Origin of the sequence: Streptomyces bauhiniae (genome assembly GCF_004784475.1) — a bacterium.
GTDB classification, from domain to species: Bacteria; Actinomycetota; Actinomycetes; order Streptomycetales; family Streptomycetaceae; genus Streptomyces; species Streptomyces seoulensis.
In genome coordinates this window covers 456,679-514,349 of the sequence record NZ_SRRT01000004.1, presented here as the reverse complement: position 1 = coordinate 514,349, position 57,671 = coordinate 456,679, and the positions used below count along the sequence as shown (strand labels likewise).

45 protein-coding genes (2 of these 45 only partly in view) are annotated in these 57,671 nt (G+C 72.7%); 31 read left to right on the top strand and 14 right to left on the bottom strand.

From position 1 onward, the window contains the following. From E5083_RS16165 to E5083_RS16115, 11 genes are all read left to right on the top strand, one after another. Nucleotides 1–2,781, top strand: partial view of a non-ribosomal peptide synthetase gene (locus E5083_RS16165; RefSeq protein WP_135786391.1) — the 3' portion only. Its footprint begins 315 nt before the window's first position; the window shows 2,781 of its 3,096 coding nt (coding positions 316–3,096); its start codon lies beyond the left edge, outside the window; its stop codon occupies nt 2,779–2,781. After that, the gene (locus E5083_RS16160; RefSeq protein ID WP_167513550.1) at nt 2,778–5,813 is read left to right on the top strand and encodes a type I polyketide synthase; all 3,036 of its coding nucleotides are present in this window, start codon (nt 2,778–2,780) and stop codon (nt 5,811–5,813) included. The genes E5083_RS16165 and E5083_RS16160 overlap by 4 nt, the downstream gene beginning before the upstream one ends. Beyond that, on the top strand, nt 5,806–6,927 hold the full coding sequence (locus E5083_RS16155) for a MupA/Atu3671 family FMN-dependent luciferase-like monooxygenase (RefSeq protein ID WP_135786389.1): 1,122 nt from the start codon (nt 5,806–5,808) through the stop codon (nt 6,925–6,927). Before E5083_RS16160 ends, E5083_RS16155 begins: the two co-directional genes overlap by 8 nt. Beyond that, the gene (locus E5083_RS16150; RefSeq protein WP_135786388.1) at nt 6,924–10,037 is read left to right on the top strand and encodes a condensation domain-containing protein; all 3,114 of its coding nucleotides are present in this window, start codon (nt 6,924–6,926) and stop codon (nt 10,035–10,037) included. The genes E5083_RS16155 and E5083_RS16150 overlap by 4 nt, the downstream gene beginning before the upstream one ends. Then, nucleotides 10,034–11,359 (top strand): MFS transporter, encoded by a 1,326-nt coding sequence (locus E5083_RS16145; RefSeq protein WP_135786387.1) that lies wholly within the window; start codon nt 10,034–10,036, stop codon nt 11,357–11,359. Before E5083_RS16150 ends, E5083_RS16145 begins: the two co-directional genes overlap by 4 nt. Next, nucleotides 11,356–12,204, top strand: coding sequence for an SDR family oxidoreductase (locus E5083_RS16140; protein WP_135786386.1), 849 nt, complete (start codon nt 11,356–11,358; stop codon nt 12,202–12,204). The genes E5083_RS16145 and E5083_RS16140 overlap by 4 nt, the downstream gene beginning before the upstream one ends. A gap of 5 nt (nt 12,205–12,209) precedes the next feature. Further along, nucleotides 12,210–13,484, top strand: a complete 1,275-nt coding sequence (locus E5083_RS16135; protein WP_135786385.1) for a condensation domain-containing protein — start codon at nt 12,210–12,212, stop codon at nt 13,482–13,484. Then, entirely contained in the window at nt 13,481–14,173 is a 693-nt protein-coding gene (locus E5083_RS16130) for a thioesterase II family protein (protein ID WP_135786384.1), read from the top strand. The genes E5083_RS16135 and E5083_RS16130 overlap by 4 nt, the downstream gene beginning before the upstream one ends. After that, complete coding sequence (locus tag E5083_RS16125; RefSeq protein ID WP_135786383.1) at nt 14,170–15,585, top strand: serine hydroxymethyltransferase; 1,416 nt, start codon at nt 14,170–14,172, stop codon at nt 15,583–15,585. The genes E5083_RS16130 and E5083_RS16125 overlap by 4 nt, the downstream gene beginning before the upstream one ends. Then, nucleotides 15,582–17,996: a non-ribosomal peptide synthetase gene (locus tag E5083_RS16120; RefSeq protein WP_135786382.1), complete on the top strand. Its 2,415-nt coding sequence runs from the start codon at nt 15,582–15,584 to the stop codon at nt 17,994–17,996. The genes E5083_RS16125 and E5083_RS16120 overlap by 4 nt, the downstream gene beginning before the upstream one ends. 79 nt (nt 17,997–18,075) lie before the next feature. Further along, a complete protein-coding gene (locus E5083_RS16115) occupies nt 18,076–18,582 on the top strand; it encodes a flavin reductase family protein (RefSeq protein ID WP_135786381.1) in 507 nt (168 codons plus the stop codon). 11 nt (nt 18,583–18,593) lie between these two features. Here E5083_RS16115 and E5083_RS16110 read toward each other — a convergent pair whose 3' ends face one another. Then, nucleotides 18,594–19,295, bottom strand: a complete 702-nt coding sequence (locus tag E5083_RS16110; protein ID WP_135786380.1) for an SDR family NAD(P)-dependent oxidoreductase — start codon at nt 19,293–19,295, stop codon at nt 18,594–18,596. A gap of 102 nt (nt 19,296–19,397) precedes the next feature. On the opposite strand from E5083_RS16110, the gene E5083_RS16105 reads away from it, so the two are divergent. After that, on the top strand, nt 19,398–20,237 hold the full coding sequence (locus tag E5083_RS16105) for a helix-turn-helix transcriptional regulator (RefSeq protein ID WP_135786379.1): 840 nt from the start codon (nt 19,398–19,400) through the stop codon (nt 20,235–20,237). A 50-nt stretch (nt 20,238–20,287) separates the two neighbouring features. Beyond that, nucleotides 20,288–20,635: an SCO4225 family membrane protein gene (locus E5083_RS16100; protein WP_135786378.1), complete on the top strand. Its 348-nt coding sequence runs from the start codon at nt 20,288–20,290 to the stop codon at nt 20,633–20,635. Here the strand turns inward: E5083_RS16100 and E5083_RS16095 are convergent. The 5 genes from E5083_RS16095 to E5083_RS16075 all read right to left on the bottom strand — a co-directional run bounded on the left by E5083_RS16095 (nt 20,632) and on the right by E5083_RS16075 (nt 27,131). Beyond that, complete coding sequence (locus tag E5083_RS16095) at nt 20,632–21,099, bottom strand: nucleotide triphosphate diphosphatase NUDT15 (RefSeq protein WP_135786377.1); 468 nt, start codon at nt 21,097–21,099, stop codon at nt 20,632–20,634. The two genes, E5083_RS16100 and E5083_RS16095, sit on opposite strands and share 4 nt — an antisense overlap. Before the next feature lie 28 nt (nt 21,100–21,127). After that, entirely contained in the window at nt 21,128–22,054 is a 927-nt protein-coding gene (locus E5083_RS16090; RefSeq protein ID WP_244317519.1) for a DUF4232 domain-containing protein, read from the bottom strand. Nucleotides 22,055–22,148: 94 nt separating this feature from the next. Continuing rightward, nucleotides 22,149–23,144 (bottom strand): methylmalonyl Co-A mutase-associated GTPase MeaB, encoded by a 996-nt coding sequence (gene meaB, locus E5083_RS16085; RefSeq protein WP_135786375.1) that lies wholly within the window; start codon nt 23,142–23,144, stop codon nt 22,149–22,151. 7 nt (nt 23,145–23,151) lie between these two features. Further along, nucleotides 23,152–25,326, bottom strand: a complete 2,175-nt coding sequence (gene scpA / locus E5083_RS16080; RefSeq protein WP_135786374.1) for a methylmalonyl-CoA mutase — start codon at nt 25,324–25,326, stop codon at nt 23,152–23,154. Then, nucleotides 25,326–27,131, bottom strand: a complete 1,806-nt coding sequence (locus E5083_RS16075; RefSeq protein WP_135786373.1) for a methylmalonyl-CoA mutase family protein — start codon at nt 27,129–27,131, stop codon at nt 25,326–25,328. The genes scpA and E5083_RS16075 overlap by 1 nt, the downstream gene beginning before the upstream one ends. Before the next feature lie 239 nt (nt 27,132–27,370). On the opposite strand from E5083_RS16075, the gene E5083_RS16070 reads away from it, so the two are divergent. From E5083_RS16070 to E5083_RS16040, 7 genes are all read left to right on the top strand, one after another. Continuing rightward, a complete protein-coding gene (locus tag E5083_RS16070) occupies nt 27,371–27,754 on the top strand; it encodes a cell division protein SepF (RefSeq protein ID WP_130337162.1) in 384 nt (127 codons plus the stop codon). A gap of 137 nt (nt 27,755–27,891) precedes the next feature. Then, nucleotides 27,892–29,058, top strand: a complete 1,167-nt coding sequence (locus tag E5083_RS16065) for an AAA family ATPase (RefSeq protein WP_135786372.1) — start codon at nt 27,892–27,894, stop codon at nt 29,056–29,058. Continuing rightward, nucleotides 29,055–29,399, top strand: a complete 345-nt coding sequence (locus tag E5083_RS16060; RefSeq protein ID WP_135786371.1) for a nucleotide pyrophosphohydrolase — start codon at nt 29,055–29,057, stop codon at nt 29,397–29,399. Before E5083_RS16065 ends, E5083_RS16060 begins: the two co-directional genes overlap by 4 nt. A 175-nt stretch (nt 29,400–29,574) precedes the next feature. After that, nucleotides 29,575–30,045, top strand: coding sequence for a DUF6099 family protein (locus E5083_RS16055; protein ID WP_135786370.1), 471 nt, complete (start codon nt 29,575–29,577; stop codon nt 30,043–30,045). 117 nt (nt 30,046–30,162) lie between these two features. Beyond that, nucleotides 30,163–31,086 (top strand): LLM class F420-dependent oxidoreductase, encoded by a 924-nt coding sequence (locus E5083_RS16050; protein ID WP_135786369.1) that lies wholly within the window; start codon nt 30,163–30,165, stop codon nt 31,084–31,086. 95 nt (nt 31,087–31,181) lie between these two features. Next, nucleotides 31,182–32,663, top strand: a complete 1,482-nt coding sequence (locus tag E5083_RS16045; protein WP_135786368.1) for a 3' terminal RNA ribose 2'-O-methyltransferase Hen1 — start codon at nt 31,182–31,184, stop codon at nt 32,661–32,663. After that, nucleotides 32,660–35,203, top strand: a complete 2,544-nt coding sequence (locus E5083_RS16040) for a polynucleotide kinase-phosphatase (protein WP_135786367.1) — start codon at nt 32,660–32,662, stop codon at nt 35,201–35,203. Before E5083_RS16045 ends, E5083_RS16040 begins: the two co-directional genes overlap by 4 nt. A 19-nt stretch (nt 35,204–35,222) precedes the next feature. Here E5083_RS16040 and E5083_RS16035 read toward each other — a convergent pair whose 3' ends face one another. Together E5083_RS16035 and E5083_RS16030 are read right to left on the bottom strand one after the other, a co-directional pair. Beyond that, nucleotides 35,223–36,113: an NAD(+)/NADH kinase gene (locus tag E5083_RS16035; protein ID WP_135786366.1), complete on the bottom strand. Its 891-nt coding sequence runs from the start codon at nt 36,111–36,113 to the stop codon at nt 35,223–35,225. Further along, the gene (locus E5083_RS16030) at nt 36,110–37,198 is read right to left on the bottom strand and encodes an SPFH domain-containing protein (protein ID WP_135786365.1); all 1,089 of its coding nucleotides are present in this window, start codon (nt 37,196–37,198) and stop codon (nt 36,110–36,112) included. Before E5083_RS16030 ends, E5083_RS16035 begins: the two co-directional genes overlap by 4 nt. 121 nt (nt 37,199–37,319) lie before the next feature. Between E5083_RS16030 and E5083_RS16025 the strand changes: the two genes are divergently transcribed. The 3 genes from E5083_RS16025 to E5083_RS16015 all read left to right on the top strand — a co-directional run bounded on the left by E5083_RS16025 (nt 37,320) and on the right by E5083_RS16015 (nt 41,252). After that, nucleotides 37,320–38,543, top strand: a complete 1,224-nt coding sequence (locus E5083_RS16025) for an arginine deiminase (RefSeq protein ID WP_135786364.1) — start codon at nt 37,320–37,322, stop codon at nt 38,541–38,543. 110 nt (nt 38,544–38,653) lie between these two features. Further along, a complete protein-coding gene (gene argF, locus E5083_RS16020) occupies nt 38,654–39,694 on the top strand; it encodes an ornithine carbamoyltransferase (protein ID WP_135786363.1) in 1,041 nt (346 codons plus the stop codon). 112 nt (nt 39,695–39,806) lie between these two features. Then, the gene (locus tag E5083_RS16015) at nt 39,807–41,252 is read left to right on the top strand and encodes an amino acid permease (RefSeq protein ID WP_135786362.1); all 1,446 of its coding nucleotides are present in this window, start codon (nt 39,807–39,809) and stop codon (nt 41,250–41,252) included. Here the strand turns inward: E5083_RS16015 and E5083_RS16010 are convergent. Next, complete coding sequence (locus tag E5083_RS16010) at nt 41,215–41,664, bottom strand: ATP-binding protein (protein ID WP_135786361.1); 450 nt, start codon at nt 41,662–41,664, stop codon at nt 41,215–41,217. The two genes, E5083_RS16015 and E5083_RS16010, sit on opposite strands and share 38 nt — an antisense overlap. Before the next feature lie 298 nt (nt 41,665–41,962). After that, nucleotides 41,963–42,775, bottom strand: coding sequence for a PaaX family transcriptional regulator (locus E5083_RS16005; protein ID WP_135786360.1), 813 nt, complete (start codon nt 42,773–42,775; stop codon nt 41,963–41,965). 174 nt (nt 42,776–42,949) lie between these two features. On the opposite strand from E5083_RS16005, the gene E5083_RS16000 reads away from it, so the two are divergent. Continuing rightward, nucleotides 42,950–43,405 carry a DUF6299 family protein gene (locus E5083_RS16000; RefSeq protein WP_135786359.1) on the top strand — a complete coding sequence of 152 codons (456 nt, stop codon included), beginning with the start codon at nt 42,950–42,952 and terminating at the stop codon, nt 43,403–43,405. Nucleotides 43,406–43,428: 23 nt separating this feature from the next. On the opposite strand, the gene E5083_RS15995 is transcribed toward E5083_RS16000, so the two are convergent. The 4 genes from E5083_RS15995 to E5083_RS15980 form a co-directional block, all read right to left on the bottom strand. Then, a complete protein-coding gene (locus E5083_RS15995) occupies nt 43,429–44,211 on the bottom strand; it encodes a hypothetical protein (protein WP_135786358.1) in 783 nt (260 codons plus the stop codon). 114 nt (nt 44,212–44,325) lie between these two features. Further along, nucleotides 44,326–45,297 (bottom strand): LLM class F420-dependent oxidoreductase, encoded by a 972-nt coding sequence (locus tag E5083_RS15990; protein ID WP_135786357.1) that lies wholly within the window; start codon nt 45,295–45,297, stop codon nt 44,326–44,328. Between the two features lie 58 nt (nt 45,298–45,355). Next, nucleotides 45,356–47,617, bottom strand: coding sequence for a catalase (locus E5083_RS15985; RefSeq protein WP_135786356.1), 2,262 nt, complete (start codon nt 47,615–47,617; stop codon nt 45,356–45,358). A gap of 174 nt (nt 47,618–47,791) precedes the next feature. Continuing rightward, nucleotides 47,792–49,846, bottom strand: coding sequence for a phosphocholine-specific phospholipase C (locus tag E5083_RS15980; protein ID WP_135786355.1), 2,055 nt, complete (start codon nt 49,844–49,846; stop codon nt 47,792–47,794). Nucleotides 49,847–50,134: 288 nt separating this feature from the next. Between E5083_RS15980 and E5083_RS15975 the strand changes: the two genes are divergently transcribed. From E5083_RS15975 to E5083_RS15945, 7 genes are all read left to right on the top strand, one after another. Beyond that, nucleotides 50,135–50,791, top strand: coding sequence for a Crp/Fnr family transcriptional regulator (locus E5083_RS15975; RefSeq protein ID WP_135786354.1), 657 nt, complete (start codon nt 50,135–50,137; stop codon nt 50,789–50,791). 148 nt (nt 50,792–50,939) lie between these two features. Continuing rightward, nucleotides 50,940–51,863: a hypothetical protein gene (locus E5083_RS15970; protein ID WP_135786353.1), complete on the top strand. Its 924-nt coding sequence runs from the start codon at nt 50,940–50,942 to the stop codon at nt 51,861–51,863. Continuing rightward, nucleotides 51,860–54,034: a hypothetical protein gene (locus E5083_RS15965; protein ID WP_135786352.1), complete on the top strand. Its 2,175-nt coding sequence runs from the start codon at nt 51,860–51,862 to the stop codon at nt 54,032–54,034. Before E5083_RS15970 ends, E5083_RS15965 begins: the two co-directional genes overlap by 4 nt. Then, the gene (locus tag E5083_RS15960; RefSeq protein WP_135786351.1) at nt 54,031–54,915 is read left to right on the top strand and encodes a hypothetical protein; all 885 of its coding nucleotides are present in this window, start codon (nt 54,031–54,033) and stop codon (nt 54,913–54,915) included. Before E5083_RS15965 ends, E5083_RS15960 begins: the two co-directional genes overlap by 4 nt. A 224-nt stretch (nt 54,916–55,139) precedes the next feature. Next, on the top strand, nt 55,140–55,319 hold the full coding sequence (locus E5083_RS15955) for an S-type pyocin domain-containing protein (protein ID WP_135786350.1): 180 nt from the start codon (nt 55,140–55,142) through the stop codon (nt 55,317–55,319). After that, nucleotides 55,309–57,330, top strand: coding sequence for a hypothetical protein (locus E5083_RS15950; protein WP_244317518.1), 2,022 nt, complete (start codon nt 55,309–55,311; stop codon nt 57,328–57,330). The genes E5083_RS15955 and E5083_RS15950 overlap by 11 nt, the downstream gene beginning before the upstream one ends. A gap of 168 nt (nt 57,331–57,498) precedes the next feature. Next, on the top strand, nt 57,499–57,671 hold the 5' end (the start) of the coding sequence (locus E5083_RS15945; protein WP_244317517.1) for a hypothetical protein. The gene runs 397 nt beyond the window's last position; the window shows 173 of its 570 coding nt (coding positions 1–173); it begins with the start codon at nt 57,499–57,501; the stop codon falls past the right edge of the window.

Genomic DNA, 57,671 nt, shown 5'->3' with positions numbered 1-57,671 from the left:
GAGGCGCTGCGCCCGTTCGACCTCGACGACGGCCCCCTGCTGCGCGTCGTCCTCGTCCGCCACGACTCCCGTACGGCGCATCTCTGCCTGACGGCCCACCACTTGATCGTGGACGAGACCTCCATGGCGGTGCTCGCCCAGTGGTTTCTCGGCGACGTACCCGAGCCGCCGGCCGAATCCTTCGCGCAGTGGTCCCTCGGCAGGCACGAACTGCCGCCCGAGCGGCGGGAGCGGGCCGCCGAGCTGGCCCGCCGGCTCGCGCCCGGTGTGTCCGCGGCCCTGGAATGGGGCCGCAGCTCCTCCGAAGCCGGCCCCTCCGGCGCGGTGCCCCTGCTGATCCGGGACGCGGTGTGGGACGGCGCGGGCAAACTTGCCGCCGAACTGGGCATCACCCAACACTCCTTGATCCTTGCCGTCGCCGGCCTGGTCCTCGGCCGCAACGGCGCCACCGCGCGCCCCGTGCTTGGCACCACCGTCTCCCGCCGCACACCGCGCCACGCGAGTGCCGTCGGCTACTTCAGCGCCACGGTGCCGGTCGCGCTGGAGACCGGCGGCGACCAGACCGTGGCCGACTATCTGCGCGGCGCCCACCGTCGGGCCATGACCGCCTACCGGGACGCCGACCTGCCGCTGTCGACGGTGCTGCCGGCCGCGGACCGCGCCGGACTCTCCCTGGTCGTCGTCCCCTGCCGCACGGTGCCCGGCATCGTCACCCCCGAGCTGACGGCGGCCTCGCTGCCGGACCCCGGCTTCGGCCCCGCCCAGTTCCCCCTCGCCCTCTACATCCGGCAGGACCTCGGCGGTGAGCGGCGCGGCCTGCTGCGGCACCGGGCGGCCGAGGTGGACGACGCCGCGGCCACCCGCTTCTGCCGCCAACTGGAGACCACTCTCGCAGCCATGGTCGAGAACCCGAGCACCTCCCTCGCGCGCCTCTCCACCGTCCCCGCGGCCGAACCGGCCGCCCACGCCGAGCCGTTGACGGCCGGTGCCGACCTCGCCGCGCTCTTCGCCGAGCAGGCCGCCCGTCTGCCCGCTCACGTCGCCGTCAGCGGCGAGCACCGGAGCCTGACCTACGCCGAGCTGGACCAGCGCGCCACCGCGCTCGCCCGGTCGCTGGCCGAGGCCGGGGTGCGCGCGGGAGACCGGGTCGGCGTCTGCCTGCACCGCGGCACCGACCTGGTCGTCGCCCTGCTCGCGGTGCTCAAGGCCGGCGCCGCCTACGTGCCCCTCAACCCGGACTACCCGCGTGAGCGGCTCGCCTTCGTCGCCGAGGACACCGGCCTCACCACGGCCGTGACCGACTGCGACCCGGAACTGCTGCCGTCGCACCTGACGCTGATCCCCGCCGACGCCACACCCGGACGGGCCGACACCCCGCTGCCGGACCCCGACCCGGAGCGGGTGGCCTACGTCATCCACACCTCCGGTTCGACCGGCACCCCCAAGGGCGTCCTGGTCCGGCACCGCAATGTCGCCGCCCTGCTGGCCGCGACGGCCGGTCCGGAAGGGTTCGGGTTCGGCGCGGACGACGTCTGGTCCCTCTTCCACTCCTTCGCCTTCGACTTCTCCGTCTGGGAGATCTGGGGCTGCCTGCTGACCGGCGGCCGCCTGGTCGTCGTACCGCACGGGGTCGCCCGCGACCCGGAGGGCTTCCACGCCCTGCTCGCCGCCGAGCGCGTCACCGTGCTCAACCAGACCCCGTCCGCCTTCGCCCAGCTCCTGGCCGCCGACGCGGCCTCGCCGGACCCCCTATCCGTCCGGCTGCTGATCTTCGGCGGTGAGCCGCTCGACCCCCGGATGCTGCTGCCCTGGATGGACCGCTACCCGGAGCGGGAGTGCCGGGTGGTCAACATGTACGGCATCACCGAGACCACCGTGCACTGCACCTGGCGCGACCTGACCCGGGCGGACGCCCTCGCCGGGACGCGCTCGGTGGGCCCCGCCCTGCCGGGGTGGCGGCTGTACGTGCTGGACGAGGAGGGCCGCCCGGTGGCTCCCGGCGTGCCCGGCGAGATCTACGTCGCCGGCAGCGGCGTCAGCGCCGGGTACCTCAACCGGCCCGAGCTGACCGCCGGACGCTTCGTCCCCGGCAGCTCCGCCGGACTCCCCGAGGAGGTCCTCTACCGGTCCGGCGACCGGGGCCGCCTCCTCCCCGACGGCCAACTGGAGCACCTGGGGCGGCTCGACGACCAGGTCAAGATCCGCGGCCACCGCATCGAGCTGGGCGAGATCAGCGGCGCCCTTCTCGCGCACCCCGCCGTCACCGGAGCCGCTGCGGTCGTCCGGGACGCCCATGACGCGGCCACCGCGCGCATCGACGCCTACCTCGTCGGCGCCGACACCGCGCCGGACCTCGCCGAGCTGCGCCAGTGGCTCGCCGCCCGGCTGCCCTCGCACATGCTGCCCGCCACCCTCACCCCGGTGCCGTCGCTGCCGCTGACCGTCAACGGCAAGCTCGACGCGGCCCGGCTGCCCGAACCGGCGCGCGGCCACGACCCCGCTCCGCCGGAGGCCGGCGCCGCCCCGCGCGAGCCCGCGGCCGCCGCCGACCGGCTCGCACGGGTGTGGCAGGAACTCCTCGGCGTCCCGGTGGGCGTCGACGACAACTTCTTCGAGCTGGGCGGCAATTCACTGCTCGCCGTCCGGCTCAACACCCTCCAGCGCACGACCGGATTCCCGGGCTCCCAGCTCAAGCACATATTCCGCAACCCGACCCCGCGCCGCCTCGCGGCGATCATCGGTCCGCCCGCCGGCGGGCGGACCACCCAGGAGGAAGCGTGAGCGAGTACAGCCAGGACCACGACCCCAGTACGGGCGCCGAGGAGACGGACGCCGTCGCGGTCGTCGGCCTGTCTCTGCGCGTGCCCGGCAGCGCCGACCCCGGAAGCTTCTGGCAGTCCGTCACCGACGGCGTCGTCTCCCTGCGGGCCGACGCGCCCGACGGGGGCCTGCACGCGGGCCAGATCGACCGGTTCGACCGGTTCGACGCCGACCTGTTCGGCATGCTGCCCGCCCAGGCGGCCGCGACCGACCCCCAGCACCGCGTCCTCACCGAGGTGGCCTGGCAGGCCCTGGAAGACGCCGGCATCGACCCCGAGCGGGCCACGGGCCGCATCGGCGTGTTCGTGGGCTGTGGCAGCGAGACGTACTACCGCGAGCACGTGCTCAAGGACGAGAAGACGGTACGCGTCCTCGGCACCGAACAGCTCGCCCTCGGCAACTCCCGCGACTTCCTCGCCACCGGCCTCGCCTACCGGCTCGGGCTGACCGGCCCCGCCATCACGGTCCAGACCGCCTGCTCCACCTCCCTCGTCGCCGTCCACCAGGCCATCCGCAGCCTGCTCACCTACGAGTGCGACATCGCGATCGCGGGCGGAGCCACCGTCCACCTCGACGAGGAGCAGGGCTACGTCTTCACCGAGGGCGGCATCACCTCGCCCGACGGCCGGTGCCGCGCCTTCACCGAGGGCTCGGCCGGCACGGTGCCCTCCAGCGGCGCCGGGATCGTGGTGCTGCGCCGGGTCTCCGACCTGCCCGGAACCGGCGAGAACGCCCGCGCCCACCTGCTGGGCAGTGCCGTCAACAACGACGGTGCCGCCCGTATGAGCCCCACCGCGCCCAGCCCGCAGGGCCAGGCCGACGTCCTGCGCGAGGCCCTGGCCGTCGCGGGGCTGGAGCCCGCCGACGTCGGCTACGTCGAGACGCACGGCACCGGCACGACCCTGGGGGACCAAGTCGAACTCGCCGCGCTGGCCGAGGTGTACGGACGCCGGCCCGCCGATGCCGGGCTCGCCCTGGGCGCGGTGAAGCCGAACATCGGGCACTGCGACTCGGCGGCCGGTGTCATCGGCCTGATCAAGGCGGTCCTCGCCGTCGAGGCGGGCGTGGTGCCGCCGGTCCCGTCCCAGCCCGGCGACGGCCCCGACGTGGCGCTGGGCTCCGCCTCCTTCGAGCTGCCCCGCGTCGCCCGGCCCTGGCCCGACGGCCGGCCCCGTACCGCGGGCGTCAGCTCGTTCGGGCTCGGCGGCACCAACTGCCATGTCCTGCTGACCGCGGCGCCCCGCCCCACCGAGCCGGCCGAGTCCGCGCCGTCGGCGCGGCGGGAGCCGCACATCGCCGCGCTGTCCGCGGCCACCCCGGAGGCGCTGCGGCGCAAGGCCCGCGACCTGGCGGCCTGGCTGGAGGGCGACGGCGCCGAGGTGCCGGTGGGCGAACTCACCGGCACGCTCTGGCACCACCGCCGGGCGCTGTCCGAGCGCTGGGCGACCGCGCTGCCCGCCGACCCCGCCCAGGCCCGCGAGCGTCTCGTGGCCGCGCTGACCGTCCTGACCGGCAACGGCGGCCGTCGCGCCCTGACCGCGCCCCGGCTCGCCGCCGTGCTGCCCGGCCAGGGGGTCCCCCTCGCCGGTGCGGGAGCGGGACTGGCCGCCGTGGACGAGCGGTTCGCGGCCGACCTGGCCGAACTCGCCGCCGAGGTGAGCCGGGCCGGCGGCCCCGACCTCGCCGACGCCCGGAACTGGCCGGCCGACGACCCGCGCCTGCTCGACACCGCCGTGGTCCAGCCCCTGCTGCTGATCCTCGGCCTGGCGGGCCTGCGCCACACCGAACGGCACGGCCTCGCACCGGCGTTGCTGCTCGGACACAGTGTCGGCGAGCTGACCGCGGCCACCCACGCGGGCGTCTTCTCCGTGGCCGACGCGGTGGCCGCCGTCGTACGGCGCGGCAGGCTGATGGCCTCGGCCGAGCCCGGCACGATGACCGCCGTGCGCGCCGGTGAGGAGACCGCCGTACGGCTCGCGGCCGGCCTGGAGGTCGACGTCTGCGTGCTCAACGGGCCGGACAACACCGTCTGCGGCGGTCCCGAAGCGGCGCTGGCCGCCTTCGAGGAGCGCTGCGCCGAGGCCGGTCTCCGGACCACGCGCCTGCCGGTCACCCGCGCCGGCCACTCGCGCGCCATGGCCGGGGCAGCCAAGGAGTTCGAGACGTTCGTCGCCACCCTGACCCTCTCGGCACCCACCGTGCCCATCATCTCCGGGCTCACCGGAAAGCTGCTCACCGACGCGCAGGCGGTCGATCCGGCTTACTGGGGAAGCCAGTTGAGCAACCCGGTCCGGTTCACGGACGCGGTCGCCACCCTGCTCGACGCCGCCCCGGACACCGTCCTCGGCCTGCACCGCTCGCACGCGGCCACCGCCGAGGTGCGCCGGGCGGCGAGCGCCGCGCGGCGCGATCTCCTCGTCGTCGACGCGGCGGACCGCGCCGGCGCCGACGAGGCCGCCGACTGGTACGGCGCCCTGGCGGCGCTGTGGACGGCGGGCCACACGCCCACCGGCCCGGCCCGCCCCGCCCACGTCGTCGCGCTGCCCGCCTACCCCTTCGCCGACCAGCGGCACTGGGTGGCGGCCCCGGAGCCCCAGCCCCTGGAAGCCCCGGCCGGCGTGCCCGTATCGGACCTGACCGCCGCGGCCGACGAGGTCGTTCCCGTCGCGGTCACCGCCGAGGAGCAGTCCGGGGACGTGTCGACGGCCGACGCCGTCCGGGCCTTGTGGCAGGACACCTTCGGCATCGCCGAACTGCGCCCCGAGGACAACTTCTTCGACCTCGGCGGCACCTCCCTGCACGCCGCCCACCTGGTCAGCGTCGTCAACGACGCCCTTCTGGTGGAGATCCGGCTGCAGGACCTGTACGAGAACTCCTCCCTTGCCGGGTTCATCGCCCGCACCGAGGAACTCGCGGCCGAACGCGACGACGTCGCCCTGCTGCGGCTGCTGGAGGAGATCGAGAGCGAGGAGGGCCAGAACAGCCATGAGTGATCTCTCCGCGCGCCTCGACGCGCTGACCCCGGAACAACGGCGCCAGCTCAGCGCGGGCCTGCGCGCCCGGCGCGCCGAACAGCAGCGCGGCCCGGCGGAACTCTCCGAGAAGCTGCGCCGCAGCCTGTACTTCTTCGCCAGCGCCGACCACGCCGACGCCGCGAGCTACTACGCGTTCGTGCTGGAGGCGGCGGCCGCCGCCGACGCCGCGGGCCAGCACGCCGTGTGGTTCCCGGAGCGCCACTTCGTCGAGTTCGGCGGCTTCTCGCCCAACCCGTCGGTGCTGGCCGCCGCGGTCGCCGCCCGCACCAGCACCATCCGCATCCGCGCCGGCAGTGTGGCCGCCCCGCTGCACCACGCGGCCCGCGTCGCCGAGGAATGGGCGGTCGTCGACGGCCTCTCCGGCGGCCGGGTCGGCCTCTCCTTCGGCAGCGGCTGGCACCCGGACGACTTCGCCCTGGCCCGCGCCGACTACCAGGACCGGCGCGAGGTCACCGGCCGCACCATCGAGGACATCCGCGCGCTCTGGCGCGGCGAGACCCTGCCGTACCCCTCCACCGCGGGCACCACGACCCAGGTCCTGACCCGGCCCCGGCCCGTCCAGCCGGAGCTGCCGGTCTGGCTCACCGCCACCGGCACACCCCAGACCTTCGTCACCGCCGCCAAGGCCGGGTACGGGGTGGCGACCGCGCTCCTCGGGCAGACGATGCCCGCCCTGCGCGAGAACATCGCCCGCTACCGGCAGGCATGGCAGGACGCCGGACACCCCGGCGAGGGCGACGTCGTCGTCATGGCGCACGCGTACGTCAGCGACCGGCCGGACCTGGAGGACTTCCTCCGCCCGGCCATGCACTCCTACCTGCGGTCCTTCCGCAACCAGACGGGGAGCAGCGATGAACTCGTGCTGCTGGAGAACGCCTACCTGGACTTCCTGACCGGCCCCTCGCTCCTCGGCAGCCCGGCCAAGGCCCGGTCCGTCCTGGCCGACCTGGCCGAGGCGGGCGCCGACGAGGTGGGGTGCCTGATCGACTTCGGGCTGCCCGCCGCCGACGTCCTGAAGGCGCTCCCCGCCCTCTTCCACCTTGGTGTCCCCGCCGTCGAGAGGACCGCATGAGCACGCCCGCAGACCAGCGGCTGACGGCCCGGCTCGCCCGGCTCAGCCCCGCCCAGCGCGCCGCGCTCACCAGCCGGCTCGCCGCCCGCAACGGCCCGGTACTGCGCCCGAGGCCCGGACCGCGCGACCGGTTCCCGCTCGGCATGGACCAGGAACGCCTGTGGATTCTCGACCAGCTCGATCCGGGAACCACCACCTACACCCTCGGCTACGGGCTCCGCGTGCGCGGCGCCTTCGACCGGGAACTCTTCCGGCGCGCGGCGGACAGCCTGGTCAGCCGCCACGAACTCCTGCGCTCCGGCGCCGAGTCCGAGGACGGCCGGCCCTTCCTGCGGGTGCACCCCGACCGGCGGGCCGACCTCACCTACACCGACCTGACGCGTGACGACACCACCGAGGTACCGGCCGACGAGGTGGAGGCGCGCCGGACGGAGTTCATCGCCGAGCAGGTGCGCCGCCCCTTCGACCTGGCCGCCGACCCGGTGCTGCGTCTCGCGGTCGCCAAGGTGGCCGAGGACGACCACCAGATCGTCGAGACCATGCCGCACTCGTTCGTCGACCAGTGGTCCTACGTGCGCCTCAACGAGGAACTCCTGGAGCACTACCGGGCGCTGGCCGAGGGACGCGCGCCGCGCGTGGCCGAGATGCCGGTCCAGTTCGGCGACTGGGCGCACTGGCAGCGGGAACGCTTCGCCGGTCCGCACGGCGCCGGACACCGGGCGTTCTGGCGGACCTTCCTGGACGGCGTACCCCAGCGCCTCGCGCTGCCCTACGACCACAGCCCCGACACCACCGACCACCACGGCGAGCACTACAACTTCACGCTCGACGGCACGGTCGCCGAGGCGTTCTTCCGGCACGCGCGGGAGGCCCGCACCACTCCCGCCACCGCGATGACCGCCGTGTACGCCGCGCTGCTGTACGAGGTCACCGGCCAGCGCGACCTGATCATCGGCATCCCCACCTCCACCCGGAACGAGCCGGAGGCGGAACCGCTGATCGGGTTCCTGCTGACCAGCGTCCCGCTGCGGATCAAGCTGCCGGAGAACCCGGCGCCCAAGGACGTGCTCGCGGCCGTCGCCGCCTCCGCCGCCGCCGTGGCCGACCACCGGGAAGTGCCCTTCGGCGAGATCGTCGAGGCCGCCGCCCCGGACCGCGCCACCAATCAGTACCCGCTGCTCCAGACCATGCTGGTGCAGCTCGACCTCGACGACTCGCAGACCCTGGAGCTGCCGGGCGCCGAGGTGTACGCCAACGCCGTGCCCGAGGGCATCTCCACCATGGACCTGACGACGGCCTGGTGGCGGGTCGGGACGACCGTCTACGGACGGATCGAGTACCGCACGGCGCTGTTCGAGCACGCGACCGTCGCCGCCATGGCCGACCGTCTGCTCCAGCTCATCGAGCAGTTCACCCGGCACCCCGACCAGCCGCTGCGGCGCCCCGTCCCGGCCCTGCCCGCGCCACCCGCCCCGCTGCTCGACGGCGGCACCGCGCCCGGCGCCGCCCCGGCCGGACCGGTCGCCGCCGAGATCCTCGCCCGGGTCACCGCGGCCTGGACCGAGGTCCTCGGCACCGAACCGCCCGGCCCCGACGCGGTGTTCTTCACCAGCGGCGGCACCTCGCTGCTCGCCGTCCGGCTCGCCCACACCCTGCGCGCCGACGGCTTCACCGTCACCCTGAAGGACGTCTTCACCCACCCCACCCCGGCCGGACTCGCCCAGGCCCTGGCCGCCCGCCGCGACACCCCGGCAGACCACGCGCCGGTCCCGCCCGTCGGGCCGGCCGGCCCCGAGCAGGAGATGCTCCTCGGCCGCGGCCTGTCCCGCGTCGAGGACCTCTCGCACACCCATGTCCTCACCGCCGACGGCCCGTTGGACGCCGAGCGCCTGCGCCGGGCGGCCGCGGACGTGGTACGCGCCCATCCCACGCTGACCACCGCCGTGCGCCCCGACGACACCCTCGGCGCCCGGCTGGTGCCCGGCGCGGACTGGTACTGGTCGGCGGAGGCCGCCGGAACCGACCCGCGCCAGGTGGTGGACGCCCAGCGGGCCCGCTTTGACCGTGCCGCCGGTCCGCTGTTCGCCGTCAGCCACCTGCCCGGTGGCCCCGGAGAGGCCGACCGCGTCGTCATCGGCGCGAGCCACCTCGTCATCGACGGCATGTCCTGGGGCATCGTCCTCGCCGACCTGGCCGCCGCCTACCGGGGCGAGCCCCTGGCCGCCGAACGGGCCGGCTACGCCGAGCACGCCGCCGTCGTACGGGCCCTCGACCCGGCACCGCACGCCGGGTACTGGCGGGCGCAGTCGGCCGGTGCAGGACAGTACCGCTGGCGGCTGGACGGCCCCAACACCTATGCGGGTGAGCGGCAGTTCGAGGTGTCGGTGCCGCTGCCCCCGGACGGGCACGGCACGCTCCAGGCCGCGGCCCTCACCGCCGTCGCCCGTGCGCTCGGCCCCTGGGCGCCGCACGAGCAGCCGTCGGTGTGGCTGATCGGCCTGGGCCGCGACCCGCTGGCCGCGCTGCCCGACTGGGACCCGGACCGGGCCGTCGGGTTCTACTCGGCCGCCCACCCCTTCCGGGTGCCGCTCACCGGCGGCCCGGCGGAGGACGACCTGCGCGCCACGGTCACCGCGCTGCGCGGCATCCCCGACTCCGGCAAGACGTTCGGGCTGCTGGGCTGCGCCGCCGACCCCGGTCTGCGCGCGGAGTTCGCGGCCCTGGAACGGCCCCGGGTCATCGTCAACCACCTCGGTGAGCTGACGGACCCGGTCGACGGCTCGGCCGGCCCCTTCACCGCCTCGGCGCAGACCGCCGCCACCGGCAACGGCGAGGTCGAGCGCGAGGTGGACGTGGACATCGCGGTCCAGGTGCGCGACGGCCACGCCGTACTGCGCTGGCTGTACAACCCCGGAGCGGTGGACGCCGCCGCCGTCAAGGAGGCCGCCGAGGCCGCGGTCCGCGAACTGCGCGGTCTGCTCGCGGGGGACTCGCAGGACCCGGACCAGGACGGCCTTCCCGGCGTGACCGGAGTGACCGAGGAAAGCATGGAACGCCTCTTCGCCCGGCTCAACCGGGAGCGACGCGAGCGGCAGGGGGAGCAGGTATGACCGAGCCCGCCGCGACGGCGGCCCCGCGCCGCAGCCCCCTCGTCGCCCTGCTGACGGCCCAGTACCTGTCGGCCTTCGGCAACGCCATCACGGTCGTGACCGTCCCGCTGTACGTCCTGCACACCACCGGCTCGACCGCGACCACCGGACTCGCCGGGTTCATCGGCGCCCTGCCGCTGATCTTCGCGGGCGCCGTCGGCGGTGTCCTGGTCGACCGGTTCGGCGGACGCAGACTGAGCGTGCTGTCCGACTTCGCCGCCGGAATCCTGGTCCTGCTGGTGCCGCTGCTGGACGCCACCGTCGGGCTGCCCATCCCGCTGCTGCTCGCCCTGCTGTTCGCCCGTACGGTCGTGGCGACCCCCGCCACGGCCGCCCGGATGGCGCTGCTCAAGCCCGTCATCGAGGGCGCCGGGGCGCGGCTGGAGAGCGTCAACTCCTGGTATCAGGCGGCCCCCAGGCTCGGTCTGGTGGCCGGCGCGCCGCTGGCCGGCGTGCTGATCGCGGCGACCGGCTCGGCCGTCGGCATGTACGTCGACGCCGCGACCTTCCTCGTCGCCGCCGCGCTCGTCGCGTTCGCGGTGCCGGTCGCCGAGTCCGCCGGGCCCCGCGGCGACGGGACCGCCGGACCCGGCTTCTTCGGCCAGCTCCGCGAAGGCGCTGCCCTGGTGCGGACGATGCCGGTGATCGGCGCGATGACCGCCTTCGTCGTCGTCACCAACTTCCTCGACGACGCCTTCACCCCGCTGTTCCTGCCGGTGTACGCCCAGGACGTGCTGCACAGCAGTGCGGCCATGGGATGGTTCCTCGGCGCGGTCGGCATCGGCGCGATCGTCGGCACCTTCCTGTACGGGCCCGCCAGCCGGAACATCCTCTCCAACCGCCGCTACACGCTGTTCGGCTGCTTCGCGGTGGTCGCCGTGCTGCGCATGTCGCTCTACCTGGAGCCCGGCGCCGTCGGCGTGACCGTGATCTGCTTCCTGGTCGGCGTGGCCGGCGGTCCGCTCAACCCGATGCTCTCGACCGTCATGCTCGAACGGGTCCCCGAGGAGCTGCGCGGCCGGGTCTTCGGCCTCACCGGCGCGATGGCCCTCACCTCCGCCCCGCTCGGCGTGCTGACCGCCGGGTGGCTGGTGGACCTGGCCGGCCTGCGCGTCCCGATGCTCTGCTTCTCCCTCGTCTATCTCGTCCTGATCGCCGTGAGCTGGCGGTGGCCCGCGCTGCGCGCCATGGACGAGCGGCCCGGCAGCGCAGACCCGGTGGACGCGCCCGCGCCCGACGCGGACCCCGGCACCAGACTGGACGAGGGGGCGAGCGCCCGATGACCGCCGTACACCCGGCCGACGGCACCCTCGAAGGACGTACGGCCGTGATCACGGGCGCCGCGCGTGGCGCCGGGCGCGCCTGCGCGCTCGCCTTCGCGGCCCAGGGCGCCGACCTGGTCCTGCTGGACGTGGCCGCCGGGATTCCCGGCGTCCCCTATCCGCTGGGCTCCGAGAGCCAGCTCGCGCACACCGCCGACGCCTGCCGCCGCCAGGGCGCCGACGTGCTCACCGCCGCCGTCGACGTCCGGGACCTCGCGGCCCTGACCGAGCTGCGCGAGCGGACGCACGACCGCTTCGGGGCGCCGCACGTGCTCGTCAACAACGCGGGCATCGTGGCGCCTTCCGGGCGGCCGGTGCACGAGACGCCGGAGGAGGACTGGCAGCTCATGGTGGACATCGACCTCGGGGGCGCGTGGCGCGCCACCAAGGTGTTCGCCCCGGCCATGGTCGAGCGCCGCTCCGGCTCGATCGTCAACATCGCGTCCACCGCGGGCCTGGTCGGCTACCGCAACTTCGCCGGGTACGTCGCGGCCAAGCACGGGCTGGTCGGCCTCACCAAGGCCAGTGCCCTCGACTACGCCTCGTACGGCGTGCGGGTCAACGCGGTGTGCCCCGGCAACATCCGGGACGAACCCGCGATGGACGGCCGGATGCTCTCCGAGGTGGCCCGGGCGCTCGACGTACCGGCGGCCGAGCACGAGGAACTGTTCATGGCCGACCAGCCGATGAACACCCTGGTCGACCCGGCCGACGTGGCGGCCGCCGCGCTCTGGCTCGCCGGTGACGGCTCCCGCCGCGTCACCGGCACCACCCTGACCGTCGACGCCGGCTACTCGGCCCGGTGACGCCCATGGACGCCTCCGCGCTTCACGCCGAGCGGCGTGCCGCCACCGCGACCGAGCGCCAGTTCTGGTTCGCCGAGCGGATCGCGCCCGGCTCACCCGCCTGGCGCGTGCTGAGCACCGTGCGCATCGACGGCACACCGGACCGGAAGGCCCTGGCCGCCGCGGCGGGGAGGGTGGTCGCGCGGCACCCCGCGCTGCGCTCGGTCTTCGCCCCCGAGGACGGGGAGCTCGGGTGCACGACGGTGGAGCCCGCCGACCCGCCGCTGCTCGAACTCCCGCCGGGCACCGGCTTCGAGGCGGCCGCCCGCGAGCTGGCCCGCACCGCGCTCCTCGACCCGGGCACCGGTCACCATGTGGTGCTAGCGCTCAGCGAGGACGTGGGTGACGCCCCCGGCGCCACGCTGTACGTCCTCACCCACCACCTCGTGTACGACGGGCTGTCCCACGAGGTGTTCACCGCCGACCTCGCGCGGGCCCACGCCCGCGTCCTCGCCGGTGAGCCCGAACCCGCCCCGCTCGCCCACCCCGTACCGCCGCCCCCGGACGCGGCCCGGCGTGCCGAACTCACCGCCTATTGGCGGTCGGCGCTCGACGGCATGCCCGATCTGCCGGGCGACGGCGACGGGCCGACCCAGCGGGACCTCGCCCGGACCGAACCGCACAGTCGCCTCGTCCGGTTCCCCGGCGAGGCGGGCGCCACGGTGCGGGAGGCGGCCCGGCGCCTGGCCTGCCCGCCATTCGCCGTGCTGTTCACGGCGTACGCCCAGGCCCTGTACGACCTGTGCGGGGCCGAGGACTTCTGCGTCGGCACCCCGGTGTCCACCCGGACCCCGGACCTCGAGGACGCGATCGGCTGCCTGCTGACCACCCTGCCGGTGCGGATACGGCGCCCCGCCGAGGCCGGCGCCTGCGAGCGCACCTGGACGACCTTCACCGACGGCCTGTTCCACATGGACCTCCCGCAGGACGACCTGGTCCGTGCCGTGCGCACCCGCCCAGGCCGCCGTATGCCGCTCTACCAGGCCCTGTTCGCGTACGAGAGCTGGCCGCGCCCCGTCCACGACGCGGGCACGGTCCGGATGCGCACCATGCCCGTCACCCCGCTCGGCACCCAGGCCGAGGTCCTGTTCCAGTTGAACGAGCTGCCCGGCCACCGCCTGGAGGGGATGCTCCAGGCCCCCGCCGGCGGGCTCTGGGCGGGACGTCTGGCCGCGCTGTCGGACGCCGTCCGGCACCGGCTCGCCCTGCTCACGACCACCACCGAGGAGATCGCCCGATGACACTAGTGATGTGTCTGCCGTACGCGGGGGCCGGTGCCGGCGTCTACCGCTCCTGGAAGGCCCTGGCCACCGACCGCGCCCGCGCCGTACCCATCCAACTACCAGGCAGAGAGGAGGAGTTCTCCCGGCCCCGCTACACCTCGTTCCCGGAGTGCGTCGCCGACGTCACCCGCCGCATCACCGAGGCCGCGGCCGGCGAGCCCTTCGCCGTCTTCGGCCACAGCTTCGGCGGACTGATCGCCTACGAGGTCACGCGCCATCTCTGCGAGACCGGCGGCCCGGTGCCCGAGCGGCTGATCGTCAGCGGCACCCGCAGCCCCCGCTACCGCGGCTACACCGGTCTCAGCGACGATGACGACGAGGCCGTCAACCGGCTGATGAACGACAGCGCGCGCGGTTTCGAGGCCCTGAACAACCCCGAGCTGCGCGCCATCCTGCTGCCGACGCTCCGCTCCGACGCCCGGCTGCTGGAGCAGTACGGCGACTACCGGCCCGAGGAGTGCGAGCCCCTGCCGGTCCCGCTCACCGCGCTGCGCGGGGTGTCGGACACGCTGGCCACCTCCGAGGGCGTCGCCGACTGGAAGACCTTCACCACGAAGGACTACGCCGAGTACGAGATGCCCGGCGGCCATCTCTACCTGCTGGACTCCATGCCGGAACTGTGGCGCGTCATCGAGGAGCAGCTATGACCGTGGCCCCCCTGCCTCCGCTGCCGGCCGAGGCGGAGTACGGCCAGCTCGGCCTCGCCCGTGCGGGACTGGCCGAGCTGCGCCGGGAAGACCCGGAACTGGCCGAGCTGCTCGACGCGGAGGTCCGCGACCAGGACACCACCCTGGCGATGATCGCCTCCGCCAGCATCGCCGCCCCGTCCGTTCTCGCCGCCGGCGGCTCCGCGCTGTCCAACGTCACCGCCGAGGGCTACCCCGGCGCCCGCTACCACCCCGGAGCGGCCAACTTCGACGAGGTCGAACGGCTCGCCGTGAGCCGGGCCATGGACCTGTTCGGGGCGCGGTACGCCAACGTCCAGCCGCACTCGTGCTCCTCGGCCAACCTCGCCGTGCTCGCCGCCCTCGTGCCGCCCGGCGGCACCCTGCTGGGGCTCGACCTGGACGCGGGCGGCCACCTCACCCACGGTTCCCCGGCCTCGGTCACCGGACGGCACTACCGGGCCGTGCACTACGGCCTCGACGCGCACGGCCTGATCGACTACGAGCAGGTCGCCGCACTCGCCGCCGAACACCGCCCCGCCGTGCTGATCGCGGGCGCCAGCGCCTACCCCCGGACCCTGGACTTCGCCCGCTTCCGGGAGATCGCCGACTCGGTCGGCGCCTACCTCCTGGCCGACATCTCGCACATCGCCGGTCTGGTCGCCGCCGGAGAGCACCCCAGCCCCGTCGACCACGCGCACATCACCACGACCAGCACCTACAAGCAGCTCGGCGGCCCGCGCGGCGGGCTCATCCTCAGCGGCCGCGACCACCGCACCCCCGGCCCCGACGGGCGCACCCCGCTGGACCGGCTGATGCAGCGGGCCGTCTTTCCGCAGAACCAGGGCACCCCCGCCCCCGCCGCGATCGCCGCCAAGGCCCGCGCGTTCGCACTCGCCGCCGAGCCCCGGTTCACCCGCACCGCCCGGCTGACCGTCTCCGGCGCCCACGCGCTCGCCGCCGAACTGGGACGGCTGGGACACCGGGTGCTCACCGGCGGCACCGACAACCACATGGTCCTGATCGACCTCCGCGACAGCCGGCTCACCGGTGTCGTCGCGGAACGGGCCCTGGAGGAGTGCGGCATCCTCGTCAACCGCAACCGCATACCGGGCGACACCCGGTCCCCGCTCGTCACGAGCGGCGTCCGGCTGGGCTGCAACATCCTCGCCCAGCGCGGTATGGGTCCGCAGCACATGCGGGAGTGCGCGGAACTCATGCACGCCGTCCTGGCCGCCACCACACCGCTGAGCGACACCGAGTACCGCGTCGACCCCCATGAGCGCGTCCAACTGCGCGAGCACGTACGGGCGTTGTGCGCCCGCCACCCGCTGCCGCACGCGACCGTCCGGGCCGACGACCCCGGTGCCCTTGGAACAGGAGCCGCCCTGTGAGCCCCGACACCGTGACCGCCGCCGCTCCGGCCGCCTGGCCCGCCGTGCTCGTCCCCGCCGACCGTCCGCGCCGCGCCGGTGCCGAACCGCGCGCGACCGGTGTGGTCCGGGGCGCCCTGGCCGGGGACGGCGCGGCGGGCCACCTGCTCCTCGCCTCCTTCGCCGCCCTGCTGCACCGTCTCACCGGCCAGGACCGGGTCGCGATCGCCACCCCCGAGGGCCTCACCGGATACGCCGTCGCCGAGGACTCCACCACGGCGGACCTCGTCACCGGCCGCACTCCCGTGACGCCCACCGCCGACGCGGGCACGCCCCCGGTGGCGGCCGTCCTGGGCGCCGCGCCGCAGGACGCCCCGCCGTACGAACTGCACCTCGCCCTGGTCCGGCAGGGTGCCGAGTGGACGGCCGAACTGCGCTACGACGAGGGGCTGTTCACCCCCGGCACGGCCGGCCGGGTGCTCTCCCATCTGCGCACCCTGACCGCGCACGCCGTCCAGGACCCGCGCACCCCGGTGTCCCGGCTCGCCCTGCTCACCGCCGAGGAGACGCACCGGGTCCTGACCGAGTGGAACGACACGTCGGCCGACCTGCCGCACGGCACCTGCCTGCACACGGCGTTCGAGGAGCGGGCCGCGGCCACTCCCGATGCGCCCGCCGTCGTCCACGAAGGCCGCACCTGGACCTACGGTGAGGTCAACGCCGCCGCCAACCGGCTGGCCCACCGCCTCCGGGAGGCGGGCGTGGGGCCCGACGCGCGGGTCGGACTGTGCCTGGAGCGCTCCGCCACCCTGCTCACCGCCGTACTGGGCATTCTCAAGGCCGGCGGCGCCTACGTCCCCCTCGACCCGGACTATCCGAGCCGGCGGCTCACCACCATGCTGGAGGGCACCTCCTGCGCCGTCGTCGTCACCGACCGGCTCCGGTCTTCCGTACTGCCCGCTCCGTCGCCCGGCACCGAACGGCTGGTCGTCCTCGCCGACGGCCTCCTCGACGGCACCGCCCCGGAACTCGCCGGCCACCCGGAGACCGACCTTGGCCCCACCGCCGGTCCGGACGACCTCTGCTACGTCATCCACACCTCCGGCTCGACGGGCCTGCCCAAGCCCATCGCGCTGCGCCACCGAGGCGTCGTGAACAACCTCGCGGACCTCAACTCCCGCTACGGCGTCGGGCCGTCGGACCGCGTTCTCGCCCTGTCCTCGCCGAGCTTCGACATGTCGGTGTACGAATTCCTCGGCATCACCGCCGCCGGCGGAACCGTCGTGGTGCCCGAGGCGGACCGCGCCAAGGACGTCGCGTACTGGGCCCAGCTCTTCGACCGGCACGACGTCACCGTCTGGAACTCCGCACCCGCCCTGCTGGAACTGGTCACCGAGCACCTGGAGCACACCGGGAGCGCGGCCCTGGCCCGGCTGCGCCTGGTCATGCTCGGCGGCGACTGGGTCCCGGTGTCGCTGCCCGACCGGGTCCGGGCGCTCGCCCCCGGCGTCCGCTTCATCGTCCTCGGCGGCGCCACCGAGGCGTCGATCCACTCCACCCTCTACGAGGTCGCGGAGACCGACCCTGCCTGGACGAGCATCCCCTACGGCCGGCCCATGGCCAACCAGCGCGCCTACGTCCTGGATGACGCGGGGCAGCCGGTTCCGCCCGGTGTCGCCGGCGAACTCCACCTCGCCGGCACCGGCCTGGCCCGCGGCTACCTGGACCGTCCCGAGCTGACGGCCGAACGGTTCCTGGAGTGGTCGTACGGCGACGTGAGCGACCGCCTCTACCGGACCGGGGACCTCGCCCGCTGGCGCCCCGACGGTGTCCTGGAGCTGCTCGGCCGCAAGGACTTCCAGGTCAAGCTGCACGGACTGCGCGTCGAACTGGGCGAGATCGAAGCCGTGCTGCGCGCCCACCCCGCCGTGCGGGAGGCCGTCGTCACGGCGAGGGAGGACGCGGCCGGCGGCCGGCACCTGGTCGGCCACGCCGTCGCCCACCCCGGTCCGGCGCCGCGCCCCGACGAACTGCGCGCCCACCTGGCCAAGGCGCTGCCGTCGTACATGGTGCCGTCGGCGGTCCTCGTGCTGGACGAGCTGCCCCTCAACGTCAACGGCAAGCTCGACCGCAAGGCCCTCGGCGCCCTCGCCGTGACGCCGGACGAACCGGGTTCCGGCCCCGCATCCACCGAGGTTCCGGTCGGCGCCTGGGAGGAGTACCTCGCCGCGGTCTGGCAGGACATCCTCGGCACCGGGCCGGTCGGCCGCGACGACGACTTCTTCGCGCTCGGCGGCGACTCCATGTCCGCCCTGCGGTGTCTGACCCGCATCGGCAACGGCCTGCGCTGGCCCGACCTGTTCCGCCACCCGACGGTCCGGGGGCTCGCCGCCCACCTCACCGCGGCCGGATGCACGCCGCCGTCCGCCTGACGCGTACCGGCCCGGTTCCCGCCCGGTGAACCGGGCCGGTCACGCCCGCGTCCCCGTACCCGCCCATGGAGGAGAAACCGTGACGGTCCATACCGACACCGACGCGCCGCCGCTCACCGCCGAGGCGTTCCGGTCCGTCTTCCGGCACCACGCGGCCGGGGTCGCCGTGGTGACCGCGCACGCCGGCCGCCCGGCCGGGTTCACCGCCACCTCGCTCTCCTCCGTGGCGGCGGCGCCGCCCACCCTCTCGTTCTCCATGAGCACCGCCTCGTCGAGTTGGCCCGTCTTCCGGGAGGCGTCCCACGTCGGGGTGCACATCCTCGCGGAGAGCCAGCGGGACCTCGCGGCGACCTTCGCCGCCGGCGGCCCGGACCGCTTCGCCGCACCGACCCGCTGGCGGCGCGGCCCGCACGGCGTCCCGGTGCTGGACGGCGTACTGGCCTGGCTGGTGTGCCGGGTCGAGGCGGCCGTCCCCGCGGGGGAACACCGGCTGATCGTCGCCCGCGCCCTCACGGTCGAGCCCCCTTCCGGCGGCCGCCCACTGCTGTACCACGACCGCGCCTACGCCCGGCTCAGCGAGGGATGACCTTCCGGCGACTACCAGGGCAGCACCCCCGCCCCCTCCTGAAACGTCCCGCTCACCTCCCCCTCGCAAGCCAGCCGCACAATCACCCCCGCCCCCTCCTGAACACTCCGCGTCCCCGTGTGGTGGTTCAGGTCCGTTGCCGTGAAGCCCGGGTCCGCCGCGTTGATGCGCAGGTTGGGGAACGCCTTCGCGTACTGCACGGTCAGCATGTTCAGGGCCGCCTTGGAGGCGGGGTAGGAGAGGTCGGGGTAGAAGTGCTCCGGGGCGGACGGGTCGGCGAGGGCGCGGGTGAGGGCCAGGCCGCTGCTGACGTTGACCACGACCGGGGCGGGGGAGCGGAGGAGGAGGGGGAGGAAGGCTTGGAGGACGCGTACCGGGCCGAAGACGTTCGTCTCGAAGACCTTCCGTACGTCGTCCGCCGTCACCGCCGCCGGGTCGACGAAGCCGCCGTCCGGGCGGCGCGGCTCGATGCCGGCGTTGTTGACCAGGACGTCCAAGCCGCCCGCCGCCTCCAGCGTGCGGACCGCCGCGAGTACGGACGCGTCGTCGGTCACGTCGAGCTGTACGAAGGTCGCGCCCAGTTCCTCGGCCGCCCGCCTGCCCCGCGCCTCGTCGCGGGCGCCCACGTACACGGTGTGGCCCTCGGCCAGCAGGCGGCGGGCGGTCTCGTAACCGAGGCCCTTGTTCGCTCCGATGATCAATGTGTTCGTCATGGTTCCAGCCTCCGCCGGGCGCGCGCGGGCAGCCAGAGGACCGGTTTTCCTGGGACCGGCGGTACCAGGCGGGCGCACGCCCCGCGCGGCACACTGGACCGTATGGCGAGCGCGGAACTCGGGACGGCGATCCACCGCTGGCGGGACCGGCTCCCGCCCGGCGAGGCGGGGCTGCCCCTGGGCGGGCGCAGGCGGGCCTCGGGGCTGCGGCGGGAGGAGCTGGCCCAGCTCGCCGGGATCTCCGTCGACTATGTGACCCGGCTGGAGCAGGGCCGGGCCACCAACCCCTCCTCCCAGGTCGTGGAGGCGCTCACCCGGGCGCTGCGCCTGTCGGCGGCCGAGCGCGACCATCTGTACCGGCTCGCCGGACTCGCCCCGCCCGCCCCGACGAGCGTGCCCACCTTCATCCCGCCCAGCGTGCACCGGCTGCTGGACCGGCTCGGCCGCACCCCGGTCGCCGTCTACGACGCCACCTGGACCCTGCTCACCGCCAACCCGCCCTACGCGGCCCTCATGGGCGACTCCACCCGCTGGAAGGGGCGCCAACTCAACGGTGTCTGGCGGCACTTCGCCGGACCCGGTTCCGGCGTACGGCACACTCCCGAGTCCCTGGCCGCCTTCGAGTCCGCCCTCGTCGCCGACCTCCGCGCGGCCGCCGGACGCTACCCCGACGACCGCGCCCTCGCCGTGCTGATCGCCGAACTGCGTACGCAGAGCGCCCGGTTCGCGGAACTGTGGGACAGCGGCACCGTCGGCGTCCATGACGCGGCGCGCAAGACCATCGACCACCCGGTGGTCGGCCCGCTGACCCTCGACTGCGACATCCTCTCCGTCGCGGGCAGCGATCTGCGGGTCATGGTCTACACCGCCGAACCCGGCACCGAGGACGCCGAACGCCTCGCCCTGCTCATGGTGTTGGGGACCCAGGAGGTGGCCGTCTGAGCGCTCGTGGGTACCCGTAAGCGCATCCCGCCGAACGGAAGGGAAGCACCATGGCCTCCACAACACGCCCCCGCGCGGGCCGACTTCGGACCTGGCTGACCCTCGCCACCGACAACTGGCTCTCCCGCGGCTACCTCCTGGTGGCCGGCTCCGCGCTCGGGTTCTTCCTCTGGGCCGTCTACCTCTCGCCGGACCCCGGCTTCGCCGCGATCTGGCCCTTCGCCGCCACCCTGCCGCTCAGCGCCGTCGCCTTCCTCGCGCCCTCGCCCGAACTCGACCCCTCGGTGGACTGGCTCACCCCGCTGCTCTTCGCCGCCTGGGTGACACTGTGCGCGCTGGTCAACGCCGGGCTGCTCGGCATGGCGGTACGCGCCTTCCGTACCCGCTCGGCGGCCTAGGCACCCGCCAGCGGATACCGGTGCACCGGTGGCAGCTCCGTCAGCAGGCCCGGCCACACCGTGTCGATGACATGCGCGCTCGGGGTGAACAGCGGCCGGGGCAGCGCCGCCGGGTCGTGCCACTCCCAGCGGTCGATCAACTCCGGCTCCCGTACGCTCGGTTCACCCTTGTACGCGCTCACCCGCACCGCCGCCGTCACGCGCGGGATGCCGTGCACCGAGTCCATCAGCAGCGCCAGCAGCCGCGCGTCCTCCGCCTCGGCCCGCAGCCCCGTCTCCTCGGCCAACTCCCGTACGGCGGCCTCCGCGAAGCCCTCCCCGGCGTCGTTCTTGCCGCCCGGCAGCTCCCACACTCCGCGCTTCTTCGACCAGCCCAGCAGCACCCGGCCCGCCGCGTCGGTCACGGCGACCCCGGCACCGGTGAGCGCGTGCGGCGAGGGCCGCCCCTTGTCGGCGTAGGTCATGTTCACTTCTTCCTTCCGATGGGGCCTGTCACCCCTGCTTCCGCCATGCCTCGACCCCCAGTCTGCCCGTCGTGCCGAGGTCCAGTTCCGGCGTCACCGTCACCGGCGCGGCGCCGGCCCTGGCGCGGACGCGGAGGTAGGGGGCGTTCACGGCGCCGCCGACCGCCTGCACCGTGTTGCGCCAGACGATGCCGGACAGGGCGCGCTCGCCGGGCTGCAGGGTGAGGGGCCGGGCCACGTCGGGTGGGCCGCCGAGCTGGGCGACCTCGGCGGAGGGCAGTATCTTCACCCCCTCGACCCGCTCGTGCTCGGCGTCGATGATCTCCAACTCCGGCCGCCCGTCCACCGCGTACGGCTCCTTGCCGCAGTTCTCCAGGTGCAGGCCCACCACGCGCAGCCCCATCGCCGCGTCCCCCTCGTCGGCGTACACCCGCACTCCGGACGCGGGGCACGGGCCGCCGGGGGCCGGGGCCTCGGCGCTCGGGATGCTGCGGACGGACAGGAGCGACACGCTGGTGCCGCCCGCGGTGTCCCCGTAGCCCCGGCTCATCGCCACCCGGCCGCGTACGGTCTTCCCTGGCCCGACCGGGCCCACGACCCGGCTTGCCCCGGTGTATCCCGTGGCGTCGAAGAGGACCGTGTACGTCATGTCGTGCGCGGCCGGGTTGGTCACCTCGAACTCCGCCGTCAGGGAACTCGACCGGCAGACGCCCTCCTCGTCGATCGCACCGGCGTACGTCCGGGTGATCCGTACCCCGTCCCGGACGGTCCCCGTACTGGACGGCACCGGCGTGGGCGTGCCCGGCGGGCGCGGGGCGTCGGCGGTGGCCGTGGGACGGTCGTGAGGGATTTCGCCGTAGCGCGGGGCCTTCGACGGGCACAAGGACTCCGCCCGCACCCCGCCCGCGCCGGGCTCGGCGGTGCCGCACCCGGCGAGGGCCAGAAGAGCGAGCACTCCCGCACCTGCAAATGATCTGCGCATCCGGCGAGTTGACCAGGAGCGGCCCCCACCGGCTGTGGTGGAAGCCACTCCTCCGGTCACAGGGCTGTCACAGCGTCCCGTCCCGCTTCTCGAACGCCCGCAGAATCCGGTCCGCCGCCAGGGTCGCCGTCAACGACCCGTCCCTGACCTCCTGTTCGAGGTCCGGTGCGAGTCGCCTGACCTCGGGGTCGGCGTGCAGCCGGCCCAGCAGCTCGTCGCGGACCATCGCCCAGGTCCAACGCACCTGCTGATCACGCCTCTTGGCGGTCAGCCGGCCGGTGGAGTCCAGCAGGGTGCGGTGCTGCTCCAGCCGCTCCCACACCGTGTCCAGCCCGCTCGTCTCGCGGGCGCTGCAATGCAGCACGGGCGGGGTCCAGAAGGCGTCCTTGCCGTGCATCAGCCGCAGCGCGCCCGCGAGTTCACGGGCCGCGGCCCGCGCGTCCTTCTCGTGCGGACCGTCCGCCTTGTTGACGGCGATCACGTCGGCCAGCTCCAGCACACCCTTCTTGATGCCCTGGAGCTGGTCGCCGGTGCGGGCCAGAGTGAGCAGCAGGAAGGAGTCCACCATGTCGGCGACCGCGGTCTCCGACTGGCCGACGCCGACCGTCTCCACCAGGATCACGTCGTACCCGGCCGCCTCCATGACCACGATGGACTCGCGGGTCGCCTTCGCCACCCCGCCCAGCGTGCCCGCGCTGGGGGAGGGGCGGACGAACGCGTGCGGGTCCACCGCGAGGCGCTCCATCCGGGTCTTGTCGCCCAAAATCGAGCCGCCGGTGCGCGTCGAGGACGGGTCCACGGCGAGGACGGCAACCCGGTGGCCCTGTTCGGTGAGCATGGTGCCGAACGCGTCGATGAACGTGGACTTGCCCACGCCCGGCACCCCGCTCACCCCGATCCGCCGCGCCCGCCCGCTGTGCGGCAGCAGCTCGGTCAGCAACTCCTGTGCCAGCGCGCGGTGTTGCGGGCGAGTGGACTCGACCAGGGTGATCGCGCGGGCCACCAGGGCGCGCTTGCCGTCCAGCACGCCCTTCACATAGGTGTCGAGATCGATCGCGGCCATGCCGGGCTCAGAGGTCGTGACCGAGGTCGGCGGCGAGCCGCTTCACCAGGTCGTGCGCCGCGTCCGGGATGACCGTGCCGGGCGGGAACACCGCCGTCGCGCCCATCTCCAGCAGCGTCGGCACGTCCTGCGGCGGGATCACCCCGCCCACCACGACCATGATGTCCTCACGCCCCTCCTCGGCCAGCTTCTCCCGCAGCGCCGGGACCAGCGTGAGGTGCCCTGCGGCCAGCGAGGACACCCCGACCACGTGCACGTCCGCCTCCACCGCCTGCCGGGCGACCTCGTCCGGCGTCTGGAACAGCGGGCCGACGTCGACGTCGAAACCGAGGTCGGCGAACGCGGTGGCGATCACCTTCTGGCCCCGGTCGTGCCCGTCCTGGCCCATCTTGGCGACCAGGATGCGCGGCCGGCGCCCCTCGGCCTCCTCGAAGGCGTCCACCAGGGCACGGGTGCGGTCCACCGACGGGGACTCGCCTGCTTCGTTGCGGTACACCCCGGAAATGGTACGGATCTGGCTCGCGTGCCGGCCGTACACCTTCTCCAGCGCGTCCGAGATCTCGCCCACCGTCGCCTTGGCGCGGGCCGCGTTCACCGCCAGTTCCAGCAGGTTGCCCTCGCCTTCCGCCGCGCGGGTCAGCGCGTCCAGCGCGTCCCGGCACGCGGTGTCGTCCCGCTCCGCGCGCAGCCGCCGCAGCTTCTCGATCTGCTGGGCGCGCACCGAGGAGTTGTCGACCTTGAGCACGTCGATCTGCTCGTCGGTGTCCACCCGGTACTTGTTGACGCCGATCACCAGCTGCCGCCCGGAGTCGATCCGGGCCTGGGTGCGCGCCGCCGCCTCCTCCACCCGGAGCTTGGGGATGCCCGCGTCGATGGCTTGCGCCATGCCGCCCGCCGCCTCGACCTCCTGGATGTGCGCCCACGCCTTGCGCGCGAGGTCGTACGTCAGCCGCTCCACGTACGCGCTGCCGCCCCACGGGTCGATGACCCGGGTGGTGCCCGACTCCTGCTGGATCAGCAGCTGGGTGTTGCGGGCGATGCGCGCGGAGAAGTCGGTGGGCAACGCCAGTGCCTCGTCGAGGGCGTTGGTGTGCAGCGACTGGGTGTGGCCCTGGGTCGCGGCCATCGCCTCCACGCAGGTGCGCGTGACGTTGTTGAACACGTCCTGCGCGGTCAGCGACCAGCCCGAGGTCTGCGAATGGGTGCGCAGCGACAGGGACTTGGCGTTCTGCGGGTCGAACTGCTTGACCAGCTTGGCCCACAGCAGCCGGGCCGCCCTGAGTTTGGCGACCTCCATGAAGAAGTTCATGCCGATAGCCCAGAAGAACGACAGCCGGGGCGCGAACGCGTCCACGTCCAGCCCCGCCTCCCGGCCCGCCCGGATGTACTCCACGCCGTCCGCGAGGGTGTACGCCAGCTCCAAGTCGGCCGTCGCGCCCGCCTCTTGGATGTGGTAGCCCGAGATGGAGATGGAGTTGTAGCGCGGCATCCGCTGCGAGGTGTACGCGAAGATGTCGGAGATGATCCGCATCGACGGCTTCGGCGGATAGATGTAGGTGTTGCGGACCATGAACTCCTTGAGGATGTCGTTCTGAATGGTCCCGGCCAGCTTCTCGGGCGGTACGCCCTGCTCCTCCGCCGCCACGATGTACAGCGCCAGCACCGGCAGCACGGCGCCGTTCATCGTCATCGACACGGTCATCCGGTCCAGCGGGATGCCGTCGAACAACTGCCGCATGTCGAGGATCGAGTCGATGGCCACGCCCGCCATGCCGACGTCACCCATCACGCGCGGGTGGTCGCTGTCGTAACCCCGGTGCGTGGGCAGGTCGAAGGCGACCGACAGACCCTTCTGACCGGCGGCCAGATTGCGCCGGTAGAACGCGTTGGACTCCTCGGCCGTGGAGAAACCCGCGTACTGCCGGATCGTCCAGGGCTGATTGACGTACATCGTCGGGTACGGCCCGCGCAGATACGGCGCCATGCCCGGATACGTGTCCAGGAAGTCCAGGCCCTCCAGGTCACGGCCGGTGTACAGCCCCTTGACCTCGATGCCCTCGGGCGTCTCCCACAGCGGCTCACCGCCCCCGGTGTCCCGCTTGACCGCGGCACACCACTCCTCGGCGCCCACGTCGACGGCCGGGGTGCCCAGCTCGATGCCGGAGAAGTCGGGGATTCCCATCAGGACGCTCCCATGCGGTCGAGAGTCGCGGTCAGGGCGGCGATGGCGTCGCAGCCCGCGAAGACGTAGTGGTCGACGCCCGCGTACTCGGCGGGGCGGCCCGCCAGGTGGATCTGGTGGGCGCCGGCCGCGCGGAGGGCCTCGGCGGCCTGTTCGGCCTCCTCGGCGTAGCGGGCGTCGCTGGAGCAGAGGACCGCCTCGGTGGCGCCGCTCTCCTCGAAGTTCCCGCCGGTGACCGGTTCGATGCCGCCCGCCTGGAAGAGGTTGGCGGCGAAGGAGGCGCGGGCGGTGTGCTCGGCGGCCGGGCCGAGCGTGGCGAGGAAGATGCGGGGGCGGGCGCCGGTCGCGGCCAGTTGGGCGTCGGAGCGGGCGCGCAGCGCCTCGTACGCCTCGTCCCGGCGCACGCGCGGCAGGCCGCCGGACGGGGGCTCGGGGGCGGGCTCGCGGTGCACCGGCTTCTCGTCCAGGAAGGGGAACTCGCTGACCCCGGTGATGGGTTCGCGGCGCTTGGCGAGCTTCGCGGACCGCTCCGCCCAAGTGCGCGCGAGGTCGTCGCGGAGCCGTCCGGAGCGCAACACGGCGGCCTGACCGCCGTCCCGCTCGATGGACCGGAAGAACTCCCAGGCAGCGTGCGCCAGTTCGTCGGTCAGCCGCTCCACGTACCAGGAACCGCCCGCCGGGTCGACGACCCGCGCCAGGTGCGACTCCTCGACCAGGATCGTGGAGGTGTTGCGGGCGATACGGCGGGCGAACGCGTCGGGCAGGCCCAGCGCGTGGTCGAACGGCAGCACCGTCACGGCGTCGGCGCCGCCCACCCCGGCGGCCAGCGTGGCGACCGTCGTGCGCAGCATGTTCACCCACGGATCGCGCCGGGACATCATCACCGGCGAGGTCACCGCGTGCTGCACCTGTGCGCCCGCGCCCGGCGCCCCGCACACTTCGGCGACCCGCGCCCAAAGCCGGCGCGCCGCGCGGAGCTTGGCGATGGTGAGGAACTGGTCGGCGGTCGCCGCGTACCGGAACTCGATCTGGGCGGCGGCCTGTTCGGCACTCAGCCCGGCCTCGGTCAGCTCCCGCAGATACGCCACGGCGGTGGCCAGCGAGGCACCCAGTTCCTGCGCGGCCGAGCCGCCCGCCTCGTGGTACGGCAGCGCGTCCACGGTCAGCGTGCGCAGCCCCGGATACGCGGCGGCACGGGCCGCGAGCGCGGCCACGGGTGCGAAGGCCGGCGGGGTGCCGGTGCGGGCCTCGTACCCCAGCGGGTCGGCGCCCAGGGTGCCGCGCACGTCCTCGGGGGCGACGCCCCGCTCCTCGTACAGCTTCAGCAGCGCGTCCGCGGCCGCCTCGGTGTCGGCGCCCGCGTCCAGGGCCACGGGGGCGAGGTCCAGGTAGACGCCGTCGAGCGCGCGACCGAGGTCCGCGACCGGGATGCCGCCCGCGCCGAGCACCAGCCAGAGGGAGGTGACGCCGTTCTCCAGGTCGGCCAGCACCGAGCCGTCGGAGAGCGCCGCGTGCCGCTGCCGTATGTCCCAGCCGCCGGGGGTGTTGCCCACCGGGCGGCCGCCGCGGGTGAACGGCGCGAAGCCGGGCAGGCCGGGGTCGGGCGCGGCGTCGCGCGGGGTGTACAGCGGCCGGGTGCGCAGCCCGTCCTCGAGCGTGGTGGACAGGGCGTCCTCGACCGCCGCGCCGGAGACTTCCTTGCCGGACTTGCGCAGGACACCCTCGACCAGGCGTTGCCACTGCTCATGCGTCGCGTCAGGGAACTCGGCGGCCAGTGAGAGCCCGTCGTCAGGCAGGACCGTCATGCTCGGATGTTAGGACAGGGTGCTCAGGTGACAGCAGAACGATGGCCTGTGACGTTCCCCTCGTTGCGATGGTGATCCGGGCCTCCCGAGGCCCCTACCGGCGCCCTGTGCACGGCAGATGGGCCGGACGCCGGATCAGGGCTGTGTCGCACAGTGTGTCGTTGTTGGGCTGAACGGGTGACTTGGCGTAAGAATTGGCTGGTGCAGGCATCGAAAGCGAGTCAGGTCAGGGGGAGCCGGTGAGCCGTTACGACGTCACCGATGAACAGTGGGAAGGGCTCGCCCAGGTCGTGCCGCTGCGAGGCCGGGACGCATGGCCGTCCGCGGTCAGCCACCGGACGCTTCCCGACGCGGACACCGAGACGCGCCGCCGGTTCGTCGTCCTGCGGGTCAACATCTTCGCGGACGCCCGCGATGTCGCCGAGACCCTGATGGCGGGGGTGCCGGTGCTGCTGGACCTGTCCGGCGCGGAGGGGGATGTCGCCAAGCGGGTGCTGGACTTCAGTACCGGCGTGGTGTTCGGGCTGGCCAGCGGGATGCACCGGGTGGACCGCAATGTCTTCCTGCTGACGCCGCCGGGGACCGAGGTGAGCGGGCTGATGGGCATGGAGGCGTCGGGCTGAGGGCCGCTTTCGCTCGTCTTTTCTTAGGACGGTTCGGCCGAGCGGGTGGTGCGCCGGGGGCCGGGGCGGTCGCCCGATCGTAGGAAGGTCCGGGGAGAAAACGGTTCGCCCCGCGAGGGCGGTCCTACGGTCCGCTCATGTCGGTCACCTCCCTCCCCACCGCCCCTCCGGCCCCGTTCCCCGAGGGGTACGACGTGCGCGCCCGGATCACCGAGCTGCGGCTCTCCGCCTTCGCCGGGCACCGCCGGGCCTCCTTCCCGCTGGGCGCCGTCACCCTGTTCGCCGGGCCCAGCGGCTCCGGCAAGTCCACCGCGCTCGCCGCCTACGAGGCGCTCGCCCGGCTGGGCGGCGGGGCCGCGCTCACGGAGGTGTTCCCCGATCCGACGGCCTGGGTGCCGGACCGGGCCCGGCCGGACGCCGAGGGGCGGCGCGGGTTCCGGATCGGCTGCACGGCCGACGGCGCCGAGGGCCCGGTCCAGCTCGACGTGGCCGTGCAGGCCGAGCCCCGGCTGCGCATCGTGGGCGAGCGGCTCAGCGCGGGCGGGGTGGTGCTGCTGGAGACCGCGCTGCGCGATCCGGGACGCCGTACGGTGCAGGCCGCGTGGCACACGGCGGGCGCCGCACCGGTGACCCGCGCGCCGCTCCCGGACGACGTGCTGGGTACGACGCTGCTGCCGCTGCGGGTGGCCGGGAAGACGGACGGGCAGCGCCGGGTGCTGGCCGCCGCCGAGCAGATGGTCGTCGCGTTGCGCTCGGTCTTCCCCTGCGACCCGGCGCCGGCCCGCATGCGCGTCCCGGTGCCGACCGGTTCGGGCCGGCTGCTGCCGGGCTGCGACAACCTGGCCGACGTGCTGAGCCGTACCCGTACCGAATGCGGGCGCAGACATGCCCAGTTGGTCGAGGTGGTGCGCGCCGGGTGCGCGGGCCCGGTGACCGACCTGGCCGCCGAGTTGCTGCGGGACGGCACGGTACGGGCGCTGCTCGACCGGGGTGACGGCCACCGCACCGAGCTGGCCCGGCTGGGCGAGGGCGAGCTGCGGTACGTCGCGCTGGCCCTGGTGCTGCTGACCGGGCCGGGGGTGCTGGAGGTGGACGCGCCGGGGGAGGTGCCGGACGCGCTGCGCACCCTCACCGTGCTGGCCGACGGCTTCGACCGCTGCCTCGATCCCGGCCAGCGGTCCCAACTCCTCGCCACGGCAGCCCGGATGGGGGAGCGGGGACACATCCGCTGCGTGGGCGCGATCAGTGATCCCGCCTGGGCCGCGGGGACACCGGGCGTCACGGTGGTACACCTGAGGCCGTGACCGAACACCCCGATCTGGCCGGACTCCAGCGCAGACTCACCGAGTTCGCCGCCGCCCGCGACTGGCAGCCCTTCCACACCCCCAAGAACCTCGCCTCCGCCCTCAGCGTGGAGGCGGCCGAACTGGTCGAGATCTTCCAGTGGCTGACCCCGGAGGAGTCCGCCGCAGTCATGTCCGACCCGTCCACCGCACACCGCGTCACGGACGAGGTGGCGGACGTCCTCGCCTACCTCCTCCAGTTCTGTGAGGTCCTTGGCATCGACCCGCTGGCCGCGCTGGCGGCGAAGATCGAGCGGAACGAGGGGCGGTTCCCGGTGCCGGGAGCGGAGGACGCCACCTGACCGATCGTCCGGACCCACATACTCCACTATCACTCTATGGAGTCAATTTCCCTGTCGACTCCGAATTGTTGTCCACAGATTTCCGGTTTCCTCTGGCTTTTCGTGCCAAGTGGCGTCACTCTGGGTAGTGAAGACGTGTGTGCGGTCGAACGGACGGACGGGGACGGGGCGGCGGATGGACGCGTTACGGCTCATCGAGGTCAGCAGAGAGGCGTTGGTGGCGGGTGCCGACGCGGCGGGGACTCTGAGGGAGGTGTGGCAGGCGCAGGCACTGTCGCAGGCGATCGGCAGCCGGCTGGCGGTGTCCGGGCCGCCGGAGCTGCGCGGGGAGGCGCTGGGGCTGATGGAGCTGGCGGGCCGGGGGTGCGGGGTGCTGGACCCGCCCGACCTGGACACCGCCGACCTGCTCGCCGCCCGGCTCACCGAACTGGCCGACGCCCGCCGGACCCTGCTGGGCCTGTGCGGGCTGCTCGGGGAGGTGGGGATGGCGTTGGTCGGCATAGCCAGCGCGGCCTCCGACGAGGCGGTGTACTGGCAGTGCATGGAGGCCATCGACGCGGCGGACGAGTCCCGCGACCGGGTCCTGGAGATGCTGCGCAAGCTGGCGGCGAGGGAGGAGCTGCTGCCGGAGGGGGAGCGGGGGTGAGGGGTGCCGGGGGCTGAGGCGGGGCCCGCGCGGTGGGCCGGGCGTGCCGGCAGCTTCGGCCAGGTGCGCCGTGGTGCCGGTGAGGCTCAGTGGGGGGCGGGCGGGCAGGATGGGGGTATGGATCTCCGTATCTTCACCGAGCCCCAGCAGGGGGCCACCTACGACACCTTGCTCACCGTGGCGAAGGCCACCGAGGATCTCGGGTTCGATGCCTTCTTCCGGTCGGATCACTATGTGCGCATGGGCGGCGGGAGCGGCCTGCCCGGACCCACCGACGCCTGGATCACGCTGGCCGGACTCGCCCGCGAGACCAGCCGCATCCGGCTCGGCACCCTGATGACAGCCGGTACGTTCCGGCTGCCCGGCGTGCTCGCCATCCAGGTCGCGCAGGTCGACCAGATGTCCGGCGGCCGGGTCGAACTGGGCCTCGGCGCGGGCTGGTTCGAGGAGGAGCACAAGGCGTACGGCATCCCCTTCCCGAAGGAGAAGTTCGCCCGCCTGGAGGAGCAGCTCGAGGTCGTCACCGGTCTGTGGGCCACCGAGGCCGGCAAGACCTACGACTTCCACGGCACCTACTACGACCTCACCGAGTCCCCCGCGCTCCCCAAGCCCGCCCAGCACAAGATCCCGGTGCTCATCGGCGGCCACGGCGCCAAGCGCACCCCGCGCCTCGCGGCCCGTTACGCCGACGAGTTCAACATCCCGTTCGCGTCCCTGGAGGACACCGAGCGCCAGTTCGGCCGGGTCCGCGCCGCCGCCGAGGAGGCCGGCCGCGCGCCCGACTCCCTGGTGTACTCCAACGCCCTGGTCGCCTGCGTCGGCCGGGACGACGCCGAGGTGGCCCGCCGTGCCGCCGTCATCGGCCGCGAGGTCGACGAGCTGAAGGCCAACGGCCTGGCCGGCACCCCGGCCGAGGTGGTCGAGAAGCTCGGCCGGTTCCAGGAGGTCGGCTCCGAGCGCGTCTACCTCCAGATGCTCGACCTCGACGACCTGGACCAGCTCGAGCTGATCTCCGCCGAGGTCATGCCCCAGCTCTCCTGACCGACAGACGCGGGGCCCGCCGTCGAGCGCGAGGCGGGCCCCGGCTCGCGAAAACCGGTGGTCAAAGCACCCGCGCGACCACGAGACTCGGACATGTGTTCCTGACGATCTCCACACGCGGCACCGCCGCCACCCCGGCCACCGACCTCGGGTTCCTGCTGCACAAGAACCCCGGCAACGCGCAGACGTTCAGCACGTCCCACGGGACCGCGCACGTTTTCTACCCCGAGGCGGAGGCAGAGCGCTGCACGGCCGCGCTGCTGCTGGAGGTCGATCCCATCGCGCTGATCCGGCGCGGCAAGGGCAAGGGCAAGGGCAAGGGCGGCGCCCCCGACGCGGCCCTCGGCCAGTACGTCAACGACCGCCCGTACGCGGCCTCCTCGCTCCTCGCCGTCGCGCTCAGCGCCGTCTTCTCCACCGCACTGCGCGGGGTGTGCAAGGCGCGCCCGGAGCGCGCCGCCGCCCCGCTGCCGCTGCGCATCGAGGTGCCCGCCGTCGCCGCGAAGGGCGGCCCGGACCTGGTGCGCGCCCTGTTCGCCCCGCTCGGCTGGGACGTCACCGCCGAACCGGTCGTGCTGGACCCCGAGTTCCCCGACTGGGGCGACTCCCGCTACGTCCGCCTGGTGCTGGCGTCGGAGCGGCTCACCCTCGCCGAGGCGCTGCGCCACCTCTACGTCCTGCTCCCGGTGCTGGACGACGCCAAGCACTACTGGGTCTCCCCGGACGAGGTCGACAAGCTGCTGCGCGCCGGTGAGGGCTGGCTGCCCGGCCACCCCGAGCACCGGCTGATCACCAACCGCTACCTCTCCCGCCGCTGGTCGCTGACCCGGCAGGCGATGGAGCGTCTTGAGCTGGTGCGCCTGGCCGAGACCGACGACAGCGAGGTCGAGGACATCGACAACGCCGTCGAGGCCGAGACCGAGGCCGAACCCCCGCCCACCCCGCTCGCGGTCCAGCGCCGGGACGCGATCCTCGCCGGGCTGCGCGAGTCGGGCGCCGCCCGCGTGCTCGACCTCGGCTGCGGCGAGGGCCACCTGGTACGGGAGCTGCTGCGGGACCCCCGGTTCACCGAGATCACCGGCGTCGACGTGTCCGCGCGCGCCCTCGCCATCGCCGCCCGCCGCCTCAAGCTGGACCGCATGGGCGAACGGCAGGCGTCCCGCGTGCGGTTGCTCCAGGGCTCGCTCACCTACACCGACAAGCGGCTCACCGGCTACGACGCGGCCGTGCTCAGCGAGGTCATCGAGCACCTCGACCTGCCCCGGCTGCCCGCGCTGGAGTACGCCGTGTTCGGCGCGGCCCGCCCCCATACCGTGCTGGTGACCACGCCGAACGTCGAGTACAACGTCCGCTGGGAGACCCTGCCCGCCGGACACGTCCGGCACGGTGACCACCGCTTCGAGTGGACCCGCGCCGAGTTCGCCGCCTGGGCGGCCGCCGTCGCCGAACGGTACGGCTACACCGTCGAATTGCGCCCGGTCGGCCCCGACGACCCCGAGGTCGGACCGCCCACCCAACTGGCCGTCTTCCACCGCGACACCACCGAGCAGGACAAGAAGGAGGCGAAGGCCGCATGAGCGAGACCAGCACGGGACGGGTCCTGCCCGTCACCGACCTCTCCCTCGTCGTCCTCGTCGGCGCCACCGGCTCCGGCAAGTCGACCTTCGCCGGCAAGCACTTCGCGCCCACCGAGGTGATCTCCTCCGACTTCTGCCGGGGCCTGGTCGCCGACGACGAGAACGACCAGAGCGCGACCGGCGACGCCTTCGACGTCCTGCACTACATCGCGGGCAAGCGGCTCGCGGCCGGCCGCCGTACCGTCGTCGACGCCACCAGCGTCCAGCCGGACGCCCGGCGGCAGTTGATCGAGCTGGCCAAGAAGTACGACGTGCTGCCGATCGCCATCGTGCTGGACGTGCCCGAGGAGGTGTGCGCCGAGCGCAACGCGGCCCGCGCCGACCGTGCGGGCATGCCCCGCCGGGTGATCCAGCGGCACACCCGCGAACTCCGGCGCTCGCTCAAGCACTTGGAGCGCGAGGGCTTCCGCAAGGTGCATGTGCTGCGCGGGGTCGCCGAGGTCGAGGGCGCCACGATCGTCACCGAGAAGCGGTACAACGACCTCACCCACCTCACCGGCCCGTTCGACATCATCGGCGACATCCACGGCTGCTCCGCCGAACTGGAGTCGCTGCTCGCCAAGTTGGGCTACACCGACGGCGTCCACCCCGAGGGCCGTACCGCCGTGTTCGTCGGTGACCTGGTCGACCGGGGCCCGGACAGCCCCGCCGTGCTCCGGCGCGTGATGGGCATGGTCGCGGGCGGGAGCGCGCTGTGCGTGCCCGGCAACCACGAGAACAAGTTCGGCCGCTACCTCAAGGGCCGCACCGTCCAGCACACCCACGGCCTCGCCGAGACCATCGCCCAGATGGAGGGCGAGAGCGAGGAGTTCAAGGACGAGGTGCGCCGCTTCGTCGACGGCCTGGTCAGCCACTACGTCCTCGACGGCGGCCGGCTCGTGGTCTGCCACGCCGGTCTGCCGGAGAAGTACCACGGCCGGACCTCCGGCCGGGTCCGCTCGCACGCGCTGTACGGCGAGACCACCGGCGAGACCGACGAGTTCGGGCTGCCCGTGCGCTACCCGTGGGCCGAGGACTACCGGGGCCGCGCGGCCGTGGTGTACGGCCACACTCCGGTGCCGGAAGCCACGTGGCTCAACAACACCATCTGCCTCGACACCGGTGCCGTCTTCGGCGGCAAGCTGACCGCGCTGCGCTGGCCGGAGCGCGAGATCGTGGACGTCCCCGCCGAGCGGACCTGGTACGAGCCGGTCCGGCCGCTGCGCGTCGACGCGCCCGGCGGCCAGGACGGACGGCCGCTGGACCTGGCCGACGTCACCGGCCGGCGCGGGGTCGAGACGCGGTACCTGGGCCGGGTCGCGGTCCGCGAGGAGAACGCGGCCGCCGCCCTGGAGGTGATGAGCCGCTTCGCCGTCGACCCGCGCCTGCTGCCGTACCTGCCGCCCACCATGGCGCCGACGCCCACCTCGAAGGAGGACGGCTACCTGGAGCACCCGGCCGAGGCGTTCGCGCAGTACGCGCGGGACGGGGTCGGGCGGGTCGTGTGCGAGGAGAAGCACATGGGCTCGCGCGCCGTGGCCCTCGTCTGCCGGGACGCGGCGACCGCCGCCCAGCGGTTCGGCGTGGGGGAGGGGCCCACGGGCGCGCTCTACACCCGTACCGGACGGCCGTTCTTCGACGACGGCGCGGTGACCGAGGAGATCCTCGAACGGCTCCGGACGGCGGTCACCGAGGCGGACCTGTGGGAGCGGCTGGACACCGACTGGCTGCTGCTGGACGCCGAGTTGATGCCGTGGTCGCTCAAGTCCGAGGGCCTGCTGCGCCGTCAGTACGCCGCTGTGGGCGCCGCCTCCGGCGCCGTGTTCCCGCCCGCGCTCGCCGCGCTGGAGGCGGCCGGGGCCCGGGGCGCCGACGTGTCCGCGCTGCTGGACCGGCAGCGCGAACGGGCCGCCGACGCGGCCGCGTTCACCGACGCCTACCGCCGCTACTGCTGGCCCACCGAGGGTCTCGACGGCGTCCGCCTCGCCCCCTTCCAGGTGCTGGCGGTACGCGGCCGCAGCCTCGCCGGACTCCCGCACGACGAGCAACTCGCCCTGCTGGACCGGGTGGTGGAGCACGACGCCTCCGGCCTGCTCCAGACCACCCGGCGCCTGTACGTCGACACCGGCGACCCGGAGTCGGTGCGGGCGGGCATCGACTGGTGGCTGGAGATGACCGGGCGGGGCGGCGAGGGCATGGTCGTCAAGCCGCTCGGCGCGCTCGTCCGCGACGGGCAGGGCCGGCCGGTGCAGCCGGGCATCAAGTGCCGGGGCCGCGAGTACCTCCGGATCATCTACGGTCCCGAGTACACGCGCCCGGACAACCTGGCCAAGCTGCGCCACCGGTTCCTCAACCACAAGCGGTCGCTTGCGGTCCGCGAGTACGCCCTCGGCCTGGAGGCCCTGGACCGCCTCGCGGACGGCGAGCCGCTGTGGCGGGTGCACGAGGCGGTGTTCGGCGTCCTCGCGCTGGAGTCGGAGCCGGTGGACCCACGGCTCTGAGCACATCCAACAGGCGGCTTCAGCCCACCAGCCGCAGCCGCCTCCCGCACACCCCCACCCGCACCGTCTGCCCCCAGGTGAGCTGGAGCGCGTCGGACTCGATGCCGTCGCCGAAGGCGATCAGCCGGTCGGACTCCACGGTGAGCGTCAGCGACGCCGAGGCGGTGAGGCCGCCCCCGACCAGGCTCGTCCCGGTGGCGGGGGACGGCCACGCCTCGCGGACGAACCACAGCAGCCGGTCCTCGGTCGGCGCGGGCAGGGGCAGGGTGCCGCCCCGCTCCTGCCACACCGACCGGAGCCAGCCGGTGGCCCCGGTCCCGGTCCCCACCAGGACCCCGGAGGAAGCCTGGGCCTCGACGACACCCCTGTCGCCGTCGAGACCCAGGCGGTACCGGGCGGTCTGGTGGCCCGGCGCGCCGAGGTAGATCTCGTTCAGCGCCACCAGCCGCTGCGTGTCGTCGGTGACCGCCTCGACCATGGTCAGTTCCTCCGCCGTGCCTCCGGCCGAGGCCAGCAGGGCGGCGGCGTCGCGCGGCCGGTGCCGGACCAGCACACCGGGGTTGCGGCCCGGATCGGTGTCGATGCCGATCACCGGCTGGCCGTCCAGGTACTTGGCCGCGTTCGCCACCAGCCCGTCCTGGCCCACCACCAAGACCACGTCCTCGGGCGCGAACAGGAAGCGGTCCAGGTCGGCCCGCTCCAGCAGCGCCTGGCGCCAGTTCAGCGGGACGGCGGCGGTCACCTCGGCCAGGGCGCGGCGGGCGCGGCGGTGGCGTTCGGCGACCTCCTCGATGTCCCGGCCGCGCGAGGAGAGGAAGAACGCGGCCTGCCCGTGCGTACCGTGCCGGGCCACCAGCTCCTCGTACTCCGTGGTGCGGTGGACCAGCACGGCGCGCGGGGCGAGGCTCACCGGGCGCCGTCCGGAGCGTCGCCGTTCAGCCGGGCGAGCAGGCCGGTCAGTACGTCGGGGGAGACGGTCACGCTGTCGATGCGTGGCAGGTTCTCCGCGAGCCGGGCCGCGGTGAGCGCCCGCAGCGCCTCGGCGCCGTCGACGCCGGCCTCGGTGTGCACCCGCAGCCACGCCGCCCGCTCCTGGGCCCGCGCCTCGCCGGTCTCGCGGGCCGCCTCGGCCTCAGCACGGGCGATCCGTACCGTCCGCTCCGCCTCGGCTTCGGCCAGCCGGGCCGTCCGGGTGGCCTCGGCCTCGGCCAGCTTCACCGACCGGGCCGCCTCCGCCTGGGCGCGCACCGCGTCGGCCGCGGCCTCCTCCTCCGCCTCGCGGCGGGCGTTGGTGCCCCGCTGCTCGACCAGCCGTTCCTCGCGGCGGGCCAGCTCGATGCGGCTGGCCAGCTCGTTCTCCGCGATGGCCCGCTCCCGCTCGACCGCGACGGCCCGCCGTTCGTAGGTCGCGCGGTCGGCCTCCTGCTGGACCTGCTCGCGGGCCGGGGTACGCAGCGCCCGCTCCACCTCCGGCTCGGGGCGCAGCGCCATCACGCGCACCGCGACCACCTCGATGCCGGTGGCCGGCAGCCGGGGCTCGGCGGCCAGCCCGGCGGTGACGCGCTCGCGCACCGCCGCCGCGCCGTCCACCAGCGCCGCCGCGAGCGGTGTACGGGCCAGTACGTCCAGCGCGTGCTGCTGGGCCGTCTCGGTGAGCAGGGTGCCGAGCTGCTCCAGCGGGGCGCCGCGCCAGACGCCGGTGTCCGGGTCGATGGAGAAGTCCAGGCGGGCGGCGGCGGTGGCCGGGTCCGCGATCCGGTACGTCACCGTCGCGGTGACCGCCACGTCCTGGAAGTCGTGGGTGCGGGCGTGGAAGGTCATCGCCAGTTCCCGGTCGTCCACCGGCACCTCGGACAGCGCGGCGGTCAGCGGCCGGAACCAGAAGCTGAGCCCGGGCCCGTCGTGCACCAGCGTGCCGGAGCGGTGGTGCCGGATGTGCGCCGTCGGCACACCGCGCAGGTGGCGCCAGCCGAGGCGCCGGGTGATGTCGGCCATGGGAACCCCTCACTTCTCGTCACGAGGACGATAAGCGAGGTGACCTGTTCTCGTCAACAGGACGAAAAGAGGGAGTGCCGAGAGACGCGTGAACGCGCCCCCCGGCGGCCAGGATGAAGGCATGGCATTCCACGTCGACTCCGAGGCCGGGCGGCTGCGCCGGGTGATCCTGCACAGACCGGACCTCGAACTCAAGCGCCTCACCCCCAGCAACAAGGACGCCCTGCTCTTCGACGACGTGCTGTGGGTGCGCCGGGCGCGCGCCGAGCACGACGGCTTCGCCGACGTCCTGCGCGACCGGGGAGTGGAGGTGCACCTCTTCGGCGACCTGCTCACCGAGACCCTCGCCGTCCCGGAGGCCCGCGCCCTGGTGCTGGACCGCGTCTTCGACGAGAAGGAGTACGGCCCTCTCGCCACCGATCATCTGCGCACCGCCTTCGACGCGATGGCCCCCGGCGAGCTGGCCGAGGCGCTGGTCGGCGGCATGACCAAGCGGGAGTTCCTCACCGGCCACCCCGAGCCGGCCTCGGTCCGCTTCCATGTGATGGAGCTGGACGACTTCCTGCTCGGCCCGCTGCCCAACCACCTCTTCACCCGCGACACCTCGGCGTGGATCTACGACGGCGTCTCCATCAACGCCATGCGCTGGCCCGCCCGGCAGCGCGAGACCGTGCACTTCGAGGCGATCTACCGGCACCACCCCCTCTTCAAGAAGGAGGGCTTCAACATCTGGTCGCGCGGCCAGGCCGACTACCCCTCCACCATCGAGGGCGGCGATGTGCTGGTGATCGGCAACGGCGCCGTGCTGATCGGGATGAGCGAGCGCACCACCCCGCAGGCGGTGGAGATGCTCGCGCACAAGCTGTTCGCGGCGGGCTCGGCGCAGACCATCGTGGCGCTGGACATGCCGAAGCGGCGCGCCTTCATGCACCTCGACACCGTGATGACCATGGTCGACGGCGACACCTTCACCCAGTACGCCGGGCTCGGCATGCTGCGCTCGTACACCATCGAGCCCGGTGTCGGGGAGCGCGAGCTGAAGGTCACCGACCATCCGCCGGAGCACATGCACCGGGCCATCGCCGCCGCCCTGGGCCTCGGCGAGATCCGGGTGCTCACCGCCACCCAGGACGTGCACGCCGCCGAGCGCGAGCAGTGGGACGACGGCTGCAACGTCCTCGCGGTCGAGCCCGGAGTCGTCGTCGCCTACGAGCGGAACGCCACCACCAACACCCATCTGCGCAAGCAGGGCATCGAGGTCATAGAGATCCCGGGCAGCGAGCTGGGCCGGGGCAGGGGCGGGCCGCGCTGCATGAGCTGTCCGGTCGAGCGGGACCCCGTGTGAGAGAGCCCCTGTGTGAATCCGCGCATAATCATGCCGCAGAGTGAATAGAAATGCCGGGGCTCGTATAGAATTACCGGAGTCAGTGCACCGCGTACCCCTGGAGCGCCCCCATGGCGACAGTCCCGACCGCCCTCACCGGCCGCCACTTCCTCAAGGAGCTGGACTTCACGGCCGAGGAGTTCCGCGGGCTGCTCGCGCTGGCCGCCGAGCTGAAGGCGGCCAAGCGGGCCAGGACCGAGACGCGGTACCTGACCGGCCGCAACATCGCCCTGATCTTCGAGAAGACCTCGACCCGCACCCGCTGCGCCTTCGAGGTCGCCGCCGCCGACCAGGGTGCCCACACCACCTACCTCGACCCCTCCGGCTCCCAGATCGGGCACAAGGAGTCCGTCAAGGACACCGCCCGCGTGCTGGGCCGGATGTACGACGCCATCGAGTACCGGGGGCACGGCCAGGGCGTCGTCGAGGAGCTGGCCGCGCACGCGGGCGTCCCCGTCTACAACGGGCTCACCGACGAGTGGCACCCCACCCAGATGCTCGCCGACCTGCTCACCATGACCGAGCACAGCGACAAGCCGCTGGAGGACATCGCCTTCGCCTACCTGGGCGACGCCCGCTACAACATGGGCAACTCCTACCTGGTCACCGGCGCCCTGCTCGGCATGGACGTCCGTATCGTCGCCCCCAAGCTGCTCTGGCCCGACGAGACCATCGTCGCGCTGGCCCGCCGGCTCGCCGACGCCTCCGGCGCCCGCGTCACCCTCACCGAGGACGTGAAGGAGGGCGTGCGCGGCGCCGACTTCGTCGCCACCGACGTCTGGGTGTCCATGGGCGAGCCCCAGCAGGTCTGGGACGAGCGCATCGGCCTGCTCGGCCCGTACGCCGTGACCATGGACGTGCTGCGCGCCACCGGCAACCCGGACGTGCGCTTCCTGCACTGCCTGCCCGCCTTCCACGACCTCGGCACCAAGGTCGGCCGCGAGATCCACGAACGGTACGGACTGACCGAGCTGGAGGTCAGCGACGAGGTCTTCGAGTCCGAGCACTCGGTGGTCTTCGACGAGGCGGAGAACCGGATGCACACCATCAAGGCCGTGCTCGTCGCCACCCTCGCGGCCCCTGAGGGCGATACGTCACAAACCCTTGCGTGACCCACCTCACCTGGCCTTATCCTGACCGACGGCCTGGCCGCCATCCCCGTGCCGCGCCGACGCAGCGGCCGTACCCGGGCCGTCCGCACCACCAGAAACGAGCACCACCCGCATGCCCGCTCCCCGCATCAAGTCCCCGCATCTGCTCGTCGCCGAATCCGGCGCCGACCGCGAGGGCCACGGTCTGAAGCGCACCATGGGCCTCTTCCAGCTCATCTGCTTCGGTGTCGGCGCCATCGTCGGCACCGGCATCTTCGTCGGCCTCTCCGACTCCGTCGCGCAGGCCGGACCCGCCGTGGTCGTCTCCTTCATCCTCGCCGCGATCACCTGTGTGTTCACCGCCTTCTCCTTCGCGGAGCTGGGCGGCGCCATACCGGTCTCCGGCTCCTCGTACTCCTTCGCCTACGCCGGTCTCGGCGAGTCCACCGCCTTCCTGGTCGGCTGGTGCCTGCTGCTGGAGTACGGCATCTCCATCTCGGCCGTCGCGGTCGGCTGGAGCCAGTACGTCAACGAACTCCTGCACAGCCTCACCGGCTGGCAGCTCCCCGCCGCGCTGTCCGCCGGACCCGGTGACGGCGGTGTGGTGAACCTGCCCGCCGTCGTCGTCATCGCCATGGCCGCCGTGCTGCTGATGCGCGGTGTGCGCGAGAGCGCGCGGGCCACCGCCGCGATGGCCGCCGTGAAGCTCGTCATCCTGCTCGCGTTCTGCGCCATCGGCTACAGCGCGTTCAAGGACGGCAACCTCACCCCGTTCTCCCCGGCGGGCCTGGGCGGCATCGGCGCGGGCACCACCGCGGCCTTCTTCTCGTACATCGGCTTCGACGCCATCACCACGGCCGGCGAGGAGGCGAAGAACCCGCGCCGGGACATCCCGGTGGCGATCCTCGTCTGCATGGGCCTGGTCACCCTGCTGTACTGCGCCGTCGCGGTCGCCGCGATCGGTGCCATCGGCGCCCACCAGGTCGGCGGCCGCCCCGCCGCGCTGTCGTACGTGGTCAACATGGTCACCGGCTCCACCATCGGCGGCGGTGTCATCGCCTTCGGCGCGGTCGTCGCCATCGCCTCGGTGGTGCTCGCCGTGATGTACGGCCAGACCCGCATCCTGCTGTCGATGTCCCGCGACGGACTGATCCCGCGCGTCTTCGAGAAGGTGTCCCCGAAGACCTCCACGCCGGTGGCGGGCACGCTCATCGTCGCGGTCGTCTTCGCCGTCCCCGCGGCCTTCGCCTCGCTCGACTCCGTGGTGAACCTCTGCACCATCGGCACGCTCGCCATCATGGCCGTCGTCAACATCGCGGTGATGGCCCTGCGCCGCCGCGAGCCGGGCCTGAAGCGCAGCTTCCGGGTGCCGCTGTACCCCGTCGCCCCGCTGCTCGGCGTCGCCTTCTGCCTCTACCTGATGTACGAGACGGGCTGGCAGACCTGGGCGCAGTTCGCGGTCTTCCTCGCGGTGGGCCTCGGCGTGTACTACGCCTACGGGCGCCGGCACTCCACGCTGGGCCGCGCCGAGGCGGCCGGGGTCACGCCGAACGCTGAGCGGGAACGACAGGCAGTCTGAACCACACCGCCTTGCCCGACGAGGTCGGGCGGTGACCACAGGACGAACTGAGGGCGCGGATCAGCAACAGGCCGCGCCCTCCCTCCTGCCAGGGGTCGGGCTCCTCGATCACCGGACGGGTGAGATGGCCCGGCGGCTCCGGGTCGGGGTCGTGCACCTCGACCTGACAGCCGGTGGGCCGCAGCTCCACCACCAGCTCGATCGGACCGCTGCCCGCGGTGTGCTCCACCGCGTTCGCCACCAGCTCGGCGGTCAGCAGCTCCGCCGTGTCGCAGTCGGCCAGGTGCCCCACCTCGGCCAGCGCCGACCGCACCAGGGCACGCGCCACCGGCACCGCCGCGGCGGTGTGCGGCAGCGCGATGCGCCAGGAGGCCGATTCGGTGGGGCGTTCGTACACGGCGAGTCCGTTCATGGAGCAGGCTGTCCTGCTTTCGACTGTAGGAAATGGTACGGGTCCGGCCATCGAAACCCTCGGCGGGCGGTGGCCGGAACCATAGGGCCCGATACCCGTCCGCGCACCGCGCCGAACGCCCCACCACCCCCTCCCGTAGCTGCTGTTACGTCCCTGTCGATCACCGGTGACACCGGAGACGGGACGGTCGCGCGCGCCGGGCCGTCACCCCCGCCGAGTGACCACAGTCACAGGCCGAAGGGGTCCGTTTCGGCCGTCCGGTGCCACGGAGCGAGCGACCGGTCACCGGCCGCCGCGCTCACACCCCGACGAAGGCCGCGCCCGCGTCCCGCAGCCGCTCGTGCAGCGCCCGGAACACCCGCGCCGAGCGCGCCCCCGGCCAGTCGGCGGGCAGCAGCCTGGCCGGCAGACCGGGGTCGGCGCCGGGCAGCCGGCGCCAGGAGTCCAGGGCCAGCAGATAGTCCCGGTAGGCGTCCTCCGCCGGGGTGTCCGGCCGGTCCTCCCACGCGCGCAGCACCGGCGCGTGCGCCGCGAGGAACCGCTCGTGCTCCGCGGCGATCGCCGGCAGGTCCCACCAGCGGCCGACCGCCTCGACGGTCGGGGCGAACCCCAGATGCTCGCCCCGGAAGAGATCCACATAGGCGTCCAGACCCAGCCGGCCCAGCGTGTGCCGGGCCTCCTCGTGCAGCCGGGCCGGGGCTATCCACACCCCCGGAGCCGCCGCGCCGAAGCCCAGCGCGGCCAGCCGGGAGCGCAGCACATGCCGTTTCTGCCGCTCCGACTCGGGCACCGAGAACACCGCGAGCACCCACCCCGCGTCCTCGGCGGGCCCGGTGGCGTGAATACGGCGGTCGTCCGCGCTGAGCAACCGGTGCGCCTCCGCCGACAGCTCGTACCCCGCCGCGCCCCGGGCGGTGCGGGCCGGCAGCAGCAGGCCGCGCCGCTTGAGCCGGGACACCGAGGAGCGCACCGAGGGCGCGTCCACCCCGACCGCGGCCAGCAGCCGGATCAGCTCGGCGACGGGCAGCGGGCCCGGTACGGAGCGGCCGTAGGCGCCGTAGAGCGTGACGATGAGGGACCTGGGGGCGTGCGGCTCGGACACGTTGATCATTTTAGGTCTTCGGCATACCTGCTGGTCACCATCGGTGCGCGGGCCCCGATGGGGGATGCGGGGACGACTGCGCCCGGCCCATTGACGCGCCACCGATGGGGTGACGGTCGCGTGCCGCGCGGGGCGCCGCCGGTACCTGTGGGAGCCCCCACACCCCACACCGGGAGGCATCCGATGCCCGCACGTCCCGTCCTCGCCGCCGCGCTCGGCGGCGCCGCCCTGCTGTGCGCCCTCGCCACCCCGGCCCTCGCCACCCCGGCCCTCGCCGGCCCGGCTGCCGCGGCCCCCGGCGAGAGCGTCACCGTCGACTCCACCGCCCGCCTCGCGGCCGACGGCACTCTCACGCTCTCCGGCACCTACCGCTGCCTGCCCGGCACCGGCCCGGTCTTCGTCAGCTCCTCCGTCAGCCAGGCCGACCCCCGCGTCCGGCACGGCATCGGGGGCAGCGCCGCCCGCTGCGACGGGGTCGAGCACCGGTGGGCGAACTCCGGAAAGGTCTCCGCGGAGACGCTCACGGCGGGCGCGGCCCATGTCCAGGCCAACGTGATGGAGCTGCGCCCGAGCGGACTGGTGCCGCTGCCCGTGTTCCATGCCACGCGGGACCGGGACATCACGCTCGTCCGGAGCTGACCCCCTGGGCCGGCGGCGGCGGGCTACGGCGGAGGCATCCGCCCGGTGTGCCGCCGCCACTCCAGCCGGGCCGCCTCCAGCTCGGCGCGGGCCTCGGCCAGACGGGGGTTGTCCTTGTTGCGGGCCTGGATCTCGGCGTGCCGCTTGCGGGCCCGGTCCAGCGCCTCGGTGTCCTGCTCCAGCAGCTCGCGGTCGTGCTGGGCCTGCTTCAGCTGCTCCGGCAGGGTGGTGCGGAAGGTGTTCTCCTTGGCCACCGCGCGCTGCACCGCGTCGGCGAAGTCCCGCACCCGGTCCTCGGTGAACCCCTTCGCCTCCTCGCCCTCGCCGGTGCGGCGCGGGTAGTTGGTCCGCTCGGGGGTGCCGTCGGCCTCCAGGACGTAGAGGTAGTAGGCGCTGTCGCCGGACTCGATCCTGACCCGGCGCTCGGCCAACTGCAGGGTGCGCGTCGCGCCATTGGTGGTGCGCTTCACCAACACGTGCTCGTACAAGGTGAGTTCGCCCAGTGCGTCCAGCCGCTTGCCCCGCCCCGGCTTCTCCAGCGAGGCGACCCGCCGCGCGGCGGTACGCAGGTCCTCCTCGCGCTTCTGCTCCTGCCGGGCCACCTCGGTCCGCGCGGCGGACTCCTCCGAGTGGGCGATCTGCTCCAGGCTGCGTACGTTCGCCCGCGCCTGGGCCAGCGGACGCCGGTCCTCGGCATGTCTCGGCAGGACCGCCAGGGCGAGGCTGCCCGGGAACCTCCGCGCCCGTACGTGCACCGCCCAGCCGGCCAGCGCCGCCGCGCACAGCACCACGATCACGTACGCCATGCGCCCCCCAAAGGCTGCCGTCACCGTCCGCTGTCTGTTACTGCTCAGCGGACGATGACGGCAAACTGCCCCCTGGCGCCGAGGGGTTGGCGCCGTACGGATCGAGCCGCCGCTTTAGTTGAAGGCGTTGCGCAGCGCGGGCAGCAGCGTCTTCTCCGACCAGTCGATGAAGGCCGGCTGGGTCGGGCCGCCGATCTGGACCAGGGCCACCTCGGTGAACCCGGCGTCCACATAAGGCCGTACGGCCTCCACGAAGGCTTCCGGGTCGTCGCCGCACGGGATGGCGGAGGCCACGTCGTCCTCGGTGACGAACTGGGTCGCCTGGTCGAAGGAATCCGGGCCCGGCAGCTCGGAGTTGACCTTCCAGCCCAGGCCGAACCAGCGGAACTGGTCGTGCGCGCGCCGGATCGCGGCGTCCCGGTCGGTGTCGAAACTGACCGGGAGCTGGCCCACGCTGGGCCTGCCCGTGCCGCCGTGCCGCTCGAACGACTCCAGCAGGTCCTTCTTCGGCTCGGTGGCGATGACCAGGTCGGCGAGATGCCCGGCCAGCGCACAGGACTGCTCGCCCGAGACGGCGATGCCGATGGGCGGCGCGGGCTCGGGCACGTCCCACAACTTGGCCGACTCCACGTCGTAGTGCTTGCCGTGGTAGGTGACGTGGCCGCCCTCGAACAGGGCGTGGATGATCTCCACCGCCTCTTCCAGCATCTCGTGCCGCACGTCCACCGCGGGCCACCCCTGGCCCACCACATGTTCGTTGAGGTTCTCCCCGGAGCCCAGCCCGAGCCGGAAGCGGCCCTCGGACAGCAGTTGCAGGGTCGCCGCCTTCTGCGCCACCACCGCCGGGTGATAGCGGAAGGTCGGACAGGTCACGTACGTCATCAGCGGTATCCGCGACGTGGCCTGCGCGGCCGCGCCGAGGACGCTCCACGCGTACGGGGCATGGCCCTGCGAGCGCAGCCAGGGGGAGTAGTGGTCCGACGTCACGGAGAAGTCGAACCCCGCCTCCTCGGCCCGCACGACATGCTCGACCAGCTCACGCGGCCCGGTCTGCTCGGTCATCATCGTGTATCCGATTCGCACCATGAGCCACGAGTCCCCCTTCTGACGGGGCGAAAACAGCCCGGCTGTTCTCGCCCCGCGCTCACTGGGCCGGCGGGAACCGGTCCCAGACCCGGTGCTCGGTCAGCAGCGTGGTCAGCTCGTCCAGGATCTCCGCGCCGCTGCCCCCGGTCACCACACCGGGCGCGTCCACCGGGATGCCCGCCGTCCTGAGCGCATCCTCCGCGCCCGGCCACGCGCCCAGCGCCTTGCCGTGCCGGAACGCCTCGTCCAGCATCAGCACCATCCGCGGATCGGCCGCGCCGTCTCCCGCCGCCCGGGCGTCCCGCGCGCCGTACGCGTCGTCGCCGCGCGCGACCGAGCCCGCGACCAGCAGCGCGTCGAACTCCGGCGAGCGGGCGGTGGCGTAGCTGCGCTGCACGTCCACCGTGCCGTCGCCGTCGCCCAGCGTGCCCCCGGTCGGCGCCACGATCAGCGGCACCAGACCGGCCGACAGCAGGTCCCGCTGCACCCCGCGCACCGCGTCGAGATCGGCGTCGGCGTCCGTGACGATGCCCACCACCCGGCCCTCCGGCGGCCAGCTGTCGCCCAGCTGGGACAGCGCGGGGGAGGGGTCGACGTCCTCGATCGGCACCGTCGGCTCCGGCGCGGGCAGCCCGAGCCCGGCCGCCACCGGCGCGCACAGGTCCGGGTCGATGTTGGCCAGCACCTGCAGCCCGCGCTCCTTGATGGCCTGCTCGTAGCACTTGCCCAGCTCGAACGTGTAGGCCGCCACGATGTGTTCGCGCTCCACCGGGCTCATGCTGCGCCAGAAGCGGCGCGGCTGGGTGAAGTGGTCCGCGAAGGTCTCCGGCGCCTCGCGCACCTTCGACGCCTCGGGCACCGTCACCGGCGCCTCCACGTACGGGTTGTCGTCCGCGCCCGCGAGGAACGGGCAGCCGCCGTCCAGGGAGTTGGGCCGGTAGGCCGCGACACCCGCGTGCACGGCGGTCTGGTGCATGCCGTCCCGCAGCATGTCGTTGACCGGCGCGTGGGTGCGGTTGATAGGGATCTGCGCGAAGTTGGGGCCGCCCAGCCGGCTGATCTGGGTGTCCAGGTAGGAGAACAGCCGCCCGGTCAGCAGCGGGTCGTCGGTGACGTCGATGCCGGGCACCAGATGTCCGGGGTGGAAGGCGACCTGCTCGGTCTCCGCGAAGTAGTTGGTCGGGTTGGCGTTGAGCGTGAGCAGCCCGATCGGCTGCACCGGGGCCAGCTCCTCCGGGACCAGATTGGTCGGGTCCAGCAGGTCGATGCCCTCGAAGGTCTGGTCGGGGGTGTCGGGGAAGGTCTGGATGCCCAGCTCCCACTGCGGGAAGGCGCCCGCCTCGATGGCGTCGGCCAGATCGCGCCGGTGGAAGTCCGGGTCGAGCCCGCCCAGCAGCTGCGCCTCCTCCCACAGCAGGGAGTGCACGCCCAGCTTGGGCTTCCAGTGGAATTTGGCCAGCGTGGTCCCGCCCTCGGCGTTCACCAGCCGGAAGGTGTGGATACCGAAGCCCTCCATCATCCGGAAGGAGCGCGGCAGACCCCGGTCGGACATGTTCCACAGGGTGTGGTGGGTGGCCTCGGTGTGCAGCGTCACGAAGTCCCAGAACGTGTCGTGCGCGCTCTGCGCCTGCGGGATCTCCCGGTCCGGCTGCGGCTTGCCCGCGTGGATGACGTCGGGGAACTTGATGGCGTCCTGGATGAAGAAGACCGGGATGTTGTTCCCCACCAGGTCGAAGGTGCCCTCGTCGGTGTAGAACTTCGTGGCGAACCCGCGGGTGTCCCGGACCGTGTCCGCCGAGCCGCGCGAGCCGAGCACCGTGGAGAAGCGCACGAACACCGGCGTCTCGACCCCGGCCTTCAGGAACCCGGCCCGGGTCACCTCGGCCGCATTGCCGTACCCCTCGAACACGCCGTGCGCGGCCGCGCCCCGGGCGTGCACCACGCGCTCCGGAATCCGCTCGTGGTCGAAGTGGGTGATCTTCTCCCGCAGATGGTGGTCCTGGAGGAGTACGGGACCGCGCGCACCCGACTTCAGCGAGTGGTCGGTGTCGTACAGCCGGTTGCCCTGGGCCGTGGTCAGCCACTCGCCGTCCTGCTCGCGCAGCTCCGGCCCGGCGCCGCTCGGCCGCCCGGTGGGGCTCACCGTGGCCGGGGCCTCCTGGTCGGGCTTGGCGGGCGCCGGCTCCCTGGGCTCGGTCGGTTCGGCCACGGACGGGTTGTCGACGCCGGGCCCGCTCAGGACGTCACCGGCGGACCGGGCCTCCTGGCCCTGGGGAGCCGTGGGCTTCCCCTCGTCCGGCATGTCGTTCCTGTCCTGCATGGCGACCTCCCTGGGAAGGGGCGTGAGGTGGTCCGTACGGCCGAGTATCCAGGGGCGGGGGACCCACACGCGGCGGGGCTGCCGAGCGGGGCGGCTCTGCGCAATCGGGCAAACCCGAGTGGTCACAGCAAGCTCGGCGGCTCCTGGCCTTTTGCGGGCCGGCAGCCCGGGTGATCACACCGTGGCGGTCGCCGGGTCGCTCGTGCCGGGGGCGCCCGTCTCGACGTGCCCGGCGAAGCGGCGTACGAAGGCGGAGTCGCCGCTCGCGGTGACCGTGACGTCGTACCAGCGGTTCCCGGCGGCCACGCCCCACCCCTTGACGGCGCGGGAGGCGCCGGGCTGGACGGTGTACGTGTAGTGCTGGGCCGGGGCGTAGGCGTCGGTGGCCGTGAAGGTGACGGCGGCGCTGCCCGCGTTGGTGAAGGTCAGGGTGACCTGCCCGGCCGAGTTGTCGTGCCGGGCGGTGACCTCGGGGCCGACGGCGGAGTTGGTGCCGGCCTGCCGGCGCAGGAAGCCGTTGGGACCGTACACGGAGAAGTCGTACCGGGTGCCCGGCAGTGCCCAACTGTCGGTCAGGCTCTTGCCGGACTCGACGGTGTACGGCCAGGGCCCGTCGGTGCGGGTGGCCGAGGTGACATGGAAGGCGGCCCCGGCGGCACCGAGCGCGGCGAACGTGAACTGCATCCGTCCGCCGACCGCCTTGGTGTCCACGGCCAGGTCGTACGGCAGCGCCCGCGCGCTCCGTGTCCCGCGCTCCTGCTTGGGCAGCGCGCCGGCCGCCGGGGGCTTGGGCACGTAGTTGCCGGGGTTGGTGTGGTCGGGCGGCCGGTACCCGCTGGTGTCGGGCAGGCCGGGCGCGGCGGTGTTGCCGCGGGAGAAGTCGAAGGCCGAGGTGAGGTCCCCGCACACCGCGCGCCGCCAGGGGGAGACATGGGGGTTGCGCACCCCGAACCGCTTCTCGATGAACTGCACGATCGAGGTGTGGTCGAAGGTCTGCGAACAGACCCAACCCCCGGTGCTCCAGGGCGAGATGACCAGCATCGGCACGCGCGGGCCGAGCCCGTACGGTCCGGCCGCGTACCCGGACGAGCCGCCGTACAGCTCCGTCGTCACATCGGCGGTGGACAGCCCGCGCGCGGCGGAGGCGGGCGGGAAGGGCGGTACGACGTGGTCGAAGAAGCCGTCGTTCTCGTCGTAGGTCAGCAGCAGGGCGGTGCGGCTCCAGACGTCCGGGTTGGAGGTGAGCGCGTCCAGGACCTGCGAGATGTACCAAGCGCCGTAATTGGCGGGCCAGTTGGGGTGTTCGCTGAAGGCTTCGGGGGCGGCGATCCAGGAGACCTGGGGGAGGGTCCCGGCGGCCACGTCGGCGCGCAGACGGTCGAAGTAGCCGTCGCCGCTGGCCGCCTTGGTGCCGGTGCGGGCGCGGTCGTAGAGGGGGTCGCCGGGCTTGGCGTTGCGGTACTGGTCGAAGTACAGCAGGGAGTTGTCGCCGTAGTTGCCGATGAACGCGTCGCTGGTCCAGCCCCAGCCGCCGGCCGCGTCCAGTCCGGTGCCGGTGTCCTGGTACACCTTCCAGGAGACGCCCGCCTGCTGGAGTATCTCCGGGAAGGTCGTCCAGGAATACCCGGCCTCCTCATTCCCGAGCACCGGCCCGCCGCCCTTGCCGTCGTTACCGGAATAACCGGTGTACATGTAGTAACGGTTCGGGTCGGTGGAACTCAGCATCGAGCAGTGGTACGCGTCGCACACCGTGAACGCGTCCGCGAGCGCGTAATGGTACGGAATGTCCGCGCGTGTCAGATAAGCCATCGTCGTCGTGGACTTGGCGGGAATCCACTTGTCGTAGAGCCCCCCGTTGAACGCCGCGTGCGTCCCCGCCCAACTGTGATCCAGATCCTGGATGAACTGCATCCCCAGCCGGTCGGCATCCGGCCGGAACGGCAACGTCTCCCGCCCCGCCCCGTCGACCTGATGAAACACACTCTTCCCCGACGCCAGCCCGACCGGCCGCGCGTCCCCGAACCCCCGCACCCCCCGCAACGTCCCGAAGTAATGGTCGAACGACCGGTTCTCCTGCATCAGCACGACGACATGCTCGACGTCGGCGATCGTCCCGCTCTTCACCGCGGGCGCGATACTCGCCGCCCGCGCGATCCCTTCGGACAACTGCGTGGCAGCCGCGCTTCCGGCGGCAATCTGCAAAAACCTACGACGACTGACATCGGGCACGGAATATTCTCCTTGAATTCATGCACCGTTCTCGGGCGGACGTTTTCTCGAATTGCCGCGAGAGCTGAACAGTGCAGTGCAGTCGCCTCTTCGTGTCAAGGGCCGGAGTGGGGTCGGCTGAAGATGCGACACATCGGTGGGGCCGACCGGCGCCGGCCGGCACGCGGGGGCGGCCGTCGTGGACGTGATTTCGCCGAAGGGAAGACTTTCGGCCTCTTTCCCCGCTCGGCGGGTGCGGATTGTGGAATTCCGTACTGACGGGATGCGATCCACTCTTAACGTGATCGCATGAGCGAAGATCGCATCCCTTCGGTGTCGTCCCTGCGTGCGTTGGTGTCGCACGAGGAGTGGACTGAACTGACGTCTCGCACCCCGCAGACCTACCTGCCGGGGGAAGCGCTGCTGGAGCAGGGAGGTAGCGGAACTCACGTACTCGCGCTGGAGGAAGGGCTGGTGAAGGTCGTTCGAACCGACCGGGACGGCAAGCGGCGCCTGCTTGCCTTCCGTGGGCCGGGCGAGGTCCTGGGTGAGATGGCGCTCCAGTGCGGAGGTGAGCGGCTGGCGTACGTATGGGCCATGAGCAAATGCAAAGCGTCCATTGTGTTCGCGGATGACTTTCGGCGCTTCGTGCGGGACCATCAGCTCGCCGATCGCCTGGCGGTGATGGCCTCCCATCGCCTGCGGGAGCAGACCGAGATTCATGACGGTGCCGTGCACGAGCGGCTCGCCATGACCCTGTTGCGGCTCGTCGAGGTCTCCGGTGGAGAGAGCTCCTTCTCGCTCATCCGGGAAGAGCTGGGGGAGCACATCGGCGTCGGACGCAAGGCGGTCAGTAAAGCGCTGGAACAGCTTGGGCCGGGCACGGTGCGAGCCGGCAGAAGCCGGATCGAAGTGATCAGCGTGGCAGGGCTGCGCAAAGCGATCAGTGACCGCGACGCCACCTGAGCGCAGTGTGGCCCGCGTCACTCGTTTTATGGGCCTGCGGAACCGAACACTTCCGCGTTCCCTGTGAGGCTCGGCATGCGCGACACCGCACGTTCGAGCGTTCCTGCCCGGTCTCCGAGAGGCCGGGCAGGCTTCACAGAGGAGTGACATGCGCGAGTCCGACAGCGAACTGCCCGAGCGGATCACCGCTCCGTACACCCACAGCCGCCCGCTGCCTCCCTATCGGGGCATCCTCGCGGTGGACGCGAAGGATTTCACGGGGCGCCCGGCCATCCAGCACGAAGCCGTCAGTCGTGCCGTACCCGCGCTCCTCAAGACGGCACTGGCCAGGGCGGGACTTCGGGATCTCTGGGACGACCGCAGGTTTCCCGCAACGACGGGCGACGGTTACGTCTTCGGGTTCGACCCCACACGGATGCCCTTTGTGATCCACCCCCTGCTGCTCACGCTTCAGGACGTGCTGACGGACTACAACGTCCTGTCGCACGGGGCGGTTCCCATCCGGCTCCGGGCCAGCCTGCACATCGGTCCACTGCCCGACACCGGTGACGAGTTCGGCGGCAACGGCACGCCACGCAACGACACGCACCGCCTCCTCGACTCCCACCCCGTCAAGGCCGTGCTCGCCTCGCACAAGGAGAGCATCACGCACGTCGCGGCCATCCTCTCCGACCGGTGCTACGAGGACACGGTCGCCAGCGGATACACCGGGCGCCATGCCGACCACTTCGTGGAGGCCGCGGCGACCGTCGAAGGGAAGCAGTTCTTCCAGCGGGCCTGGATCTACGTTCCTCAGCCCTCAGGACCCTTGTACGAGGAACCCGCGAGGGCCGGCACCTCTCAGGAGCCCGCCAGGGAAGTCGGCCGTCCCCTCCAGGCCGAGGGCTCACAGGGCCGGAGTACGAGGAACAGCGCGCCCAACGGAAACATCAACACCGGCACGGTCCATGGGGGCCAGAGCGTGCGCAATCACCACGTCACGGGGGATCACGTGGAAGGCAACAAGGCCGACCGTGTCCGGGGTTTCCAGGGAGACCAGGTCCGCGGCGACAAGTACCAGGGGCGACAGTGACGCCGGAGGAAGGGGCGTCGCCCGCGGAGCTGCCCGGCCTCACCTCGGACGTGTCGGAACCGCCGGAAGAGGAGCCGCCCAGTCCGGAGACCGAGCCTGACATCTCCGAGTTGATCGACGCTCTCGGCGGCCCGGCGAGGCTGGCGGGCTCCTTCGTGTACGCCCCGAACGGAAACATCAACGCGGGCGCCGTCCACGGTGGTCAACGAGTGCACAACAGCACCGCGAATGAGCGGCGGAGGCCGCGAGAAGGCAGGGTGCGCGAGGGACCGATCCCACAGTCGGAGGTTCGGGCCGCCGCTTTCGGGTTCGCGCAGCCCGACTGGTTCGGCTCGGCTCTCGCCAAGCTTGAGAAAGGCCCGCTCTTCCTGGCCGGGCGGCCCGGAACCGGCCGTCGTACCGCGGCGTTCAACCTCTTGCGCAAGAGCTGTGGGGAAGGCGCCCCGCTGCGCGCGCTGGACAGCGTCACCGAACTGGACCGCTGGCAGCCCACCGACGCCTCGGCGCGGGGTTACCTGATGGACGGTCTGTTCCCGTCCCGGCCCATCGGTCCCGGCGTCCTCGGACATGTGCGCTCGCTGTTGACCAAGGCCGATGCTCGGATGGTGGTCGTGCTGCCTGATGACGCGGCCCTGCTGCGGCGTCTCGAACAGGACCTCCACGTGAGCCCCACCGTGTGCGTGCCGCCGTCGCCCGCCCGGGTCTTCGGAAGCCACTTCGAGCAGATGGTGCCGGAACAGCGGGAGCGGGAGCGTCTGCTTTCGGCGCTGAACCCGCGGCACAACCTGGGCGACCTGCTGGTGCCCGAGCTGGTCCCGGCCGAAGTGGTGGAGTTGGTGACGGCCATCGTCACGGCCGACGGTGACCCGAACGCCCTCGGTGACCTCGCTGCCCGGCTGAGCTATCGAGCCGAGCGGGAAGTACCGGAACTCCTGGCGAAGCTCGGCGGCGATCCGGACGTCCTGGCCTTCTTGCTGGCGGTCTGCGTGTACGAGGGGGCGGACCACCGGCTCGTCAGGGAGGAAGCGGACCGGCTGCTGAGGCTGTCGCAAGACCGCCTGAAGGCCGTGCTGCCGGCGTCGGACGCGCAGGGAGCCGAGAAGGCCGAGCGCCCGAATCCGGACTTCGTCTTCCGGCGGTCGATGACGGAACTGCTGCACGCCGTCCGTGCCGTCCGGCAGGAACGCGAGATTCGCACGGAAGGGGCCTACGCGCACAGCGTCGAAGCGGTCGTGTTCGTCAGACACCGGCAGGCCGAAGCAGTGCTCAGGCACGTGTGGCGTGAGTACGGCCAGTTGTCGGAACTCCTCGTGGAGTGGCTGCGGGAAGTGAACCGCTCCGGCGAGCTGACCCGGTCGGTGGGTGAGGTCATGGGCAGGGCGGCGAGCTGGGGAGGCGGACGGCGTGCCTTGCGGCACGTTCAGGCTCTCGCCGAGTCGGATCGCGTGACCAGCCGCCTCGTCGCGGCGAACGCACTGGGTATCGCGGCCGAGGACCCCGTGCTGGTCGCGGAGGTGCGGTACCGCCTCCAGCGATGGAGCCTGGCGGCCGACTTCCGCCTGAGGACCACGGTTGCGTACGCGTGCGGTGCGGACTTCGGGCTCTCACGTCCGGACCTGGCACTGCGTCTGCTCCACACCCTCCTCCTCGGCGCACGGGACCGTCCCGACCGGGAGGGCCACGGTGACGACGGCCGGGTTCTGCTGGCCTTGCGGGTGGCGATCGTGAGCCTGTTCCAGGCCGGAAACGAAGCGAAGGTGTTCGGTCAGCTTCTTGAATGGCTGGGCGCAGAGCAATGCGACGCGGAGCAGGTTCTCTCGGTGTTCGGCCAGCTTTTGCAGTACCCGCAGTGGTTCATGGGGAAACTCGCGAATCGAACTCACGAGGCGACAATGATCGTTGAGATCATTCGCCGCGCGCTGAACACGGAAAGCTCATTCGACGGTACCTGTGCGGCCTTGCTGCGCTGGGCCGACTGGGGGCGTTGGAACGAAACGCTGTCCCAGGCCGTGGAGAATCTGTTTTCCGCCTTGGCGAATTCCATGCGGTTCGGTGAGTTCAGGTTGTTCGTGGAAATGGATGAGACGGGCGCGGACGGCTGGGCCGGGCTGGACACGGCACGGGATGCGCTCAACAGGTGGCGTGCCGGCGAACGGCGGGAGGCAGCATGAGCGACGAGGCCGCCGAGCGGCTCTATCACCGTTCCGTCAGGCCACCCTGGCGGGAAATCATCAGCCACCGCTGGTCCTCGGCGACGGACTGGTCGCTGGTACTCAAGGACGAGGCCGGAGACTACTTCCTGCTGGGCCGTCGGGGCGATCCGGACGACACCGGGGCTCACGTGTCCGTACCGGAGGAAGCCGCGGCACCCGGCCTCGGCGGGGACTACACCGACGCCTTCCGCGTCGACGCGACCGAGCACGTGGACACCAGAGCGGTCGGGCTGCCCACGGTGTACGGGACGGAATCCGTGGACCTGTGGGTCTCGTGGTGGGTGCACGACCCTGTGCGTGTGGTGCGTACGAAGACCGTGCACGGTTGGCATGTGGTGCGCACCCACCTCACGAGCGTCCTGCACCATTTGGCCGAGGCGCAGGCGGTGGCCGGCAGCGGGCTGGGGGCGCCGGAGATCATGCAGTACCTCAGCGGGCCACAACGCCTGGAGGAGGTGGGCCTGAGCTATCGGGTGTTCGACGTCCGGCTCCGGGAATCCGGCGAGGAACTGCGCCTCGGCCAGGAGGAAGGCGAGGGTGTCCGCTATTCCTGGACCGCCAGCCGTCGGGGCGAGTACGAGTTCTGCCTCCAGGCGCTCCAGGCGGGACCGGTGTCACTGGCGGCGCTGTGGCTGCTCAGGCATCCCGACCAGGTTCGCCAGGTGCTGGACTGGGCGGTGGATCACCAAGACCTGCTGAGCCCTCCGCGCACGGACTGGCAGGAGGAGCTCGCCGGTTTGCTGGGCACACTGACCGATCAGGAGCGCAAGGAAATCTCCTATCTTCTGCGCGATCGGATATCCGCGCTCGGACGGCCGGTTCCGGGCGGGCCCCTCTGACCTCACGGCAGAGTCGAAAAACGAACCCATGAGCGAGTGTGCCGTCTTCGGGCGGCACACTCGCTCATTTTTGTCTGGCCTTTCGCGGGTCAATGAAATGTGATTGCGGTCACCCTTTTTATGGGCCTGAGGAACCGACAGGCGAAGGCATGCGCGGGACTCTTGATTCGTCCAAGAGGTAGGCGCCCCGGTCAGCGAGGGTGTCCCGATCATTGAAGGGCGAAATGCGAGCCGAAGAAAAGCGTAGCGAGGACAATGTCGGTCGTGAGACGCAGGCTCTCCCCACGACGGTGCTGAACGCCGAACGCGGAATCATCAACACCGGCACCGTCCACGGTGGTCAGCACGTCACCACCATCGACCTGTCCGCCTACTCCGGCGATGGAGCCGACGGTGACCTCTGAGATCGTTCGGGGCGGTGACCTCCAGGCGGTGCTGGCAGCCCTGACCGGTCGAGACATGGTGGTCGTCGCTCCCAACAGCACCGTCAACACCGGCATGGTGACGGGCGATCAACGGCAGATCGTCTCCGCCGGATCGGAGGGCGGCCCGGGCGCCGGGCCGACGCGGCAAGGTCCTGTACGGGCGGCGTACCTCAAGACGGCCAGACGGCGGTTTGTGCCGCCACCCGGCTTCGAGGGCGCGCGTGCCGCCCTGGACGCCCCTGTCACCGTCCTCGTCGGAGAGCCGGGGAGCGGGCGTGAGACCCACGCCCTCAACCTGCTGGCTCAGGGCAGCGAGAACCCCGTACTCGTCCAGATCGACGGAGGGGTCCACCTCACGCGGTGGAAGCCGCGCGCTCGCGGCGTACACGGATACCTGGTGATGGAGCCTCCGGACCCCTTGGCGCTCCGGGCCTGGGACCTCTCCCGCCTGGAGGCGTCCCTGGCCGAGGCGGGGGCGCGACTGATCATCGTCTTGGCGGATGCCCCGGCGCTGGTCGGCGCTGTGGAGGACCACCTGGGAGTGCCGGTCCTTCGCCACCATCCGCCGGACCCGCAGAAGGTCTTCGCCGCTCACCTCTCGGACGGCTGCTCCTGCGACGAGACGCGCGCACAGTGGCTGTCCGCCCTGAGATCGGGCCGACTCGATGAGCTGCTGCCCGGGGGACTGCCGCCCCGCCACGCGGCACACGCTGCCAGAGTCGTGGCTCAGTCGAGCGTCACGGGGGACTCCGAGGCCGAGGTCATGCATCGTCTGGCCCGTGCCGAGGGTGCCCAAATCGTTGCCCGGGCCCAGGCGGACCCTTCTCTTCTCTCCTACCTGCTCTCCATCAGTGTCTACGGAGGGCTGGACCGCAGCGTCGTGACGGAGCAGGCCGGCAACTTGCTGCGGCTGATGGGGGCCACGGAGGAGGAACCCGTCGGGCCGAGTCCGCACGGTCATCCGGCCGGCGATGCGGGTCGGCGGCCCTGGTCCGAGACCCTGCGGATGCTCGGCGCTCACCGCACGCAGTGTGCCGGGGAGGGGGCAACGGACACGGTGTCCTTTCTGTGGCCCGCGGTGAGCGAGGTGGCGTGGGAGGTCATTTGCCGCGATCACACGGATCTCCTGCCCCTCCTGCATACCTGGCTCGCCGCTCCCGGTAACGAAGCGGACCAGATCGAACGGGCCGGACGGGCGGTCGCGACCATGGCCGTGGTGACGGGCGGGCGGTCCATGGAACTCCTGCACGGGCTGGCGACAGCTCCGTCGTCCCAGGCTCCGCAGGTGGCCGCATGGTGTCTGGGAACGGTTGCCCAGAACTCGGCAGCGGCAAAGGTGGCGGCCGCCCAACTCGAGCAATGGAGCGGCTCGGCAGAGGCATCGCTGCGTAACGCGGTGGCGTACACCTGCCGCGCGGACTGCGGCCGGCTCACGGACGAGGCTGCTCTGCGGTTGCTGCAACGGCTCATGGAGACGCTCAGCGGAGACACGGACGATCTGTCGGTCGTCGACATCATCACGACGGCGCTGATGCAGCGCTTCGAAGCCGGTGACTCCAGTTCCAGGGCCACCGTCCTGCGCAGGATGCGGGACTGGACGCAGTGTGACGGCGTCCCCGACCTGCTGACGGCCCTCACCTTTCCGGTGATGGCAAGCATGGACCTCGCATGGTGGAGCGACCAGATCCTCGCCGACGCCGAGCCGGCCTCCTGCACGGTCGAGCTCATCGGGCATGCCCTGAACGAGTCGACCACCTTCGCGGTCATGCGAGATGCCCTCCTCGTCTGGTGCTCCGAAGCGGGCGGCGCGGAGCACCGGACCGAGGCGCTGAGCGAACTCCTTGCCGGCCTGGTTGCCGCCCGGCAGCCCGGGTTCCTCCGCTGGCTCCTGGCCGTCGAGAGAGGGCCGGACACGCTGCCCGGCAAGGAGAAGGCGGCCGAAGCGTTGGTCGCGTGGCGCAACAACACCCCTGCTCCGCAAACGGATTGATCAGGAGGACCGATGTCACTTCCCCCTCATCCCGGAATCTTCGCCGTCATCGAGTGTCAGTACGGCCGTAGCGAACCCACGCCCCCGTTACGCCTCTTCGACGGAACGGCACCGGAAGGTGTCCCCCTGACGCTGGTGCGGGCTCGGCAACTGCTCTACGACCGTTCCGTGAACTCCGCGGCACGTGTCGCTCTATGGCGCCAGGTCGTGGAGCGCTCCCGCTTCGACGCGGATGGGTCCGACTGGCCGATGGCGGTCGTATGGCTGGGACTCCCGGGCCTCCGCCGGACCGCCTACAAGATCGCCTGGTGTTTCCGCGCCGAGCGCGGAGATGTCGAGTC

Excerpts from the sequence above, each read along its gene's own strand:
- E5083_RS16155 (WP_135786389.1), top strand. The coding sequence starts at position 5,806 with ATGAGTGATCTCTCCGCGCGCCTCGACGCGCTGACCCCGGAACAACGG.
- E5083_RS16150 (WP_135786388.1), top strand. The coding sequence starts at position 6,924 with ATGAGCACGCCCGCAGACCAGCGGCTGACGGCCCGGCTCGCCCGGCTC.
- E5083_RS16145 (WP_135786387.1), top strand. The coding sequence starts at position 10,034 with ATGACCGAGCCCGCCGCGACGGCGGCCCCGCGCCGCAGCCCCCTCGTC.
- E5083_RS16140 (WP_135786386.1), top strand. The coding sequence starts at position 11,356 with ATGACCGCCGTACACCCGGCCGACGGCACCCTCGAAGGACGTACGGCC.
- E5083_RS16135 (WP_135786385.1), top strand. The coding sequence starts at position 12,210 with ATGGACGCCTCCGCGCTTCACGCCGAGCGGCGTGCCGCCACCGCGACC.
- E5083_RS16130 (WP_135786384.1), top strand. The coding sequence starts at position 13,481 with ATGACACTAGTGATGTGTCTGCCGTACGCGGGGGCCGGTGCCGGCGTC.
- E5083_RS16125 (WP_135786383.1), top strand. The coding sequence starts at position 14,170 with ATGACCGTGGCCCCCCTGCCTCCGCTGCCGGCCGAGGCGGAGTACGGC.
- E5083_RS16110 (WP_135786380.1), bottom strand. The coding sequence starts at position 19,295 with ATGACGAACACATTGATCATCGGAGCGAACAAGGGCCTCGGTTACGAG.
- E5083_RS16105 (WP_135786379.1), top strand. The coding sequence starts at position 19,398 with ATGGCGAGCGCGGAACTCGGGACGGCGATCCACCGCTGGCGGGACCGG.
- E5083_RS16100 (WP_135786378.1), top strand. The coding sequence starts at position 20,288 with ATGGCCTCCACAACACGCCCCCGCGCGGGCCGACTTCGGACCTGGCTG.
- E5083_RS16095 (WP_135786377.1), bottom strand. The coding sequence starts at position 21,099 with ATGACCTACGCCGACAAGGGGCGGCCCTCGCCGCACGCGCTCACCGGT.
- meaB (WP_135786375.1), bottom strand. The coding sequence starts at position 23,144 with ATGGCCGCGATCGATCTCGACACCTATGTGAAGGGCGTGCTGGACGGC.
- scpA (WP_135786374.1), bottom strand. The coding sequence starts at position 25,326 with ATGGGAATCCCCGACTTCTCCGGCATCGAGCTGGGCACCCCGGCCGTC.
- E5083_RS16075 (WP_135786373.1), bottom strand. The coding sequence starts at position 27,131 with ATGACGGTCCTGCCTGACGACGGGCTCTCACTGGCCGCCGAGTTCCCT.
- E5083_RS16065 (WP_135786372.1), top strand. The coding sequence starts at position 27,892 with ATGTCGGTCACCTCCCTCCCCACCGCCCCTCCGGCCCCGTTCCCCGAG.
- E5083_RS16055 (WP_135786370.1), top strand. The coding sequence starts at position 29,575 with ATGGACGCGTTACGGCTCATCGAGGTCAGCAGAGAGGCGTTGGTGGCG.
- E5083_RS16050 (WP_135786369.1), top strand. The coding sequence starts at position 30,163 with ATGGATCTCCGTATCTTCACCGAGCCCCAGCAGGGGGCCACCTACGAC.
- E5083_RS16040 (WP_135786367.1), top strand. The coding sequence starts at position 32,660 with ATGAGCGAGACCAGCACGGGACGGGTCCTGCCCGTCACCGACCTCTCC.
- E5083_RS16030 (WP_135786365.1), bottom strand. The coding sequence starts at position 37,198 with ATGGCCGACATCACCCGGCGCCTCGGCTGGCGCCACCTGCGCGGTGTG.
- E5083_RS16025 (WP_135786364.1), top strand. The coding sequence starts at position 37,320 with ATGGCATTCCACGTCGACTCCGAGGCCGGGCGGCTGCGCCGGGTGATC.
- argF (WP_135786363.1), top strand. The coding sequence starts at position 38,654 with ATGGCGACAGTCCCGACCGCCCTCACCGGCCGCCACTTCCTCAAGGAG.
- E5083_RS16015 (WP_135786362.1), top strand. The coding sequence starts at position 39,807 with ATGCCCGCTCCCCGCATCAAGTCCCCGCATCTGCTCGTCGCCGAATCC.
- E5083_RS16010 (WP_135786361.1), bottom strand. The coding sequence starts at position 41,664 with ATGAACGGACTCGCCGTGTACGAACGCCCCACCGAATCGGCCTCCTGG.
- E5083_RS16005 (WP_135786360.1), bottom strand. The coding sequence starts at position 42,775 with ATGATCAACGTGTCCGAGCCGCACGCCCCCAGGTCCCTCATCGTCACG.
- E5083_RS16000 (WP_135786359.1), top strand. The coding sequence starts at position 42,950 with ATGCCCGCACGTCCCGTCCTCGCCGCCGCGCTCGGCGGCGCCGCCCTG.
- E5083_RS15995 (WP_135786358.1), bottom strand. The coding sequence starts at position 44,211 with ATGGCGTACGTGATCGTGGTGCTGTGCGCGGCGGCGCTGGCCGGCTGG.
- E5083_RS15990 (WP_135786357.1), bottom strand. The coding sequence starts at position 45,297 with ATGGTGCGAATCGGATACACGATGATGACCGAGCAGACCGGGCCGCGT.
- E5083_RS15985 (WP_135786356.1), bottom strand. The coding sequence starts at position 47,617 with ATGCAGGACAGGAACGACATGCCGGACGAGGGGAAGCCCACGGCTCCC.
- E5083_RS15975 (WP_135786354.1), top strand. The coding sequence starts at position 50,135 with ATGAGCGAAGATCGCATCCCTTCGGTGTCGTCCCTGCGTGCGTTGGTG.
- E5083_RS15970 (WP_135786353.1), top strand. The coding sequence starts at position 50,940 with ATGCGCGAGTCCGACAGCGAACTGCCCGAGCGGATCACCGCTCCGTAC.
- E5083_RS15960 (WP_135786351.1), top strand. The coding sequence starts at position 54,031 with ATGAGCGACGAGGCCGCCGAGCGGCTCTATCACCGTTCCGTCAGGCCA.
- E5083_RS15955 (WP_135786350.1), top strand. The coding sequence starts at position 55,140 with ATGCGAGCCGAAGAAAAGCGTAGCGAGGACAATGTCGGTCGTGAGACG.